The organism is Streptomyces longisporoflavus (assembly GCF_014649775.1).
GTDB classification, from domain to species: domain Bacteria; phylum Actinomycetota; class Actinomycetes; order Streptomycetales; family Streptomycetaceae; genus Streptomyces; species Streptomyces longisporoflavus.
Genome location: NZ_BMTR01000010.1, coordinates 1 through 57,406, shown reverse-complemented (window position 1 = coordinate 57,406; position 57,406 = coordinate 1). Strand labels below are relative to the sequence as shown.

Annotated in this window: 46 protein-coding genes, 9 tRNA genes and 1 riboswitch (1 of these 56 cut by a window edge); of the genes, 30 read left to right on the top strand and 25 right to left on the bottom strand. The window is 70.7% G+C overall.

Annotated elements, in window-relative coordinates; translation table 11 throughout:
• The 4 genes from purD to IE226_RS21030 form a co-directional block, all read left to right on the top strand.
• Window positions 1-153, top strand: partial view of a phosphoribosylamine--glycine ligase gene (gene purD, locus IE226_RS21045; protein WP_190082858.1) — the 3' portion only. Its footprint begins 1,125 nt before the window's first position; 153 of the gene's 1,278 nt are visible here — the last part of the coding sequence; the start codon falls outside the window, past its left edge; its stop codon occupies window positions 151-153.
• Window positions 154-568: 415 nt separating this feature from the next.
• The gene (locus IE226_RS21040; protein ID WP_190082857.1) at window positions 569-2,419 is read left to right on the top strand and encodes a M48 family metalloprotease; all 1,851 of its coding nucleotides are present in this window, start codon (window positions 569-571) and stop codon (window positions 2,417-2,419) included.
• 353 nt (window positions 2,420-2,772) lie between these two features.
• On the top strand, window positions 2,773-4,275 hold the full coding sequence (locus tag IE226_RS21035; protein ID WP_190082856.1) for a N,N-dimethylformamidase beta subunit family domain-containing protein: 1,503 nt from the start codon (window positions 2,773-2,775) through the stop codon (window positions 4,273-4,275).
• A 94-nt stretch (window positions 4,276-4,369) separates the two neighbouring features.
• A complete protein-coding gene (locus IE226_RS21030) occupies window positions 4,370-5,266 on the top strand; it encodes a phosphoribosylaminoimidazolesuccinocarboxamide synthase (protein WP_190082855.1) in 897 nt (298 codons plus the stop codon).
• A 66-nt stretch (window positions 5,267-5,332) separates the two neighbouring features.
• Here IE226_RS21030 and IE226_RS21025 read toward each other — a convergent pair.
• From IE226_RS21025 to IE226_RS20990, 8 genes are all read right to left on the bottom strand, one after another.
• A tRNA-Gly gene (locus IE226_RS21025) sits at window positions 5,333-5,408 on the bottom strand.
• Between the two features lie 23 nt (window positions 5,409-5,431).
• Window positions 5,432-6,040 carry a response regulator transcription factor gene (locus IE226_RS21020; protein WP_190082854.1) on the bottom strand — a complete coding sequence of 203 codons (609 nt, stop codon included), beginning with the start codon at window positions 6,038-6,040 and terminating at the stop codon, window positions 5,432-5,434.
• Entirely contained in the window at window positions 6,037-7,350 is a 1,314-nt protein-coding gene (locus IE226_RS21015; RefSeq protein WP_308429503.1) for a sensor histidine kinase, read from the bottom strand. Before IE226_RS21015 ends, IE226_RS21020 begins: the two co-directional genes overlap by 4 nt.
• Window positions 7,323-8,117, bottom strand: coding sequence for an ABC transporter permease (locus IE226_RS21010; RefSeq protein ID WP_190082853.1), 795 nt, complete (start codon window positions 8,115-8,117; stop codon window positions 7,323-7,325). Before IE226_RS21010 ends, IE226_RS21015 begins: the two co-directional genes overlap by 28 nt.
• A complete protein-coding gene (locus IE226_RS21005) occupies window positions 8,114-9,103 on the bottom strand; it encodes an ABC transporter ATP-binding protein (RefSeq protein WP_190082852.1) in 990 nt (329 codons plus the stop codon). The genes IE226_RS21010 and IE226_RS21005 overlap by 4 nt, the downstream gene beginning before the upstream one ends.
• 133 nt (window positions 9,104-9,236) lie before the next feature.
• Window positions 9,237-9,312, bottom strand: a tRNA-Gly gene (locus IE226_RS21000).
• A 79-nt stretch (window positions 9,313-9,391) separates the two neighbouring features.
• Window positions 9,392-9,463, bottom strand: a tRNA-Gly gene (locus IE226_RS20995).
• Between the two features lie 186 nt (window positions 9,464-9,649).
• The gene (locus IE226_RS20990) at window positions 9,650-9,967 is read right to left on the bottom strand and encodes a histone-like nucleoid-structuring protein Lsr2 (protein ID WP_190082851.1); all 318 of its coding nucleotides are present in this window, start codon (window positions 9,965-9,967) and stop codon (window positions 9,650-9,652) included.
• A 344-nt stretch (window positions 9,968-10,311) separates the two neighbouring features.
• Between IE226_RS20990 and purS the strand changes: the two genes are divergently transcribed.
• From purS to IE226_RS20955, 7 genes are all read left to right on the top strand, one after another.
• Window positions 10,312-10,563: a phosphoribosylformylglycinamidine synthase subunit PurS gene (gene purS / locus IE226_RS20985; RefSeq protein ID WP_135332092.1), complete on the top strand. Its 252-nt coding sequence runs from the start codon at window positions 10,312-10,314 to the stop codon at window positions 10,561-10,563.
• Window positions 10,560-11,240, top strand: coding sequence for a phosphoribosylformylglycinamidine synthase subunit PurQ (gene purQ, locus IE226_RS20980; RefSeq protein ID WP_190082850.1), 681 nt, complete (start codon window positions 10,560-10,562; stop codon window positions 11,238-11,240). The genes purS and purQ overlap by 4 nt, the downstream gene beginning before the upstream one ends.
• A complete protein-coding gene (purL, locus tag IE226_RS20975; protein ID WP_190082849.1) occupies window positions 11,237-13,486 on the top strand; it encodes a phosphoribosylformylglycinamidine synthase subunit PurL in 2,250 nt (749 codons plus the stop codon). The genes purQ and purL overlap by 4 nt, the downstream gene beginning before the upstream one ends.
• A 207-nt stretch (window positions 13,487-13,693) precedes the next feature.
• A complete protein-coding gene (locus tag IE226_RS20970; protein WP_190082848.1) occupies window positions 13,694-14,530 on the top strand; it encodes a M23 family metallopeptidase in 837 nt (278 codons plus the stop codon).
• A 5-nt stretch (window positions 14,531-14,535) separates the two neighbouring features.
• Window positions 14,536-15,174 (top strand): TetR/AcrR family transcriptional regulator, encoded by a 639-nt coding sequence (locus IE226_RS20965; protein WP_190082847.1) that lies wholly within the window; start codon window positions 14,536-14,538, stop codon window positions 15,172-15,174.
• Between the two features lie 9 nt (window positions 15,175-15,183).
• Window positions 15,184-15,978 (top strand): maleylpyruvate isomerase family mycothiol-dependent enzyme, encoded by a 795-nt coding sequence (locus IE226_RS20960; protein WP_190082846.1) that lies wholly within the window; start codon window positions 15,184-15,186, stop codon window positions 15,976-15,978.
• A gap of 108 nt (window positions 15,979-16,086) precedes the next feature.
• The gene (locus tag IE226_RS20955; protein WP_190082845.1) at window positions 16,087-16,917 is read left to right on the top strand and encodes an META domain-containing protein; all 831 of its coding nucleotides are present in this window, start codon (window positions 16,087-16,089) and stop codon (window positions 16,915-16,917) included.
• Here the strand turns inward: IE226_RS20955 and IE226_RS20950 are convergent.
• The 3 genes from IE226_RS20950 to IE226_RS45260 all read right to left on the bottom strand — a co-directional run bounded on the left by IE226_RS20950 (window position 16,859) and on the right by IE226_RS45260 (window position 20,063).
• Window positions 16,859-18,229, bottom strand: a complete 1,371-nt coding sequence (locus IE226_RS20950) for a metallopeptidase domain-containing protein (RefSeq protein ID WP_190082844.1) — start codon at window positions 18,227-18,229, stop codon at window positions 16,859-16,861. The genes IE226_RS20955 and IE226_RS20950 overlap by 59 nt on opposite strands.
• 210 nt (window positions 18,230-18,439) lie before the next feature.
• On the bottom strand, window positions 18,440-19,882 hold the full coding sequence (locus IE226_RS20945) for a sulfatase family protein (protein ID WP_190082843.1): 1,443 nt from the start codon (window positions 19,880-19,882) through the stop codon (window positions 18,440-18,442).
• Window positions 19,883-19,961: 79 nt separating this feature from the next.
• On the bottom strand, window positions 19,962-20,063 hold the full coding sequence (locus IE226_RS45260; protein WP_373307003.1) for a putative leader peptide: 102 nt from the start codon (window positions 20,061-20,063) through the stop codon (window positions 19,962-19,964).
• A 162-nt stretch (window positions 20,064-20,225) separates the two neighbouring features.
• On the opposite strand from IE226_RS45260, the gene purF reads away from it, so the two are divergent.
• Together purF and purM are read left to right on the top strand one after the other, a co-directional pair.
• Window positions 20,226-21,752: an amidophosphoribosyltransferase gene (purF, locus tag IE226_RS20940; protein WP_190082842.1), complete on the top strand. Its 1,527-nt coding sequence runs from the start codon at window positions 20,226-20,228 to the stop codon at window positions 21,750-21,752.
• 37 nt (window positions 21,753-21,789) lie between these two features.
• A complete protein-coding gene (gene purM / locus IE226_RS20935; RefSeq protein ID WP_190082841.1) occupies window positions 21,790-22,863 on the top strand; it encodes a phosphoribosylformylglycinamidine cyclo-ligase in 1,074 nt (357 codons plus the stop codon).
• Window positions 22,864-22,985: 122 nt separating this feature from the next.
• On the opposite strand, the gene IE226_RS20930 is transcribed toward purM, so the two are convergent.
• Complete coding sequence (locus tag IE226_RS20930) at window positions 22,986-23,240, bottom strand: DUF3073 domain-containing protein (protein WP_190082840.1); 255 nt, start codon at window positions 23,238-23,240, stop codon at window positions 22,986-22,988.
• Between the two features lie 290 nt (window positions 23,241-23,530).
• Complete coding sequence (locus IE226_RS20925; protein WP_190082839.1) at window positions 23,531-24,613, bottom strand: Leu/Phe/Val dehydrogenase; 1,083 nt, start codon at window positions 24,611-24,613, stop codon at window positions 23,531-23,533.
• A 208-nt stretch (window positions 24,614-24,821) separates the two neighbouring features.
• On the opposite strand from IE226_RS20925, the gene IE226_RS20920 reads away from it, so the two are divergent.
• Both IE226_RS20920 and bldC read left to right on the top strand, forming a co-directional pair.
• Window positions 24,822-25,718 carry a DUF8083 family protein gene (locus tag IE226_RS20920; protein ID WP_190082838.1) on the top strand — a complete coding sequence of 299 codons (897 nt, stop codon included), beginning with the start codon at window positions 24,822-24,824 and terminating at the stop codon, window positions 25,716-25,718.
• 525 nt (window positions 25,719-26,243) lie between these two features.
• Window positions 26,244-26,450 (top strand): developmental transcriptional regulator BldC, encoded by a 207-nt coding sequence (gene bldC, locus IE226_RS20915; RefSeq protein ID WP_003949541.1) that lies wholly within the window; start codon window positions 26,244-26,246, stop codon window positions 26,448-26,450.
• Between the two features lie 592 nt (window positions 26,451-27,042).
• On the opposite strand, the gene IE226_RS20910 is transcribed toward bldC, so the two are convergent.
• The 3 genes from IE226_RS20910 to hrpA all read right to left on the bottom strand — a co-directional run bounded on the left by IE226_RS20910 (window position 27,043) and on the right by hrpA (window position 31,999).
• Window positions 27,043-27,264, bottom strand: a complete 222-nt coding sequence (locus IE226_RS20910; protein WP_190082837.1) for a DUF6274 family protein — start codon at window positions 27,262-27,264, stop codon at window positions 27,043-27,045.
• Between the two features lie 567 nt (window positions 27,265-27,831).
• Window positions 27,832-27,906 (bottom strand) — tRNA-Asp (locus tag IE226_RS20905).
• A gap of 94 nt (window positions 27,907-28,000) precedes the next feature.
• A complete protein-coding gene (gene hrpA / locus IE226_RS20900; RefSeq protein WP_190082836.1) occupies window positions 28,001-31,999 on the bottom strand; it encodes an ATP-dependent RNA helicase HrpA in 3,999 nt (1,332 codons plus the stop codon).
• 84 nt (window positions 32,000-32,083) lie between these two features.
• Between hrpA and IE226_RS20895 the strand changes: the two genes are divergently transcribed.
• The 4 genes from IE226_RS20895 to IE226_RS20880 are packed head-to-tail and all read left to right on the top strand — an operon-like array spanning window position 32,084 to window position 35,274.
• Window positions 32,084-32,449: a hypothetical protein gene (locus tag IE226_RS20895; RefSeq protein WP_190082835.1), complete on the top strand. Its 366-nt coding sequence runs from the start codon at window positions 32,084-32,086 to the stop codon at window positions 32,447-32,449.
• Between the two features lie 55 nt (window positions 32,450-32,504).
• Complete coding sequence (locus tag IE226_RS20890; RefSeq protein WP_190082834.1) at window positions 32,505-33,260, top strand: DsbA family protein; 756 nt, start codon at window positions 32,505-32,507, stop codon at window positions 33,258-33,260.
• Window positions 33,257-34,105, top strand: coding sequence for a cytochrome c biogenesis CcdA family protein (locus tag IE226_RS20885; RefSeq protein WP_190082833.1), 849 nt, complete (start codon window positions 33,257-33,259; stop codon window positions 34,103-34,105). The genes IE226_RS20890 and IE226_RS20885 overlap by 4 nt, the downstream gene beginning before the upstream one ends.
• Window positions 34,106-34,134: 29 nt before the next feature.
• Entirely contained in the window at window positions 34,135-35,274 is a 1,140-nt protein-coding gene (locus IE226_RS20880; RefSeq protein WP_229871372.1) for an ABC-2 transporter permease, read from the top strand.
• 89 nt (window positions 35,275-35,363) lie between these two features.
• Here the strand turns inward: IE226_RS20880 and IE226_RS20875 are convergent.
• From IE226_RS20875 to IE226_RS20860, 4 genes are all read right to left on the bottom strand, one after another.
• Window positions 35,364-35,440, bottom strand: a tRNA-Phe gene (locus IE226_RS20875).
• 24 nt (window positions 35,441-35,464) lie between these two features.
• A tRNA-Asp gene (locus IE226_RS20870) sits at window positions 35,465-35,539 on the bottom strand.
• Between the two features lie 39 nt (window positions 35,540-35,578).
• Window positions 35,579-35,651: transfer RNA gene (locus IE226_RS20865), tRNA-Glu, on the bottom strand.
• Window positions 35,652-35,730: 79 nt separating this feature from the next.
• A complete protein-coding gene (locus IE226_RS20860) occupies window positions 35,731-37,290 on the bottom strand; it encodes a metallophosphoesterase family protein (RefSeq protein ID WP_190082832.1) in 1,560 nt (519 codons plus the stop codon).
• 59 nt (window positions 37,291-37,349) lie between these two features.
• Between IE226_RS20860 and IE226_RS20855 the strand changes: the two genes are divergently transcribed.
• From IE226_RS20855 to IE226_RS20835, 5 genes are all read left to right on the top strand, one after another.
• Window positions 37,350-37,700, top strand: a complete 351-nt coding sequence (locus IE226_RS20855; protein WP_190082831.1) for a metallopeptidase family protein — start codon at window positions 37,350-37,352, stop codon at window positions 37,698-37,700.
• 194 nt (window positions 37,701-37,894) lie between these two features.
• Window positions 37,895-38,458 carry a hypothetical protein gene (locus IE226_RS20850; protein ID WP_190082830.1) on the top strand — a complete coding sequence of 188 codons (564 nt, stop codon included), beginning with the start codon at window positions 37,895-37,897 and terminating at the stop codon, window positions 38,456-38,458.
• Window positions 38,459-38,755: 297 nt separating this feature from the next.
• Complete coding sequence (locus IE226_RS20845; protein ID WP_190082829.1) at window positions 38,756-41,038, top strand: DEAD/DEAH box helicase; 2,283 nt, start codon at window positions 38,756-38,758, stop codon at window positions 41,036-41,038.
• 189 nt (window positions 41,039-41,227) lie between these two features.
• Window positions 41,228-43,327 carry a LamG domain-containing protein gene (locus IE226_RS20840; protein WP_190082828.1) on the top strand — a complete coding sequence of 700 codons (2,100 nt, stop codon included), beginning with the start codon at window positions 41,228-41,230 and terminating at the stop codon, window positions 43,325-43,327.
• Window positions 43,328-43,460: 133 nt separating this feature from the next.
• Window positions 43,461-43,536 (top strand) — tRNA-Lys (locus IE226_RS20835).
• A gap of 41 nt (window positions 43,537-43,577) precedes the next feature.
• On the opposite strand, the gene IE226_RS20830 is transcribed toward IE226_RS20835, so the two are convergent.
• Window positions 43,578-44,354, bottom strand: coding sequence for a TetR/AcrR family transcriptional regulator (locus IE226_RS20830; protein ID WP_190082827.1), 777 nt, complete (start codon window positions 44,352-44,354; stop codon window positions 43,578-43,580).
• A gap of 284 nt (window positions 44,355-44,638) precedes the next feature.
• On the opposite strand from IE226_RS20830, the gene IE226_RS20825 reads away from it, so the two are divergent.
• The 5 genes from IE226_RS20825 to IE226_RS20805 all read left to right on the top strand — a co-directional run bounded on the left by IE226_RS20825 (window position 44,639) and on the right by IE226_RS20805 (window position 49,297).
• Window positions 44,639-45,097: an alginate lyase family protein gene (locus tag IE226_RS20825; RefSeq protein ID WP_229871369.1), complete on the top strand. Its 459-nt coding sequence runs from the start codon at window positions 44,639-44,641 to the stop codon at window positions 45,095-45,097.
• 77 nt (window positions 45,098-45,174) lie between these two features.
• A tRNA-Met gene (locus IE226_RS20820) sits at window positions 45,175-45,248 on the top strand.
• Window positions 45,249-45,547: 299 nt separating this feature from the next.
• Window positions 45,548-46,696 (top strand): PP2C family protein-serine/threonine phosphatase, encoded by a 1,149-nt coding sequence (locus IE226_RS20815; protein WP_190082826.1) that lies wholly within the window; start codon window positions 45,548-45,550, stop codon window positions 46,694-46,696.
• A 270-nt stretch (window positions 46,697-46,966) separates the two neighbouring features.
• Window positions 46,967-47,113: riboswitch (cyclic di-AMP (ydaO/yuaA leader) on the top strand.
• Between the two features lie 11 nt (window positions 47,114-47,124).
• Window positions 47,125-48,216, top strand: coding sequence for a M23 family metallopeptidase (locus IE226_RS20810; RefSeq protein WP_190082825.1), 1,092 nt, complete (start codon window positions 47,125-47,127; stop codon window positions 48,214-48,216).
• A 136-nt stretch (window positions 48,217-48,352) separates the two neighbouring features.
• Window positions 48,353-49,297, top strand: a complete 945-nt coding sequence (locus tag IE226_RS20805; protein WP_190082824.1) for an aldo/keto reductase — start codon at window positions 48,353-48,355, stop codon at window positions 49,295-49,297.
• Between the two features lie 31 nt (window positions 49,298-49,328).
• On the opposite strand, the gene IE226_RS20800 is transcribed toward IE226_RS20805, so the two are convergent.
• The 4 genes from IE226_RS20800 to IE226_RS20785 form a co-directional block, all read right to left on the bottom strand.
• Window positions 49,329-50,711 (bottom strand): PrsW family intramembrane metalloprotease, encoded by a 1,383-nt coding sequence (locus tag IE226_RS20800; RefSeq protein ID WP_190082823.1) that lies wholly within the window; start codon window positions 50,709-50,711, stop codon window positions 49,329-49,331.
• A 64-nt stretch (window positions 50,712-50,775) separates the two neighbouring features.
• Window positions 50,776-51,576 carry a tRNA (guanosine(46)-N7)-methyltransferase TrmB gene (trmB, locus tag IE226_RS20795; protein ID WP_190082822.1) on the bottom strand — a complete coding sequence of 267 codons (801 nt, stop codon included), beginning with the start codon at window positions 51,574-51,576 and terminating at the stop codon, window positions 50,776-50,778.
• Window positions 51,577-51,748: 172 nt separating this feature from the next.
• Window positions 51,749-52,951, bottom strand: a complete 1,203-nt coding sequence (gene lhgD / locus IE226_RS20790) for an L-2-hydroxyglutarate dehydrogenase (protein WP_190082821.1) — start codon at window positions 52,949-52,951, stop codon at window positions 51,749-51,751.
• 123 nt (window positions 52,952-53,074) lie between these two features.
• Window positions 53,075-54,541 (bottom strand): NsdA family TPR-like regulatory protein, encoded by a 1,467-nt coding sequence (locus tag IE226_RS20785; protein ID WP_190082820.1) that lies wholly within the window; start codon window positions 54,539-54,541, stop codon window positions 53,075-53,077.
• Window positions 54,542-55,240: 699 nt separating this feature from the next.
• Between IE226_RS20785 and IE226_RS20780 the strand changes: the two genes are divergently transcribed.
• A complete protein-coding gene (locus IE226_RS20780) occupies window positions 55,241-57,343 on the top strand; it encodes an asparagine synthase-related protein (RefSeq protein ID WP_190082819.1) in 2,103 nt (700 codons plus the stop codon).
• Window positions 57,344-57,406 lie beyond the last annotated feature (63 nt).

Below are 57,406 nucleotides of genomic sequence, written 5' to 3'. Positions count from 1 at the left end.
TCCGTGACGGCGACCGGCACGGACCTGACCGCGGCGCGCGAGCGCGCGTACACGGCGCTCTCCCGCATCCGCCTCGACGGCTCCCAGCACCGCACGGACATCGCGGCGAAGGCGGCGGCCGACGCGGCAGCGGGGGCGGCGGCAGAGGCGTAGACGGCCGCGTACGAGGGTGATCCACGCGCCCCCGCGCGCCACCCACCGACCGCTCACGGGCCCCGGATCCGGCATCGGATCCGGGGCTCGGTCGTTCGGTAATCCGGGTTCGGACGCTCCGCAAACCCGGACCCGGTCATCCCGCGACCGACCTCCACACCCCCCGCTACCTCTACCCAAAGCCATTCGATCGAGTGACCGCTGGCCCATCCGGCTGACGATGCCCGGCACCCCAACTAGGGTGCGGCGCAAGCGGTTCAGGTGCCCAGAGCCAAACAGACCACCGGCATTGCGATGTCGGTGGCGGGTGCCACAGTGGGGGAGTGAGCAAATCCATCGGCGGCTGCAGTCCGCCCGCCGACCCGGTCGACGGCCGGGCGGCGGGCGGCACAGGCAGCAGGGGGTGACATCGGTCGTGTCAGGTACGGGTGTGGAAGTGGGCGTGCAGTCAGCGCGCTCCCGGGCGCTCGCCGTGCTGCGCATCCGCAGCAGGGCCGTTGCCGTCGCACTGCTGCCAGCGGCCGTCGCCGTCGTGCTGATCGCCGGCGGGGTCACGGGCCGGATGAGCGGCGGGAGTTGGGACGTCGCGCGCGGCATCGTGATCACCGTCGCCGTCCTCGTGCTGCTCGCCGCCGCGGGCGTCGCGCTCGTGGTGGCGCGTTCCAGGCCCGCCGTCAGCCCGACGGTCCCGATCGCCGAGGGCTCGGCCCCCGATCTGTACCGCCTGGTGCGGGACCTCGCCGACCGCCTCGACGTGCCCGCCCCTTCGGCGATAGCGCTCACCCCGGACTGCGACAGCTGGCTGGAGGACCGCACACATCCCGCGCACGGCCCGCCCGCGGAGGCCTCAGGCCCGGCATCGGCGAAGGACGGGAGCAATGGCGTACGGGACGGACGCCCCGGCCCGCGTCGCCAGGCACCGGTGGCTCCGGTACTCGTCATCGGCTCCCCCTTCCTGTGGTGGATGCGGGTCGGCGAGCTGCGCGCGGTGCTCGCCCCGGTCGTGGCGGGTACGGGCCCTTCGGCACACCCCGACATAGCCGCGGCCCGGCGCTTCATCCGCGGGCTCGACGCGGCGGTCGCGGTCAGCTCCGCACCGGGGCGCGGACCGCTCGTGCGTCCGGTCCTCGGCGGCGTCGGCTGGGTGACGCGGCTGCTCCTGCGCAGCTGTCGCGGGCACGCGGGCGAGATGGAGCGCGGGGTGGCGGCCGCCGCCGCCGAGCGCGCCCAGGCCGTGGACTACGGGGTGCGGATCGTCGCCCAGGAGCAGGTGGGCCTGGCGTATGCCGGGTGGGACCGGCTCCTGACCAAGGTCGCGCTTCCCGCTTGGCGGATGGGCCGCTGGCCCTCGCGCCTGGACGCGGGGGTCGTCTCCGCCCTCACCGAGCTCTCCCGCAGGGACCGTCTGGCCGAGGGGTTCGCCTCCCGCCTTGGCGAGCGCCCCGCATGTGACCTTCTGGAGGAGCCGGGTTCGGTGGACGAGGCGGCTTCCCTGCTCGCGGCCCGCCTCTTCCACGGCGGTCCCGCCGAACAGACGCCGGACTGGGCGCCGGTGGCGTGGCAGGAGTATCCGGACGAGGTCGTCGACCGCAAGTGGCGCATGGACGCAGCCCGCCTCCACCGCGTCCTGGACTCCCTGGGCGTCGGCCATCACGGCGGCTCGGTGACGCCGGACTCCGAGGGCCCGACCCTGGGCCGCGTACTGGACCACCTGACGGCGGAGACCCCCGGCTCCGGCCGACCGGACTCCACCGAGACACACCCCGCGTCCGCACCCGAGTCCGCACGCGAACCCGCCCCCGTACCGTCCCCCGCCCCCGAACCCGACTTCGGCACATCAGCGGACGCGGAAGAGGCCGCCGACGGCGACGGCCCCGGCGGACGCCTGGCCGCAGGCCTCACCGCGGAACTCGCCCGCGAGGAAGCCGCCGCCCCGCCCCGCCCCGCGCCCACGGGACAGGGCCCGGACGACGCCCTCTGGGGCGACGGCATGCTGCCGCTGTTCCCCATGCAGCCGCCGCGTACGGGACGGGAGTTGCTGGCCGACCACGTCACGGCCCTTGTCTGCTGCGCGGCCGTGGACACGGCCGGCGCCGCCCCCGGTCTCGATTGGCTGGACGGCCCGTCCCTCCTGGTCGACGGCGAGCGCGCGAAGGACCTCGCGCCCCACGTCCTGAGCCTCGTGGAGGACGGTGACCCCATCCCCCTGCGCGGCTGGCTGGCCCGCCTGGGCGTCCGCCCGGAAAAGCCGGTCCGCCTGGTCTGAGGGGCCCTCGTCCGACCGTCCCTGGCCTGCCCCGGCCGCCCCGGCAGTCCCCAGCTGCCCCCGCCCGTCCTCAACCAGGCGGGCGCCCCTGGCCACCCTCCCCCACCCCACCCCCACCCCCCAACCGCGCCCGCCACCCACCCCCCAGCGCGCGGCCCGCGGAACGCTTCCTTCCGTTCTCGTCGATTAGCGACGAACGGTGACGGAGTGCGTGCGTAATGTGATGTGCTGGGATCGTCCGCGGTACGGGGACCGGTCGGCAGCGCCACCACGTCAGGACAGCGCGCGGTCACACCAGGACAAAGCACCACCACAGAGCAGTCTCGGGGGAGCAGCGAGGGAGGGGTACACACATGGGGTCGGAGCAGATCCGCAGGTGGGAGTCGGGCGCCCTGGCACACGCAGTGACCGACCCCTTCGGCCAGGGGCCCCTGCCCTGGCTCCGAGGCGCCGCGCACTACTTCGACGACACGGGCCAGGTCGTCCCCTGGTACGTGGATCACGCCGCGGCCCCCGGCGCGCAGGACATCCCCGCGCCCCGCAAGCCCGTCCGTACGAACGGCCCGCGCACCGCCGACGACGTGCACGGCCAGATCAAGGGCTTCGCCTCCACCGGCGCCGCGGCCCCCGGCGAGGCGATCGACTTCCACGTGACGGTCGACCCGCCCCAGCAGTTCTACGTCGACATCTACCGCATCGGGCACTACGGCGGAGACGGCGCCAGCAAGATCAGCACGAGCCCCCGCCTCTCCGGCCTCGTCCAGCCGGCCCCGCTCACCGCCGACCGCACGGTCTCCTGCCACCACTGGTGGCTCTCCTGGCGGCTGCAGATCCCGAGCTACTGGAGCGTCGGGGCGTACGTGGCGGTGCTCACCACGGTCGACGGCTACCGCTCGCACGTCCCGTTCACGGTCCGCGACGACCACCGGGCGGATCTGCTGCTGCTTCTGCCGGACATCACGTGGCAGGCGTACAACCTCTACCCCGAGGACGGCCGCACGGGCGCCAGCCTCTACCACGCGTGGGACGAGAAGGGCCGCCTCCTGGGCGAGAGCGAGGCCGCGCACACGGTCTCCTTCGACCGTCCGTACGCGGGCGCCGGCCTGCCCCTGCACGTCGGCCACGCCTACGACTTCATCCGCTGGGCCGAGCGGTACGGCTACGACCTCGCGTACGCCGACACCCGCGACCTGCACGCCGGCCGCGTCGATCCGACCCGCTACCGCGGCCTGGTCTTCCCGGGCCACGACGAGTACTGGTCGGCGAACATGCGCCGCACCACGGAGCAGGCCCGCGAGCACGGCACATCCCTCGTCTTCCTCTCCGCCAACACCATGTACTGGCAGGTGGAGTTGAGCCCCTCCCCGTCCGGAGTGGCGGACCGTCTGCTCACCTGCCGCAAGCGCCACGGACCCGGCAAACCGGCCCTCTGGCGGGAGCGGGACGGCGGCAAGGGGGCCGAACAACAACTCCTCGGCATTCAGTACGCGGGCCGGGTCCCCGAACCCGCCCCTCTCGTCGTGCGCAACGCCGACCACTGGCTGTGGGACGCGACCGGCGCGCACGAGGGCGACGAGATCGACGGCCTGGTCGCGGGCGAGGCCGACCGCTATTTCCCGCGCACCGCGCTCCCTGAGCACCAGGACCGCATCCTCCTCGCCCACTCTCCGTACGAGGACACCGAGGGCGTGAAACGCCACCAGGAGTCCTCCCTCTACCGCGCCCCCTCCGGCGCCCTCGTCTTCGCCTCCGGCACCTTCGCCTGGTCCCCGGCGCTCGACCGCCCCGGCCATGTGGACACTCGCGTCCAACGCGCCACGGCCAACCTCCTGGACCGCATCTGCAAACGCGACTGACACCCGGCGACGCTCGACGGCATCCCCCTGGCCGCGCTCCCTCTCCCCATGCGGGAGAATCAGCAGCACTCAGCCAGAACCACGGGGAGGAACCGTGTCCGGATTCGTAGAAAAGCCCGAGCCGCTTCAGGTGCCGGGCCTGGTGCATGTGCACACCGGCAAGGTGCGCGACCTGTACCGGAACGAGGCGGGCGACCTCGTGATGGTCGCGAGCGACCGCATGTCCGCCTACGACTGGGTGCTGCCCACGGAGATCCCTGACAAGGGCAGGGTCCTCACGCAGCTCTCCATGTGGTGGTTCGACCAGCTCGCCGACCTCGTGCCGAACCACGTCATCTCCACCGACGTCCCGCCCGGCGCCCCCGCCGAGTGGGAGGGCCGCACCACGGTCTGCAAGTCCCTGCAGATGGTCCCGGTCGAGTGCGTCGCCCGCGGCTATCTGACGGGCTCGGGCCTGCTGGAGTACAACGAATCGCGCACCGTCTGCGGCCTCGCGCTGCCCGACGGCCTGAGCGACGGCTCGGAGCTGCCGGGACCGATCTTCACGCCGGCCACGAAGGCGGAGGTCGGCGAGCACGACGAGAACGTGAGCTACGAGGAAGTGGCCCGCCAGGTGGGCGCGGAGACGGCGGCCCAGCTGCGCCAGGCGACCCTCGCGGTCTACGGCCGGGCCCGTGACATCGCCCGCGAACGCGGCGTGATCCTCGCCGACACGAAGTTCGAGTTCGGCTTCGACGGAGACGACCTCGTCATCGCCGACGAGGTCCTGACCCCGGACTCGTCCCGCTTCTGGCCCGCGGACAGCTGGCAGCCGGGCCGCGCCCAGCCGTCGTTCGACAAGCAGTTCGTCCGGGACTGGCTGACCTCGCCGGCCTCCGGCTGGGACCGCAAGAGCGAGCAGCCGCCGCCCCCGCTCCCGCAGGACGTGGTGGACGCCACCCGCGCCAAGTACATCGAGGCGTACGAGCGTCTGACGGGCCTGCCCTGGTAGCAGCCCGCGGCGACGCGTGGCGGCAGACGAAAGAACCCCGGTGCCGAGGCACCGGGGTTCTTCGCGTGGAGCGGACGACCAGGTTCGAACTGGCGACCTCAACCTTGGCAAGGTTGCGCTCTACCAACTGAGCTACGTCCGCGCTGCGCCGAAGCGCGACGCCAACTATACCCAACCTCGCTCGCGTGCGAGACGCACCGCGGCATGACGGTTCTCCGCCCCGGTCTTCGTGACGGCCGAGGAGAGGTAGTTGCGGACGGTTCCCTGGGACAGCGCGGCCCGCTCGGCGATCTCCGCGACGGGCGCGCCGTCGGCGGCCAGTTCGAGCACTTCGGCCTCGCGCGCGGTCAGCGGTGAGTCCCCCGCGGAGATCGCGTCGGCGGCCAACTCCGGGTCCACATAACGGTTACCTGCGTAAACGGTGCGGATGATCTCGGCGAGGCGCTGCGCGCTCACGGTCTTCGGCACAAAGCCCCGTACCCCCACCGCGAGGGCCCGCTTGAGATGCCCCGGTCTGCCGTGACTCGTCACGATCATGGTGCGGCAGTTCGGCAGTTCGTCGCGCAGCGATGTGGCCACACTCACACCGTCGGCGCCGGGCATCTCCAGATCGAGTACGGCGACGTCGGGCCGGTGGGCCCGCGCCATGGCGAGCGCCTCGGGCCCCGTCGCGGCCTCGGCGACCACGACAAGATCGTCCTCAAGGGCGAGGAGCGCGGCGAGAGCGCCCCGGATGAGGTGCTCGTCGTCGGCGAGCAGTACGCGCAGGCTCACAGCCCCACCTCTTCCGGCTCCCGCGTCCCCGCCGCCGACCTCTGCGGGCGCGGCAGCGGCACCTCGGCGGCAAGCCGGAACTCGCCGCCGCCGGACGTGACGTCCAGCGATCCGTCCACCATGGCCAACCGCTCCCGTAGCCCGGCAAGGCCGGTTCCCGTGCTCTCCGGGACGACCTCGGGCGCCCCGTCGTTCTCGATGGTCAGTGTCGTACGTTCCCCGGTGACCGTCAGCGCGATGTCGCACCGCTGCGCGTCCCCGTGCCGCAGCACATTGGTGGTCGCCTCCCGTACGACCCAGCCCAGCGCCGACTGCACGGAAACCGGCAGGCCCGCCGACGACCCGCTCACCCGGCAGTCGATCCCGGCCGCGTCGAGCACTCCCTGCGCGCCGGCGAGTTCGACCGCGAGGTCGGCCTCGCGGTAGCCCCGCACCACTTCCCGTACTTCCCGCTGCGACTCCTGCGCGATCCGCTGCACCTCGACCATCTGGTCGACCGCCTCGGGCCGCCCCCGCCTGGCCAACTGCACCGCCAGCTCGCTCTTCAGCGCGATGACCGCGAGATTGCGGCCCATCACGTCGTGCAGGTCCCGCCCGAACCGCAGCCGCTCCTCGGCCACCGCGAGCCGCGCCTCGATCTCGCGGGCACGGTCGCCCTCCCACATCACGGCGAGCGTCCAGGCGCCGCAGCGCGAGGTGAGCAGGGTGAGGAGAGCGGCGCAGACGATGACCAGGGCGAGCGCGACGAGCCGTCCGTCGCGCACCCCGGCTGCGGCGAACGCACACACGAGCAGGGCGGCGATCACGGCGAAATGGACCAGGAAGCGCCGTACCGGTACGGCGAAGGCGAGGGCCTGGCCGTACGGAATGGCCAGGAAAAGAACCGGGAAGCCGATCATCTCGTCCTTGACGCCGTCGAGCACCGTCAGGGCGAGAGCGAGCCCGAGGCCGACGGCCATGAGGGCGCCCGCCACGGCGAGATCCCGGCGCGGCAGCTCCGCGCGCTTCAGATAGTGGTCGACGGACCGGCGCAGCGAGCGGTTGACGTGCACGCACTGCAGGGCGGCCACCGCGATCAGCGTCCAGCCGAGGAGCAGCGGCAGCGTCTCGGGCTTCATGCTCACGCCGAGGGGCAGCGACGCCCAGCTGAGGAAGAAGAACCACGGCACGACGTGCCACATGATCATGCTCTGGAACTCGACCTTCTCGATCTTGTTCCGGTCACGCCACTCCCGCTTCCACCACCCCCGCATCCGGCCACCGACCACGTCCGATCCCTCCCTCAGCGCCTCGGCTCCCACCGGAACCACCGGCGTACAGCAAACACCGACACCACGGTCCAGGCCACCGCGAGTGCGAGGGCGCTCAGGGTGTCGGACCCGGAGAGCTCCCCGGTCCAGCCGCCGCGCACCAACTCGATCACCGGCGAGAGCGGAAGCAGCTCGCAGACCGAGGCGACTTTGTCGGGCATGACCTCGAACGGGATGAACAGCCCCGAGCCGAACATCGACGCGAACATCAGAGGCATGCTCATGACCTGCGCGGACTCCGCGGACCTGCTGAAGCTGCCGGTGACCGCGGCGAGCGCGGCGAACATCACGATCCCCAGCAGCAGACCGAGGACGGCGAGGTGGGGCGCGCTCGGCACCCCCGCGTCGAGCAGCACCGCACAGCCGACCGCGAGGACGAGACACTGCGTCACGCCGATGGCGATCGAGGGCAGCGCGGCACCGGCGAGGATCTCCGGGTCCCGCAGCTCACCGGTGCGCAGCCGCTTCAGTACGAGCTCCTCGCGGCGGGCGACGTAGACGGCCGTCAGCGCCGAGTAGACCGCGAAGAGCAGCGAGAACCCGATGGCGCCGGGCAGCACGACCGTCCCGACGGAGAGCCCGGTCCCCTTGAGATCCATGCCCTTCGCGGCCTGCTGCACGCTGAACGGCAGCACCAGCGGCACGAAGAGCGCCGCGAACAAGGTCCCCTTGGCTCGCCCGAGCAGCGTCAGCTCGGCCCGCGCCAGCGCCCGCATCCGCCCGGCCGGGGTCGTCGTGGCCACCGGGCCCATCGTCGTAGTACTCATGCCACCGTCTCCTTCTGCACAACACCAGCCGCGCCCGAAGCAGCCGCAACACCCGAAGCACCCGTCGCGCCCTCGGCGGCCCGCGCGATCCGCAGGAACGCCTCCTCCAGCGAAGCCGCGCGCACATCGAGCCGGCCCAGCGAGACATCGGCGTCCCGCGCCCACAGCAGCAGCCCCGTCGCCGCCCGCTGGAGTTCGTGCGTACGCAGCAGGACCCGGCCGCCGACCACCTCGTGCTCGCTCACCCCGAGTTCGGCGAGCGGCGGCAGATCCCCGACGAAGTACCCCGTGGGCAGTTCGAAGGAGACGTGCGAGGGCTGCTCGGCCACCACGTCGGCGACCCGCCCCGAAGCCGCGATGCGCCCCTCGTGCATGATCGCGAGCCGGTCGGCGAGGTGCTCGGCCTCTTCGAGGTAATGCGTGGTGAGCAGCACGGTCGTGCCGCTGTCGCGCAGGGCCCGCACCAACTCCCAGGTCTCGCGGCGCCCTTCGGCGTCGAGCCCGGTGGTCGGTTCGTCGAGGAAGAGCACTTCGGGCTGCCCGATGAGCGCCGTCGCGAGATCGAGCCGCCGCTTCTCGCCGCCGGACAGCATCTTCACGCGGACGCCGGAGCGCTTGCCGAGCCCCACGATCTCCAGGGCCTCGCCGATCGGCCGGGCGCCGCTCGTGCACCCCGCCCACATCCGGACGGTCTCCGCGACCGTCAGTTCGGAGGGAAATCCGCTCTCCTGGAGCATCACGCCGATCCGGTGGCGCACGGCACCGCGTTCGGCGTACGGATCGTGTCCGAGCACCCGCACCCGCCCCCCGGCGGGTGCGGCGAGCCCTTCGAGGAGTTCGAGGGTGGAGGTCTTGCCCGCGCCGTTGGTTCCGAGCAGCGCGAAGAGCTCACCCCGTCCGACGGAGAACGAGACTCCCCGGACCGCCTCGAAACCTCCCCCGTACACGCGCCGCAGATCGGTCACGTCGATCACTTGGTCAGTCATGACCAGAGCCTCCCCCGCCGCCGGGCGCCGGAGCAGTGCGCGCTGTCACCGGCTCGCATGACAAATGTCAGAAGCGGTCGCACCGGGGATACACGAAGAAGGCCCCGGTCGCGATGACCGGGGCCTTCTTCTCTGGAGCGAACGACGAGGTTCGAACTCGCGACCTCAACCTTGGCAAGGTTGCGCTCTACCAACTGAGCTACGTTCGCATTGCCTCCGACCAGCTCTCACTGATCGGCGCGAGCATCAGCCTACCGCACTCGAAAGAGTGGCTGGTCGGCGATGCAGAGCGGGTGACAGGAATTGCACACTGCGCCTTCCCCCTGGAAGGGGGATGTTCTACTACTGAACTACACCCGCAAGACTCCGTGAGGTTCGGGCCTTTCGGCCTTGCCCCTCGGCGTGGTCCAAACTCTAGCCGACCAGCGGGGGTGCAGGTCAAGTCGGTTGCCGAGGGGCACTCCTGGCCGGGCGTCGGCCGAGGTCGCCGGGCCGTCCCGGCGCCGGTGGTCCGGCGCCGGTGCGGCGGCAATTCGGAGGCCGACGTCAGTTCGCCGCCTCGAACGCCTCGTAGACCTTCTTCGGGATGCGGCCGCGCGGGGGCACGTCCATCTGGTGCGAGCGGGCCCAGGCGCGGACGGCCGCCGGGTTCGCCGCCACCGTGGTGTGCCGGAAGGCCTTGCCGGACTTCGACTGCTTGCGGGCCGCGTCGAGGTACGGGGCAAGTGCCGTACGCAGTTTCTTGGCATTGGTTTGATTGAGGTCGATCTCGTACGACTTGCCGTCAAGACCAAAGGCGATCGTCTCCGCCGCATCCCCGCCGTCGATGTCGTCAGAGAGAGTGACTACGACACGCTGCGCCACGAATATCGGTCCCTTCGTGCGGCTCTACCGCGTTGACGTGCGGTGATGCCGACTGTCCGGCTGTTATGGGCACTGTTTTGTGCAAAGCATCGGCTAATGCCTTTTCCTTTGTACAGTGCTCGGCATTGCATTGTGAAGCCCGACTAAATCCCCCCGCGTGTCCGGGCGCAATGGTGCTGCGTGATCTTTTCCGGGATTTTTCGCGAAGGTGCCCTGTTCGATACCTGAGTAGGGGCAGGAACGTGACCGTCCTCACGTAGGTTTCTACGAATCTACGCGAGTAGAATTTTTGTGCGGGTAGTCTGAAGGGACCGCTCAGCCAGCACCACACACCGGGAGTGCCAGTGGCACGCGTCGTAGTCGACGTCATGCTCAAGCCGGAGATCCTCGACCCCCAGGGCCAGGCGGTGCAGCGTGCACTGCCGCGCCTCGGATTCAAGGGGATCGCCGACGTACGTCAGGGAAAGCGCTTCGAACTCGAGGTGGACGGGCCCGTCGATGACGCGGCCCTCGCCCGTATCCACGAGATGGCGGAAACCTTCCTCGCCAACACCGTGATCGAGGACTTCTTCGTAAAGGTGGAGGAAGAGAAGTGACTGCTCGAATCGGAGTCGTCGCTTTCCCCGGAACGCTCGACGACCGCGACACCCAGCGCGCCGTCCGTGTCGCCGGCGCCGAAGCAGTGCCGCTCTGGCACCGGGACAAGGACCTGAAGCAGGTCGACGCCGTGGTGCTTCCCGGCGGATTCTCGTACGGCGACTATCTCCGGGCCGGGGCCATTTCGCGGTTTTCGCCCGTCATGGAGTCGGTCATCGAGCAGGCGAAGGCGGGGATGCCGGTTCTCGGTATCTGCAACGGCTTCCAGGTGCTCACCGAGTCGCACCTGCTGCCGGGCGCGATGCTGCGCAACAACCACCTGCACTTCATCTGCCGCGAGCAGAAGCTGCGCGTGGAGACGGACCGGACCGCCTGGACCGCCGACTACACGGCAGGCCAGGAGATCCAGATCCCGCTCAAGAACATCGACGGCCAGTACACGGCCGACGAGCGGACCCTGGACATGCTGGAGGCCGAGGGCCGCGTCGCCTTCCGCTACCTGGACGGCAACCCCAACGGCTCGCTCCGTGACATCGCCGGCATCACGAACGAGGCGGGCAACGTCGTCGGCCTCATGCCGCACCCCGAGCACGCCGTGGAGCCGCTGGTCGGGACCGGCCGCACCGACGGCCTCGGATTCTTCACCTCGATCCTGAAGAAGCTGGTCAACGCATGACTCTGGACACCGTCAAGCACGCAGCCGAGACTCCCGACGTCAAGCTGCCCTGGGCCGAACTGGGCCTGAAGGAAGACGAGTACGCGCGCGTACGCGAGATCCTGGGCCGCCGTCCCACCGGTGCCGAGCTCGCCATGTACTCCGTCATGTGGTCCGAGCACTGCTCGTACAAGAGCAGCAAGGTCCACCTGCGCCAGTTCGGCGAGAAGGCCCCCGACAACGACGCGATGCTCGTCGGCATCGGCGAGAACGCGGGCGTCGTCGACGTCGGCAACGGCTACGCGGTCACCTTCAAGGTCGAGTCGCACAACCACCCCTCGTACGTCGAGCCCTACCAGGGCGCGGCCACCGGTGTCGGCGGCATCGTCCGCGACATCATCGCGATGGGCGCGCGCCCGGTCGCGGTCGTGGACCCGCTGCGGATGGGCGCCGCCGACCACCCCGACACGAAGCGTGTCCTTCCGGGTGTCGTCGCGGGCATCGGCGGCTACGGCAACTGCCTGGGCCTGCCGAACATCGGCGGCGAGCTCGTCTTCGACGCCTGCTACCAGGGCAATCCGCTGGTCAACGCCGGTGCGATTGGTGTGATGCGGCACGAGGACATCCACCTCGCGAAGGCCAGCGGCCCCGGCAACAAGGTCATCCTCTACGGGGCCCGCACCGGTGGCGACGGCATCGGCGGCGCCTCGATCCTGGCGAGTGAGACCTTCGACGACACCAAGCCGTCGAAGCGTCCGGCGGTCCAGGTCGGTGACCCCTTCCAGGAGAAGCTCCTCATCGAGTGCACCCTGGAGGCCTTCGCCGAGAAGCTCGTCGTGGGTATTCAGGACCTCGGTGCGGCCGGTCTCTCCTGCGCGACCTCCGAGCTGGCATCGAACGGCTCCGGCGGCATGCGCGTCGAGCTCGACGACGTACCCCTTCGCGACTCCACGCTCACTCCCGAGGAAATCCTCATGAGTGAGTCGCAGGAGCGCATGTGCGCGGTCGTCGAGCCCGAGAAGGTCGAGCGGTTCCTCGCGATCTGCGAGAAGTGGGACGTCATCGCCACCGTCGTCGGTGAGGTCACCGACGGCGACCGCCTGGAGATCTTCTGGCACGGCGAGAAGATCGTCGACCTCGACCCGCGCACCGTCGCCCACGACGGCCCGGTCTACGAGCGCCCCTACGCCCGGCCGAAGTGGCAGGACGCCCTCCAGGCCGACGACGCCAACAAGCTTGCGCGTCCGGCGAGTTCGAAGGAGCTGCGCGAGCAGGTCCTCGCGGTCGTCGCGTCGCCGAACCAGGCCTCCAAGGCGTGGGTGACGGATCAGTACGACCGCTTCGTGCAGGGCAACACGGTGCTCGCGCAGCCCGAGGACTCCGGCATGGTCCGTATCGACGAGGAGACCGGCCTCGGTGTCGCCCTCGCCAACGACGGCAACGGCCGCTACTCCAAGCTCGACCCGTACGCGGGCGCGCAGCTCGCCCTGTCGGAGGCGTACCGCAACGTCGCCGCGACCGGTGCCAAGCCGCTGGCCGTCTCGGACTGCCTGAACTTCGGTTCGCCCGAGGACCCGGACGTCATGTGGCAGTTCGCCGAGACCACCCGTGGTCTCGCCGACGCCTGCCAGATCCTGGGCACCCCGGTGACCGGCGGCAACGTCTCGCTCTACAACCAGACGGGCGAGGCGGCGATCCACCCGACGCCCGTCGTCTCCGTCCTCGGTGTGATCGACGACGTCGCACGACGCACGCCGATCGCGTTCGCCGAAGAAGGCCAGCTGCTCTACCTTCTCGGTGACACCTCCGAGGAGTTCGGCGGCTCGGCCTGGTCGCAGGTCGTCCACGACCACCTCGGCGGGCTTCCCCCGAAGGTCGACCTGGAGCGCGAGCGGCTGCTCGCCGAGATCCTCATCTCGGGCTCGCGCGACGGCATGATCGACGCCGCGCACGACCTCTCCGACGGTGGCCTCGCGCAGGCCGTCGCCGAGTCCTGCCTCCGTGGCGGGAAGGGCGCGCGCCTTGTCGTCCCGGACGGCCTGGACGCGTTCACCCTGCTGTTCAGCGAGTCCGCGGGCCGGGCGGTCGTCTCCGTCCCCCGCTCCGAGGAGCTGCGCTTCACGGACATGTGCGGGGCGCGCGGCCTGCCCGCGACGCGCATCGGTGTGGTCGACGGCGACGCGGTGGAACTCCAGGGCGAGTTCACGCTGCCGCTGACCGAGATCCGCGAGGCGTACGAGGGCACGCTGCCGGGGCTCTTCGCCTGACGGGTTCAGCGCGTACGTGACTGAAGGCCCCGCCCGATGAGAGATCGGGCGGGGCCTTCAGTGCTGGTGCTGGTCAGCCGAGGCAGTCGAGCAGTTCGGCCATGACCGTCATGTTGCGCTCCTCCCCGGGCGACGGCCAGTGTTACCGCTGACCAGCGGTGCCGGGGGTGTTCGGTGATCGTTCACCCATGCGAGGGGGAAGCCATCTTGTCCGTACGTCAGCGCCGGGCCGTCACCTGGCTCCAGTACTGCCTCTGGCTCGTGTTCCTCGCCGATGTGATCGCCGGGTTCTTCGTGGAGCTCCCGTATCCGTACGGGGTCGGCTGGATCCCGTTGCTCGGGGCGATCGGCATCAGCCTGGCGCGGCACCGGGCCCGGACCCACCGGGCCCGCACCGAACCCCCGGCCCCCGTGGAGACCGCCCCGCCCGTCACCGGCCGCTGGTCCGCGGTGAACAGCCCTGCCGACAAGGTGCCGAGCCACGGCACGCACAGCCTCGGGCAGACGTACGCCATCGACATCGTGGCCGAACCTGAGGACGGGGCACGCCCCGCGTTCGCCTGGCTCTGGCCCATGGCGCGGGGCAATCGCGACTTCCCCGCCTTCGGGGCGCCGCTCCTCGCGGTCGCCGACGCGACCGTCGTCCACGCGGAGGACTCGCAGCGCGACCACCTCAGCCGCAACTCCCTCCTCGCCTACGTCTACTTGTTCGTCGTCGAGGGTCTCGGCAGGACGATGGGCGGCGCCCGCCGCATCGTCGGCAACCACATCGTGCTCGACCTCGGCGAAGGCACGTACGCCATGTACGCGCACGTGCAGCGAGGCTCGCTCGGCGTGCGCGCCGGGGACAAGGTCCGCACCGGGCAGGTCATGGCCCGCTGCGGGAACTCCGGCAACTCCACCGAACCCCACGTGCACTTCCAGCTGATGGACGGCCCCGACCTGGACACCGCCAGGGGCGTGCCGTTCCGCTGGCGGGGGGTCGGAGTGCCCGCGGGCGGCAAGGTGTTCACGGTGCGGGAGCAGGCCGCCCCGGTACCGTGACCTGCATGACTGAGGAGCTGGGGCTGCGCGCGCGCAAGAAGAAGCAGACCGCGTCGCGCATCTGGCAGGCCGCCGTGGACCTCTGCTCCGAGCGGGGCTTCGACCACGTCTCCGTGGCGGAGATCGCCGAAGCCGCCGAGGTGTCGAAGATGACCGTCTTCAACTACTTCGGCACCAAGGAAGGCGTGATCGTCAGCCCGATGGAGGAGCACGTCGGCGACGCGGCCCGTGCGGTGCGCGAGCGGCAGCCGGGGGAGTCCGCGGTCACCGCGCTGCGTGGGCAGTTCCTCGACCAGATCAACGGGCGGGACCCCTCGATCGGCCTGGCCGGCGACCCGCGCGCCCTCAAGGTGCGCCAGCTCATCAGCGAGACCCCGACCCTCGCGCACCGCATGGTGAGCTTCCACATGCGCAGTGTCCAGCTCCTCGCGGACGCCCTCGCCGAGGAGACGGGCGACATGCTCCTCGCCCGCGTCGCCGCCTCGCAGCTGATCGGCGCCCGCAACGCGCTCATCGTCGAGAACCACCGGCGCACCCTCGACGGCGACCCGCTGGAGGAGATCGCCAAGGACTGCGCCGCCGCTGCCGAGCGGGTCTTCGACCAGGTGGAAAAGGGTCTCCGGGGCTACCCCGGGAAGAATTAGGCTCGGCCCATGCCACCGGCCAAGAAGCGCACCCGTTCGTACGACCCCGTCAAGATCCGCACCGCCGTGCTCGCCCAGTTCGGCAACGTACGAGATGCGGTCGGCGCCCTGGAGCCCGGGCAGCTCGCCCTGCCGACCCGGCTCGGCGACTGGACCGTCCGCGAACTGGCCGCGCACCTCACGATGGCCCTCGGCGGCGCCACCCGCTTCCTCGCCATGCCGGAGCCGCCCGCCCGTGAAGTGGCGCTGCTCGACTGGCCGTTCGCCACCGCTTCGGCGGCGCGGCAGGTCGACGAGGCATCGCGGGCCTTCGCCGCGCAGGAGGACCTGCCCGGGCTGTACGCGCGCACGCTCGCCGAGTTCGAGGAGGCACTGCCCGCCCTCACACAGGGGCGGCTCATGCCCACGCGGTTCGGCGCGATGACCCTGGACGACTTCCTGGTCACGCGGACCGTCGAGCTCATCGTCCACACCGACGACCTGAACGACGCGGTGCCGGGCCTGGACATCCCGTACGACCGCCAGGCCCTCGCCGCCTGCGCCCGGCTGCTCGCCGATGCCCTCGCGGTGAAGGCGCCCGGCGGTGCCGTCGAGGTCAGGGTCCCGCCGTTCGCCGTGGTCCAGTGCGTGGAAGGGCCCCGGCACACGCGCGGCACCCCGCCGAACGTCGTCGAGACCGACCCGCTCACCTGGATCCGCCTCGCGACCGGGCGTACGGACTGGAAGGCGGCCCTCGACGCGGCGAAGGTCAGCGCGAGCGGGGAGCGGGCGGATCTGGCGGAGCTGCTGCCGGTGATGAGCTAGGGGTCCCGGTCATGAGCCAGGGCCTCCGGTGATGAGCCAGGACCCTCCTGGTGGGGTGCTTCGCGGGCCGAGGGGAACCAGATCACCCACTTGTCCCGTCACAGCGGCATGCAGAAGCAACGACTGACTCCGACCGTCATGGCCCTGGCCGCCGCGGGCATGCTCACCGCGTGCGGCACCGAGACCGGCTCGGGCAGCGGATCCGTCGGGTCACAGCCGGACCTCACCGGCGTCCGCTGGAGCGTCGAGAGCGTCACGGTGAACGGCAAGAAGCAGCAGGCCCCCGGCGATGCGTACGTGAAGATCGGCGACAAGGGCAAGGCCGAGGGCAACTACGGCTGCAACGGTTTCACCGCGGACGTGTCCCTCGACGGCGACTCCGTCGACTTCGCCAACGCCATCTCCACCAAGAGGGGCTGCGACAAGCTCGACTTCGAGGACGCCCTCAAGGGCGCCATCGGCAAGGGCGAGCTGAAGGCCGCGGTCGACGGCGACAAGCTGACGCTCACCACGGACAAGGGAGACCGCGTGGCCCTCACCTCGAAGCCGGACGCGTCCCTCACGGGCACGAAGTGGAACGTGAACGCCATCGGTGACCGCCAGGCCACGGCGCCCCTGGCGAAGGAAGTGGACGGCAAGGCCCATCTGACCTTCGGCAAGGACGGCATGGTCCGCGGCAAGCTCGGCTGCAACAACGTCACCGCCAAGGCCGAGGTGAAGGACGGGCAGATCACCCTCGGCGCTCCCCGGACCACCCGGATGCTGTGCCAGGGAGCCGAGGGCGAGACCGAGAAGAAGCTCCTCAAGCTCTTCGACGGCAAGGTGAGCTACCAGCTGAGCCACGACGGGCTCTCGCTCACCGCCGAGGACGGCACGGTCGTCAGCGCGAGTGCCGACCAGAAGCAGGAGAAGCAGGAGCAGCAGGAGAAGCAGAAGTAGCGGTCGCGGTACGGCGGGCGCGGGACTTCAGCAGGAACGCGGCGCCAAAGGCGAGCATCAGACCGCCGCCGATGGAGTAGGCGAGCGCGGTGTCGGAATCGCCGCCCGTCTCGGCGAGTTCGGTGGATCCGCCTTCGGGGCGCGCGTCGTTGGGAGCCGCGGCGGCTTCCTCCGGGGAGGCCTCCGCGGGCTCCGCCGCCTCGGTTGCCTCCGCGGGCTTCTCTGTCCCGGCTGCCTCCGTCGGCGCCGCTACCCCGTCCAGGCTCACCTTCACCGTCGCCGCCTCGGCCCCCGCCTTCACGACCTCGACCTCGACCTCCCGGGCCTTGTCCGTCAGCGTCGCCCCCGCCTTGAGCGCGTCCGCGTCGGCCGGGGCGTCGCCGCCGGTGGACTCGTCGGCGTCCGGGGTCGGGTCGACCAGCGCCGACTTCGCGTAGTCCCCGCCCGGTACCCGGTAGGCGTGCACGCCCTGGATCTCGCCGTCCACGGTGCCCGACTCGTGCCGCAGCTCCACGACCAGGCGGTCGTCGCCCAGCGGGATGTCGATGGCACGGACCCCGCTGCCGCTCCCGTACAGCGGACGCAGTTCGTACGTCCCGGACTTGTCGGCCTTCGCGACCTCGCCGCCCGTCAGCCACTTGTTGTGCAGCAGCTCCGGCGCGGTGAGTCCGGCCTCCCAACCGCCGCCGCCCATCGGCGTCTTGTGGCTGTTGCCGTCCTCCTTGCAGCCCTCGCCGAGGTCACCGTCGGGGCAGCGGAGCCGCATGTGGTGGCTGTAGCCGAAGTTGTGGCCGAACTCGTGGACCAGGGCCGTCATCGACATCTTGCCGTCGGCGCCGACGGGCATCCAGGTGGTGCCGCCGCCGACGGTGCCGAGCGCGAGCCAGTCGCAGCCGGCCTTCTCGGAGGGGAAGACGAGCGAGAGGTGGTCGTAGCTGTCCTCGGGGACGCCTTTCGCGGCCAGGGCCGTGCGCGTCAGTTCGTTGATCTTCCCGGTGTCGCAGCCGGTGGCCGCGAGGTCGATGTCGACGGGCCCGGTGATCCCGTCGCCCTCGGCGGCCTTGAAGGTGGTCGCGCCTCCGGTGACCTCGTTGTAGTACGAGGTCAGCGAGCTGCTGTCACCGAAGTAGTTGTCCTTCAGGGCGGTTTCGAGCTTCCCCGCGTCCGGGATCCGGCTGTCCGTGAAGTTGACCATGGCGACCTGGACGCTCCGCTCGGGCTCGTCGGCGGCGGGCGCGGGAGCGGCCGCGGCGGCGGTCAGGGCGGCGGCCACGGCGACCGGTATGAGACAGAGACGCGGGGACGGCTTCATGGGGAACCTTCCGGATGGGGGATCGCGCGGACCTGGAGATCAACTTGAGCGCGCGCGAGGCACGCTAGCGATCACATCGGCCCGCGCGAACCCCTCGGAGGGCTTCTTAGGCCGCGCTTAAGGCCCAGTTCAGGCAGCCCGGCATTTCAGGCAGCTCAGGCAGCCGGGCACTTCAGCCAGCTCAGGCAGAGAAGTACGAGCCGGCCCGGCTCACGCCCCCGGATACGGCAGCAGCCCCGCGTCCGTCTTCTCCCACGCCGCCTTCAGCTCCGCCAGCAGCTTCGGCTCGGCCGCCGCTCGGTCGGCCTGCTCCCGCTGGTCCGCGGCGAGGTTGAAGAGCTGGTCCGCGCCGCCCTTGCCCCGGTAGTACTTCCACTCCCCGCGCCGCAGCGCACGCTCACCGCGCACGCGCCAGAACAGCTCACGCTCGGCGATCTCCTCGCCCTTGAGCAGGTAGGGCGCGAGGCTGGTCCCGTCGAGCTTGTACGCGGGGTGCGGCCGGGCCCCGCCGATCTCCAGGAGCGTCGCCGTCCAGTCCGGGGTGAACACGGGCTCGTGGCTGACCTGCCCGCCGTCGAGCCGCGCGGGCCACCGCACGATGGTCGGCACGCGGATGCCGCCCTCCTGGAGCGAGGACTTGTTGCCCGACAGGGGCCAGTTGTACGAGAAACGCTCGCCGCCGTTGTCGGAGGCGAAGAAGACCAGGGTGTCCCGCTCCTGCCCGGACTCCTTCAGGGCCTTCAGGACCTCGCCGACCGACCGGTCCAGGTCCTGCACCATTTCCGTGTACTTCTCGACGGAGCCGCCGTCCTGGTGCCGCAGCGCACCCTTGTCGCCCGCCTTGATCCTCCGTACGACCTCGGCGCTCTCCTCCTTGTCGCCGTCGGCTATCCACGGCCAGTGCGGGGTGGTGAAGTTCAGGTTGAGCAGCCAGGGCTTGTCCCCGTGGTCCCGCCGGACGTACTCGCTCGCCCGCTCGGTGAGGATGCGCGTGTAGTAGCGCAGGTCCTTGTACGTGGCGTCGCCCTCCCGGACGTCGCCCTCGTAGAGGTCGTACTCACCGCCGAGGCCCAGCTTCGAGTAGTACTCCAGGGCCCCGCCGAAGTTCCCGAAGAACTCGTCCCAGCCCGATTTCGTGGGCGAGTAGTCCGGCAGGTATCCGCAGTGCCACTTGCCGATGAGGGCGGTCGAGTACCCGGCCTCCTTCAGGAGCGAGGCCAGCGTCGGGTGCGTCGGCTCCAGGCCCGCGGACTTGTCCGCGATGGGCTCAGCGAGCCCGCCCTTCGTACGCCCCGGAAAGCGCCCCGTGTAGAGGCTGAAGCGGGTCGGCGAGCAGGTGGCTGACCCGGAGTAGGCGTCGGTGAACCGCACGCCCTGGCGGGCCAGGCGGTCCAGGTTCGGGGTCTTGATGTGCGGCGACCCGTAGGAGGAGAGGTCGGCCCAGCCCAGGTCGTCGCCGAGGATGAACAGGATGTTCGGCCGCCGGCCGCTCCTGCGCGGGGCCGCGCGGAAGGGCCGCTCCCGTGCCTCGGCGGAGGCGGGCAGACCCACCGCGGCGGCGGCACCGGCTCCCACTGCACCTCCGAAGGCACGTCGGGAGAAGGCGGACTTTTCGTACGACGGGGACGACGGCGAGGACGTGGACGAAGGCATGGCTGCGCTCCTGTAGGGGCACGGCGCGGCAAAGGGCACGTACCCGGAGTCGGGGAAGTAAGAGAGACGGAGAGTGATGTCAGGCAGCGCTGCGACAGATGGCGCTCGCGACACGGACCAGGTCGACGTGGCGGCGCTCCACAAGGGTGGCCGAGGGGTCACCGAGGGACTGCAGGGGCATGGACCAGGAGCTTCACGGGCCCGCCCGTCCCCGTCAACGCTTGCGCCCACCTGTTCACAAGGCCGTAGCACTCCCCGGACACCCCGGTGGTGTCATCACGCTCCGTGCGGGGCCCGTATCCCCAATTCGGACCAGTGGTCGATCTCGCCTACACTCGATGTCGTGCCACGTGGTGACGGTCGACTCAATCATGATCTGCTCCCCGGCGAGAAAGGCCCCCAGGACGCTTGCGGCGTCTTCGGTGTCTGGGCTCCGGGTGAAGAGGTCGCCAAGCTCACATACTTCGGGCTGTACGCCCTTCAACACCGAGGCCAGGAGTCCGCGGGAATCGCGGTCAGCAACGGCTCCCAGATCCTTGTCTTCAAGGACATGGGACTCGTCTCCCAGGTCTTCGACGAAACCTCCCTCAGCTCGCTCCAAGGTCATATCGCGGTCGGTCACGCCCGCTACTCGACCACCGGAGCCTCCGTCTGGGAGAACGCCCAGCCGACGTTCCGTGCCACCGCGCACGGCTCCATCGCGCTCGGCCACAACGGCAACCTCGTCAACACGGCCCAGCTCGCCGAGCTCGTCGCCGACCTGCCCAAGGAGAACGGCCGCGCGACCCAGGTCGCGGCGACCAACGACACCGACCTGGTGACGGCTCTCCTCGCAGGCCAGGTGGACGACGACGGCAAGCCGCTGACCATCGAAGAAGCCGCCAAGAAGGTCCTCCCGGACGTCCAGGGCGCCTTCTCCCTCGTCTTCATGAACGAGCACACGCTGTACGCGGCCCGTGACCCGCAGGGCATCCGCCCGCTGGTCCTCGGCCGCCTGGAGCGCGGCTGGGTCGTCGCCTCGGAGTCCGCGGCGCTCGACATCTGCGGCGCCAGCTTCGTCCGCGAGGTCGAGCCCGGCGAGTTCATCGCGGTCGACGAGAACGGACTGCGAACGTCCCGATTCGCGGAAGCGAAGCCCAAGGGCTGTGTCTTCGAGTACGTCTATCTGGCGCGCCCCGACACCGACATCGCCGGCCGGAACGTCTACCTCTCGCGGGTCGAGATGGGCCGGAAACTCGCCGAGGAAGCTCCCGTCGAGGCCGACCTCGTCATAGCGACCCCGGAGTCCGGAACGCCCGCCGCGATCGGTTACGCCGAAGCGTCCGGCATCCCCTTCGGCGCCGGACTGGTCAAGAACGCCTATGTGGGCCGGACCTTCATCCAGCCCTCGCAGACGATCCGCCAGCTCGGCATCCGTCTCAAGCTCAACCCCCTCAAGGAAGTCATCAAGGGCAAGCGTCTTGTCGTCGTCGACGACTCGATCGTGCGCGGCAACACCCAGCGCGCCCTGGTCAAGATGCTCCGCGAGGCCGGCGCCGCCGAGATCCACATCCGGATCTCCTCGCCGCCCGTGAAGTGGCCCTGCTTCTTCGGCATCGACTTCGCGACCCGCGCCGAGCTCATCGCCAACGGCATGACGATCGACGAGATCGCCACCTCCATGGGCGCCGACTCCCTGTCGTACATCTCCATCGACGGCATGATCGAGGCCACGACCATCGACAAGCCGAACCTCTGCCGCGCCTGCTTCGACGGCGTGTACCCGATGGATCTCCCCGACCCCGAGCTGCTCGGCAAGCAGCTCCTGGAGACGGAGCTGGCCGCCGGTCCGGCGTCCACTGCTGCGGCCGACGCGATCCGTCGCCCGTAAGCCACCCGTAGTAACGACACGAAAGCTCTCAATCACCATGCCTGAGACCACCGGTGCCAGCTACGCCTCCGCGGGCGTCGACATTGAAGCGGGCGACCGCGCCGTCGAGCTGATGAAGGAGTGGGTGAAGAAGACGAAGCGCGCTGAAACAGAGGGCCTTGGCGGCCTCGGCGGCTTCGCCGGACTCTTCGACGCCTCCGCCCTCAAGCGCTTCGAGCGCCCCCTGCTCGCCTCCGCCACCGACGGCGTCGGCACGAAGGTCGACATCGCCCGCCAGCTGGGCGTGTACGACACCATCGGGCACGACCTGGTCGCGATGGTCATGGACGACATCGTGGTGTGCGGCGCCGAGCCGCTCTTCATGACCGACTACATCTGCGTCGGCAAGGTCCACCCCGAGCGTGTCGCGGCCATCGTGAAGGGCATCGCCGAGGGCTGCGTGCTCGCGGGCTGCGCCCTCATCGGCGGTGAGACGGCCGAGCACCCGGGTCTGCTCGGCCCGGACGACTTCGACGTCGCCGGCGCCGGCACGGGCGCGGTCGAGGCCGACCGTGTGCTCGGCCCCGATCGCATTCGGAAGGGTGACGCGGTGATCGCCATGGCGTCGTCCGGTCTTCACTCGAACGGGTACTCGCTTGTCCGGCACGTGGTCTTCGACCGCGCCGGCTGGGCCCTGGACCGTCAGGTGGAGGAGTTCGGCCGCACGCTCGGCGAGGAGCTCCTGGAGCCCACCAAGATCTACTCCCTGGACTGCCTGGCGCTCACCCGCACCACGGATGTCCACGCCTTCAGCCACATCACCGGCGGCGGCCTCGCGGCGAACCTGGGCCGGGTCATCCCGGACGGCCTGCACGCGATCGTGGACCGCGAGACGTGGACGCCGGGCGCGATCTTCGACGTGGTCGGCAAGGCCGGTCAGGTCGAGCGCCTGGAGCTGGAGAAGACGCTGAACATGGGCGTCGGCATGATGGCGATCGTCCCCGAGGAGTCCGCGGACGCGGCCCTCACGACCCTCGCGGACCGCGGAGTGGACGCCTGGATCGCCGGTGAGATCACCGAGCGCGGCGACCACACCGAGGGCGCGGCACTGATCGGTGACTACGCCAAGTAGGTCGGTGAGCCGCTTGCGGGAGCAGCACAAAACCCGGTCCGGCGTGGTGACCACCCCGGACCGGGTGAAGTGCAGTTGCTACGAGAACTGCGAATGCTGCAAGTGCTGCGAATGCAACGAGGTCAAGCGCCGCGGCGCTGCGGCGAAGGGCCGGACTCGTCGGAGTCCTCGTCTTCGTCGTCGTTATACAGATCCGCGTACTGGGCGTACGGGTCGTCTTCCTCGTCGTCGTCTTCGAACGGCTCGCCATTCGGCGGCTGTTGCGAAGTCGAAGCGCCCAGCTCATTGGCCAGACGCGACAGGTCAGTCCCGCCGCTGCTGTACTTCAGCTGGCGGGCGACCTTCGTCTGCTTGGCCTTTGCCCGGCCGCGCCCCATGGCTCGACCCCCTCGGATATGGGGCTTGGTGACCCCAGAGTCTTGACACGCGTTCATGATCAGGAACGGGCTCTCCGTGGAGAGGCCGGTCCGTAGGGCTTCCACGGTACCTGCTCCTGCGGCCATACGGTACGTCGCCCGCAGGACGCGCCTCGGCGCAGAACCCGCGAGGAGCCCTGTCCTCGCTGGTCAACTGCGATTTTAACCTCTTCTTGCCGGGCGACCCGCCGACGGGGGTGAGTCTTGTCTCTCGCGCACGTCGGCGGGGCCCTCCGAAGGCACTCGCGGAATCAGGGGCGGCGGGCCTCCGCCATCCGCTGCTCGGCGATCCTGTCGGCTGCGGCGGCCGGCGGAATGCCGTCTGCCTTTGCGCGAGCGAATATGGCAAGAGTGGTGTCGAAGATCTTTGACGCCTTCGCCTTGCACCGGTCGAAGTCGAAGCCGTGCAGCTCGTCGGCGACCTGGATCACGCCGCCCGCGTTCACCACATAGTCGGGCGCGTAGAGGATCCCGCGGTCGGCGAGGTCCTTCTCCACACCCGGGTGGGCGAGCTGGTTGTTGGCGGCGCCGCAGACCACCTTCGCGGTGAGCACCGGCACGGACTCGTCGTTCAGGGCGCCGCCCAGCGCGCAGGGGGCGTACACGTCGAGGCCCTCGACCCGGATCAGCGCCTCGGTGTCGGCGACGGCCGTCACGGAGGGGTGCTTGTGGGTGATGCGGCGCACGGACTCCTCGCGCACATCGGTGATCACGACCTCGGCGCCGTCCGCCAGGAGGTGCTCCACCAGGTGGTGGCCGACCTTGCCGACGCCCGCGATGCCGACCTTGCGGCCGCGCAGCGAGGGGTCGCCCCACAGGTGGTCGGCCGAGGCGCGCATGCCCTGGTAGACGCCGAAGGCGGTGAGTACGGAGGAGTCGCCCGCGCCGCCGTTCTCGGGGGAACGGCCCGTCGTCCAGCGGCACTCGCGCGCGACGACGTCCATGTCCGCGACGTACGTACCGACGTCGCACGCCGTCACGTAGCGACCGCTCAGGGAGGCCACGAAGCGCCCGTAGGCGAGGAGCAGCTCATCGCTCTTGATCTGCTCCGGGTCGCCGATGATCACGGCCTTGCCGCCGCCGTGGTCGAGACCGGCCATGGCGTTCTTGTACGACATCCCGCGCGCGAGGTTCAGCGCGTCCGCGACGGCGGCTTCCTCGCTCGCGTACGGATAGAAGCGGGTGCCGCCGAGGGCCGGGCCCAGGGCGGTGGAGTGGATGGCGATGACGGCCTTGAGGCCGCTGGCACGGTCCTGGCAGAGCACTACTTGCTCATGGCCCCCCTGGTCCGAGTGGAACAGGGTGTGCAGGACGCCGTTGTCTGCTTCGGTCACGGTGGTGACTCCCGGTCAAGTGGCGGCGGTCGGACGGGCGCCCGTGCGGGTGGCGGGGCCCGTTGGGCATGAGACTAGAGCCTGAGAGAACCCGGTGGCCGCGCAGTGCCGAGGATCACCCTCTCCTGTCGCGCTGGAAGCACGATGGAGTTCGGCCATGGCACGATTTGCAGTGTTTTCCAGCCGGTGTGCGGGGGAGGGAGCAGCCGTGCCCAAGGTGTCTTCACTGGTTGTCCCGTACGCGTCCTACTTGCGCGTTTATGAGCCGCTCGCCGCCTTCCCGGAACCCGAGCGCGGCCACTGGGCGCGCTACGCGCGTCGCGCCGACCGTCCCTCGTACCAGGACGAACTCCGCCGCTCCCTCGCCGACTTGCTGCCCACGCCGCCGGTGCCCGTGCCGGTGCACGAGAGCAGCGACGCGTTCGTGGTGGAGGCCGACGGGGTGGTGTGCGTCTGCCCCTGGCGCACCCGGCTGCGCGGCTGGCAGGCCCTGGGGGAGCTGCCGGAGCAACTGCCGACGCCGGTCCTCGACGCGGTCCTGCCGCCGGTGGTGCGCCGCCAGACGGCCGCGGACTACGAGCAGTGGCTCGCCAGGAACCCCGACGCGCGCCCCTGGATCCGTACGTCTACGTGGCAGGTGCCGCTGAACTGGTTCGTGCTCGTCGCGGACGAGGAGCGTCAGTTCGAGAAGGGGTACGACAAGGGGCGCGAAGAAGGAGGGGCGAGCGGGGCAGGCGGGGCGGGCGAGGATGTGGCCTGCGCGCCCGTCCTGCGCTACCGCACGCCGATGGTGCAGGCGCGGCGCCGGGTGGCCCGCGGGCTCAGGACGCTGCGGGACACGATCGAGGAGGGTCCGCTCGTCGACGGGCTCATGGACGTGGGCCGGTGGCTGGAGGAGTTCCATCCGCGCTCGCTGGTCGAGCTCGACTACGGCGGGCTCGTGCACGCCCTGTCCGAGGACCGGCTCGACGAGGACCACTCGGCGGCGGATGTCGCGGAAGGAATCGAGGCGCTGCGCAACGGCGACGGCGAGGGGGCCGGCGAGGCGTATGCAAGGCTCATGGAGCGATGGAAGGCGGTCCGGGACCGTCAGTTCTCGAACTGAGCGTCAGCCGGGCCGTTCGCGCGTGATCGCGTAGGCCGTCGTCCCGCAGGTCGTCCCGTCATCCATACGCGACGCCTACACGGGACGTTGGTCCCGATCCGGGCTTTTGTGTCAAGCGTGACGGACCGCACTTACTGCGCCCTTGCGCCCATCACCCACCCTCGTGCCAAAATAGGACAAGGAGTCCGGGGAGGGCTCCATCCGTCCATGTCTGGGCGGAATACTCAGCATTGCACGCTAATGGGGGGTCTGTTGACTCCTGATCGCTCTGTGACTGATCGTCACTGTGGCGTGACTGTCCGCTATGGCATGGTCCATCGGCTTCCGTCGCTGATAGACACCTGGGAGGGCAATTCCATCGGTTTGGCCGACGTGGCTGGACGGATGGTGTAGTTGTAGTGCCGAGGACAAGCCGTTCGTCCTATAACCGACTCGACTCGCGTCCGCCATTTCGGGCAACGCGGGTCAAGGTGCAGAATTTAGAGGAATGAACCGAGAAGGTTCGGTTCTCCGAGGAGGCCGCTCATGACCGCTCGCACCCCTGATGCCGAGCCGCTGCTGACCCCGGCTGAGGTTGCCACGATGTTCCGCGTCGACCCCAAGACGGTGACGCGTTGGGCCAAGGCTGGCAAGCTCACGTCGATTCGCACGCTCGGCGGCCATCGCCGTTACCGCGAGGCTGAGGTCCGCGCACTGCTCGCGGGTATCCCGCAGCAGCGCAGCGAGGCCTGAAGTACCGCATTACCGCAGTACCCGGACGAAACGTACGACCGCTGCTGGGTCCCCCAATCCGGCCGCAACGTCCGATTTTTAGCTACATGCGACGCGGGTCCCGCCCCAACGGGTCCCACGCCTGAGCCTCATGGGTGAGTCGTTCGAGATCGCGCTGGACTCCGCCGGGTCCAGCGCGATCTTTTTTGTGTGCCCTGGTGTGCCGGGGTGCGCCCGCGGATGAGTGCTGGTGAGTGCCGCTGTGAGCGGGCTTGTTGGTCTCTGAGGGGTGCTGTCGCCGTCCCGGAGGGGGGTCGCGGGGCCGCCTTCGCGCCGGCCTTGTGGCGTCGGGGCGGGCGCCGTGCGGGAAGCCTTCGGGGTGGTGCAATTGCACATATTAAATTGACTGGTTGTAAGCCGGGTGTAAGTTCCGGGGTTTCCAAAAGAAGTTCGGTGACACCCGTCACATGCCGTGAACCTTGTTGTCCGCGATGTCTCTGAGTTAGTGGAGATTCCGGACTACGCCGGGGAGTTGGCCCCCGCGCCCCGGAGCCACCCCGAGGGCCTACCCCTCACCCTGCCACCCCCGGGGTGGGCCACGGGTCGGCTTTGGTCATGCGTCAGGGGGACTTTCGTCCTCGCCCACCTCCGGGTCGCCCTCACGGCCGCCCTCACGGCCGCCCTGGGCGTCAGGAGAGGTCTCCAGGGCCAAGCGCTCCAGGCGGTGGCAGATCGGGCAGTGCCGGGTCAGATGGCGGTAGCTCGTCGCCGCGGAGAGGTGGGCACGCAGGAGAGCGCGAGTCTCATGCCGTGCGGACGCCGCCGAAGCCGTCATAGCCACCTCCAGAAGGACCCCGTCCCCGCCCCACACCCCTGCTGTCCGGGGTACCGGCGGAATGTGACGCAGTCAAGATGCGGGGCGGGGAGTACGGGCGGAGCGGTCTTGCGGGCGGGGCCGGGTCTTGCTGGTGGGGAAGGCGAGAGGGGCCGCAGGTGAGCCGGTGCGGTCCTTCTTGTGCTGCGGTCCTGACGGGATTTGCTGTGTCTGATTGCGGCTCCGCCGCGGGCGCGGCCTGCGGGGGCCGGTGAGGGGCGGCGGGGAACGCGAGAAGGGCCGCAGGTGAGCCGGTGCGGTCCTTCTTGTGCTGCGGTCCTGACGGGATTTGCTGTGTCTGATTGCGGCTCCGCCGCGGGCGCGGCCTGCGGGGGCCGGTGAGGGGCGTCGGGGAACGCGAGAAGGGTCGCAGGTGAGCCGGTGCGGTCCTTCTTGTGCTGCGGTCCTGACGGGATTTGCTGTGTCTGATTGCGGCTCCGCCGCGGGCGCGGCCTCCGGGGGCCGGTGAGAGGCGCCCAGGAACGCAAGAAGGGCCGCACCTCAGCCGGTGCGGCCCCTCTTCTACTGCGGTCCTGACGGGATTTGAACCCGCGGCCTCCACCTTGACAGGGTGGCGAGCACTCCAAACTGCTCCACAGGACCTTGCTTGCGGCGCTGATTACTGCGTTGCGCTGCGAGACAGGACTCTACAGCAGCGCAGGCCCGGCGGTCGAACTCACCCAGGGTGCCCGGACGATCACGGCGCGGCGGCGTCGATCGCCTTCAGGATCCGCTTGTCCGATACGGGGTACGCCGTGCCCAGCGCGTGCGCGAAGTAGCTGACCCGGAGCTCCTCCAGCATCCAGCGGATGTCCAGGACCTCCCCGGGCACGGGCCGGCCCTGCGGGAGCTGCTCCAGGAGCCAGGCGTACTCGTCCTGCATCTCGTGGACCTTCTCCATGCGTGACGTGTCGCGCTGGACGTTCGTCGGCATCTGCTGGAGGCGCCGGTCCGCTGCCGTCATGTAGCGCATCAGGTCCGCCAGGCGGCGTATCCCCGTGGCCGTGACGAAGCCGGGGCCGATGAGCGCGTCCAACTGCGTCCGCACGTCCGTCAGGTTGGCCAGGAGCGTCGGGCTCTTCGTGGACTTCAGGCGGCGCTCGCAGGCCTGCCAGGCGGCGAGGACCTGCTGGACCTGGCTCACCGTGCGGACCGTCGTGTCCACGATCTCCGCGCGCACCTTCTCGTACAGCTTGCGGTACGACTCCTCGTCCCAGGCGGGACCGCCGAAGTCACCGATCAGCTTGTCCGCCGCCGCCATCGCGCAGTCCGCGAAGAGCGCCTGGATGGAGCCGTGCGGGTTCGCGGACAGGGCGATCTTCTGGGCGTTGGTCAGCTTGTCCGAGGCGAACTTGGCCGGATTCACCGGGATGTTGCGCAGGATGAGCCGCCGCGTGCCCTTCCACATCGCCTGCTGCTGCTCGGCCTCGGTGTCGAAGAGACGTACGGAGACCGTGCCTGCCTCGGCGCCGTCGTCCACGAGCGCCGGGTACGCCTTCACCGGCTGGCCCGCGCGGCGCGTCTCGAAGACGCGGCTGAGGGTGCCGATGGACCAGTCCGTGAGGCCGGACCGTTCGACGGCCGCGCCCCCGCTCCGTTCGGCGGTCGCCGCGGCGGCCTGGGAGAGGGCCTTGCGGGCCTTCGGGCGAAGTTGGAGCTTCAGCGCCTCCAGGTCCTTGTCCTCGGCGAGCTTCTTGCGCCGCTCGTCGGTGATCCGGAAGGTGATCTTCAGGTGGTCCGGTACACGGGTGAGGTCGAAGTCGTCCGGCGAGACGGGGACGCCGACCATCCGCTGGAGCTCTCGCGCCAGCGTCACGTGCAGCGGCTCCTGGAGGGGGACCGCCCGCTCCAGGAACGCCTTCGCGTAGTTGGGCGCGGGGACGTAATGCCGGCGGATCGGTTTCGGCAGGGAGCGGATCAGCTCGATCACGACCTCCTCGCGCAGGCCCGGGATCTGCCAGTCGAAGCCGTCCGCCGTGACCTGGTTCAGGACCTGGAGCGGTACGTGCACCGTCACGCCGTCCGCGTCCGCGCCCGGCTCGAACTGGTACGTCACCTTGAACTTGAGCGGCCCCTGACGCCACGTATCGGGGTAATCGTCCTTCGAGACGTCGCCCGCGCGCTCGTTGATGAGCATCGACCGCTCGAAGTCGAGCAGCTCGGGCTCTTCCCGCTGCTTCTTCTTCCACCAGGAGTCGAAGTGCGCGCCGGACACCACGTCCGCGGGCACCCGCTGGTCGTAGAAGTCGAAAAGGGTCTCGTCGTCGACGAGGATGTCGCGGCGCCTCGCGCGGTGCTCAAGCTCCTCCACCTCGGTCAACAGACGGCGGTTGGCGGCGAAGAACTTGTGGTGCGTACGCCAGTCGCCCTCGACCAGGGCGTTGCGGATGAACAGGTCGCGGGAGACCTCGGGGTCGATGCGGCCGTAGTTCACCTTGCGGTCGGTGACGATCGGGACGCCGTACAGCGTCACCTTCTCGACCGCCATCACCGCGGCCTGGTCCTTCTCCCAGTGCGGCTCGCTGTACGTGCGCTTCACGAGATGCTGTGCGAGCGGCTCGACCCACTCGGGCTCGATCCGCGCGTTGACGCGGGCCCACAGGCGGGACGTCTCCACCAGCTCGGCCGACATGATGAACCGCGGGGGCTTCTTGAAGAGTGCCGAGCCGGGGAAGACCGCGAACTTGGCGTTACGGGCGCCGATGTATTCGTTCCGCCCGCCGCCCCGCTGCTTCGGGTCCTTCTCCTTGCTGTCCTTCGACTCCTTCACGTCCTTCATCCCGATGTGGGAGAGCAGGCCGGACAGGAGCGAGATGTGGACGTGCTGCTCAGGAGCGTCGTCCTCGTTGACGTGGATGCCCAGCTGCTTGGCCACCGTACGCAGCTGCGTATAGATGTCCTGCCACTCGCGGATCCGCAGGAAGTTGAGGTACTCCGACTTGCACATCCGGCGGAACGAGGACGAGCCGCGCTCCTTCTGCTGCTCGCGGATGTACCGCCACAGGTTGAGGAAGGCCAGGAAGTCGGACGTCTCGTCCTTGAAGCGCGCGTGCTGCTGGTCCGCCTGCGTCTGTTTCTCGGCGGGGCGCTCGCGCGGGTCCTGGATGGAAAGCGCGGCGGCGATCACCATGACCTCGCGTACGCAGCCGTTCTTGTCGGCCTCAAGGACCATGCGGGCCAGGCGCGGGTCGACGGGGAGCTGGCTGAGCTTGCGGCCCTGCTCGGTGAGGCGTTTCTTCGGGTCCTTCTGCGTCGGGTCGAGCGCGCCCAGTTCCTGGAGGAGCTGGACGCCGTCGCGGATGTTGCGGTGGTCCGGCGGGTCGATGAAGGGGAACTTCTCGATCTCGCCGAGTCCTGCCGCCGTCATCTGGAGGATGACCGACGCGAGGTTGGTGCGCAGGATCTCCGCGTCCGTGAACTCGGGACGGGAGAGGAAGTCGTCCTCGGAGTAGAGGCGGATGCAGATGCCGTCCGACGTACGCCCGCAGCGGCCCTTGCGCTGGTTGGCGCTGGCCTGGCTGATCGCCTCGATGGGCAGCCGCTGCACCTTCGTACGGTGGCTGTAGCGGGAGATGCGGGCCGTGCCCGGGTCGATGACGTACTTGATGCCCGGCACGGTCAGGGAGGTCTCGGCGACGTTCGTCGCGAGAACGATCCGTCTGACTGTTCCTGCATCGGGCCGCTGGAACACGCGGTGCTGCTCGGCGTGCGACAGGCGGGCGTAGAGGGGAAGGACCTCGGTGAACTTGTAGTTCTTCTTGTTCAGCGCGTCAGCCGTGTCCCGGATCTCGCGCTCTCCGGAGAGGAAGACGAGGATGTCGCCCTTGCCCTCGCCCTGGAGCTCCTCGACGGCGTCGGTGATCGCGGTGATCTGATCGCGGTCGCTGTCGTCGGAGTCCTCTTCGAGGAGCGGGCGATAACGCACCTCGACCGGATACGTACGGCCGCTGACCTCGACGATCGGGGCTTCCCCGAAGTGCCGGGAGAACCGCTCCGGGTCGATCGTCGCCGAGGTGATGACGACCTTCAGGTCCGGGCGCCTGGGCAGCAGCTGGGCGAGATAGCCGAGCAGGAAGTCGATGTTGAGCGACCGCTCGTGTGCCTCGTCGATGATGATCGTGTCGTACGCGCGCAGCTCGCGGTCCGTCTGGATCTCGGCCAGCAGGATGCCGTCCGTCATCAGCTTCACGTACGTGTCGGCGCCCACCTGGTCGGTGAAGCGGACCTTCCAGCCGACGGCCTCGCCGAGCGGGGTGTCCAACTCGTCGGCCACGCGCTCGGCGACCGTACGGGCCGCGATACGGCGGGGCTGGGTGTGCCCGATCATTCCCCGGACGCCACGGCCGAGCTCCATACAGATCTTGGGGATCTGCGTCGTCTTTCCGGAGCCCGTCTCGCCCGCGACGATCACGACCTGGTGGTCGCGGATCGCCTCGGCGATGTCGTCCTTCTTCTGGCTGACCGGCAGCTCTGCGGGATACGTGATCTTGGGCAGCCGGCTGCCCCGCTCGGCCATCCGTGCCGCGGCCTTGTCGACGTCCGTCGCGATCTCGGCGAGGACGGCGGCCCGGGCCTCGGGCTTGCGGATCCGGCGCGCACCCTCGAGCCGGCGGCCGATCCGGTGCTCGTCGCGCAGCGACAGCTCGGACAGGCGGGGGGCGAGGGCGTCGAGGGTGAGGGCAGGCTGCGTAGACATAACGGCGTCCAGGATCTCACCCGCCGCTCGGAGGTGGCGAACCGATTTATCGGGCGGGGCGCCCGGGCACGTACGATTCCGGGCATGTTGTCCCGAGCGCGTCTGTCGTGGTGCCCCCTCCTCGGGGTGCTGCTCATCGTGCTCGGGGCGTTCTGCGGGCCCGCGGTGGCCTCGGAGCCGGTGGCCGCGAAGCCCAAGGCGTCGGTCCAGACCGAGGCGTCCGCCGGTGTGCCCGGCTGCGGCAAGGGCGGTCAGCAGGACGCCGGTCAGGTCCCCGGCGCCCCGCCGCGCTCCAGCTCCGCGTACGAGCTGCTGCCCGCCCTGCATCAGGCCCACGCCGCTTCCGGGGCCTGGGGCATCGGCCAGACGGTGCCTGCCCTGTCACCCGAGCGCGGGCCGCCGCCGCTCACACCGCCCTCTCCGGTAGATCTCTCGATCCTGCGCGTGTAGAGGCCCCCGTTCCGGGGCCCCTTCAACTACGTACAGGAACAGAGAGAACTCCCTGATGCCCAAGAGCGACAACAACAAAAAGAAGAACATCGCCATCGGAGCGGGCGTGGCCGTCGCCGCCCTGCTGCTCGGCGCCGCTTCCTACAGCGCCACCAAACCCGACGAGCCCTCCTCGGTCACCGCGAAGGAGGAGCCCGCCGCGGACGTCTCCGCCGACCCGCAGGCCGGGGTCTACCCGGAGCTGGCGAAGCTCGCCCGGCGCGACGCCGGTGACCCGCTCGCGCAGGGGCGCAAGGACGCGCCGGTCGTGCTCATCGAGTACGCCGACTTCAAGTGCGGCTACTGCGGCAAGTTCGCCCGTGACACCGAGCCGGACCTGGTGAAGAAGTACGTCGAGGACGGCACCCTGCGCATCGAGTGGCGCAACTTCCCGATCTTCGGAGCGGACTCCGAGTCCGCCGCGCGCGGTGCGTGGGCCGCCGGCCGGCAGGGCCGCTTCTGGCAGTTCCACGAGGCCGCGTACGCCGAAGGCGCCAAGGAGAAGGGCTTCGGGGCCGACCGCCTCAAGGAGCTCGCGAAGGAGGCCGGGGTCAAGGACATCGGCCGCTTCTCGGACGACGCGGGCAGCGCCGGCGCCAAGGCCGCGGTGAAGAAGGACCAAGAGGAGGCGTACGGCCTGGGAGCCACGTCGACCCCGTCCTTCCTGGTCAACGGGCAGCCCATCTCCGGAGCGCAGCCGGACGAGGTCTTCGACCAGGCGATCGAGCGGGCGGCGAAGGCGGCGAAGCCGTCCGGGGCGGGGGACAAGTGACCGCCGACGTCGGGTATTTCGCGGCGTTCCTCGGTGGTCTCCTCGCCCTGATCAGCCCGTGCAGCGCGCTGCTGCTCCCCGCCTTCTTCGCGTACTCGATCGACTCGACCTCACGGCTGCTCGCGCGCACCGGCATCTTCTACGCCGGACTCGCGACGACCCTCGTGCCGCTCGGCGCGGCGGGCTCGGTCGCCGGGCGGTTCTTCTTCGGGCACCGGGACCAGCTGGTGCTCGTCGCCGGCTGGCTGATCATCGCGCTCGGCGTGCTGCAGGTCGTGGGCATGGGGTTCGCCTCGCGGAAGATGGCCGAGCTCTCGGGGCGCATCCGGCCGACGACGGCGGTCTCCGTGTACGCCCTTGGCGCGGTGTACGGCCTCGCGGGCTTCTGCGCGGGCCCCATCCTCGGCAGCGTGCTCACGGTCGCGGCGGTGAGCGGCAGCCCCGTCTACGGAGGGTTGCTGCTCGCCGTCTACGCGCTGGGGATGGCGGTGCCCCTGTTCGTGCTCGCGCTGCTCTGGGAACGCTTTGACCTCGGGCGGCGGCGCTGGCTGCGGGGCCGCACCTTCCGGATCGGCCGCTTCGAGCTGCACACGACTTCGCTGCTCTCGGGGGCGTTCTTCGTGGCCCTGGGCGCGCTCTTCCTCGCGTACGACGGGACCACGGCGCTGCCGGGGCTGCTGGACGTGGACGACTCGTTCGCCGTGGAGCGGTGGGCCGGCGGTGTGGGCCGGGCCGTGCCGGACTCGGTGCTCCTTGTCGCGGTGGTCGCGCTGGTGGGCGCGGGATTCGCGGTGCGGGAGTGGCGTCGGCGCGGGCGTCGCTCCGTGGAGGCCGAGCGGGGGTGAGTCTGCTTTGGGTGGTTTAGCGTGCTTATATGTCTCACCCTCAGCAGGAGCCGGGCCGGTCTGACCAGCGCGTCCGGCCCGAGCATGAAGAGCATCACCAGCACGGCGCCCACGGGAGGCCTCCCACGCGGGGCGAGCGGTGGGAGGCGTTCAAGCAGTCGCCGTTCCTGCCGGCGATCGTGCTGGTCTTCATCCTGGCCGCGGCGGCGGGGCTCTTCGCGGGTTCGTACACGTACTCCATGGCGAAGCCGACCCCGCACCGCATTCCCACGGCGGTGGTCGGGGCGCAGGACGCGACGCGGGGCAAGGCCTTCCTCGACGGCATGGAGAAGGCGCTGAACGCCTCCCTCGAAATCCATGAGTACGACAGCGTGGCCGCGGCGCGGCACGCGGTGGACGAGCAGAAGGTCTTCGCGATCCTCGCGGTGTCTCCGGACGGCGGGGAGGCCGGCAGCAAGGTGACCTTCGACGTCTCGGGGGCCTCCGGAGCGTCCGTGGCCCAGGTCCTGGAGGAGACCGCGCCCAAGGTCGGGGAGAAGGTGGGGGTGCCGGTGACGGTGAAGGACATCAAGCCGCTCCAGGAGGGCGACCCGCGGGGGCTCGCGATCTTCTACATCTCGCTGGCGGCGGTGATCATCGGCTTCGTCGGCGCGATCCAGCTGAGCGTGCACGCGCGGGGGCTCAACCCGGCCGAGCGGATCGGCTTCACCATCCTCTACGCGCTGCTCGGCGGGTTCGTGATCGCGGCGGTGGTCGACTGGTGGCTGGGGGCGCTCGACCTGCCGTTCGTCGAGTCGTGGCTGATCCTGGCGCTGACGATGTTCACGTCGGGCATGGTCTTCACGATGTTCAACACGCTCTTCGGGCGCTGGGCGATGATTCCGACGTGGGGCCTGATGGTGCTCCTGGGCAACCCCTCGTCGGGCGGCGCGGTTTCGTGGCCGCTGCTTCCCTCGGTGCTCGGCCACATCGGGCAGTGGCTGCCGCCGGGCGCCTCGGTGAACGCGCAGCACACGGCGGTGTACTTCGGCGGCAACCAGCACGCGTTTCCGTATCTGGTGCTTACGGGGTGGGCGGTGCTGGCGAGTGCGGTGTTCTGGGTGTGGCGTCACCGGCATCCGGGAGGCCGCGTAAAGCCCGCCGCGCACGCGGCTGCACCGGCGGCTTAACGGCGGCATAGTGGTCGGTCCCGGGAAACGGCGAAGAGACGACGGTGAGAAACGGCGAAGGCCCCGTCCACCGGACGGGGCCTTCGAAGTGGTGGCTGGGGCCGGGATCGAACCGGCGACCTATCGCTTTTCAGGCGATCGCTCGTACCAACTGAGCTACCCAGCCACGCGATCCGCGTGGAATCGCAAGCGGTCCTGACGGGATTTGAACCCGCGGCCTCCACCTTGACAGGGTGGCGAGCACTCCAAACTGCTCCACAGGACCAAGCATTGTGCGAGCACTAGTCTCGCACAAGGTGTTGCGTGCCCCCAACGGGATTCGAACCCGTGCTACCGCCTTGAAAGGGCGGCGTCCTGGGCCACTAGACGATGAGGGCTAAGGGCCCACCTGGGCGCTTTGCAGCGCGTCGGGGACGTGAGAAGCATATGGGATGCGGGGAGGTATCGCCAAAACGGTTATCGGGGCGCCGGGGAACCGCTCTCCGGCGAACGGCTCGGCGGGGGCGGCGACGGGGTCGCGCCGGGCTGGTTCTCCTTGGGCAAGTGGCGGCTGACCTCCGCCTTCGTCAGCCCGAGGCCGCCCAGCCTGATCTCGTCCCACGCCTGGAGCCGCCGGGTGTCCCGGTCCAGGTAGAGGACCGAGGTCTCGACCGGGTCGGGGTACTTGCCCTCCACCGCGCGCAGCCCGCTCCCGCCCGTCGACCCCTCGATGCGCAGCCGCGTCCCGCCGTCCATGACCTCCATCTCCTGGTGGTGCACGTGCCCCGCGAGGACGAGCGGCACCTCGCCGTCCGTCTTCCGCGCGGCGGAGGGGTTGTGCGCGACGGCGATGTCGACGGGGATGCCGGCCGCCCGCTGGTCCCGCAGCGAGGAGGCGAGGCGGATGCCCGCCGTCTCCTCGAAGAGGTTGCCCTCGGCCTCGGCCTGCGCCTCGGAACGGTCCGGTGTGTACTGCGGATCGCCCGTCCCGGCGAACCGCAGTCCCGCCACCGACACGGCCGCGCCGTCGTCCAGGACGTGGACGTTCTTCATGCGCTGCAGATAGCGCTGGGTCGTACGGGAGTCGTGGTTGCCCCTGACCCACACGTATGGCGCCCCCAGATCCTCGATGGGGTCGAGGAACGCGTTCTCCGCCGCGCTGCCGTGGTCCATCGTGTCGCCGGAGTCGACGATGACGTTGATGTCGTACTGCTCGACGAGCGAGGCGATGATCTTCCAGCTCGCCGGGTTGAGGTGGATGTCCGAAACGTGCAGGACGCGGATCGTGGACGGGTCCGGCTGGTACGCGGGAAGCGTCGACGTGGCGTCGTACAGCTTCGTCACGTTGGTGACGAGGCGGGCCAATTCCTGCTGGTAGACGTCGAATTCGCTGACGATGCTGCGCGCGTTGCCGACCACCGAGGGCGCGCTGCTGAGGAGGCCGGAGAACTTCGGTTCGAGGACCGACTTCGGGTTCCACGTCGCGTACGCCGCCGCGCCCGACGCCGCGAGGAGCGCGAGGGCGAGTCCGCCCGCCGCAAGGGCCCGGCGCGGACGGCGGTAGACCGCGAGGCCGAGCGCCGTGGCGCCGGCGACGACGGCGGCGCATGAGCGTACGGCCAGGTCGAGCGTGCCGTGCCCGACGTCCCTCGCCACCTCGTCCTGGAGCCCCGAGAGCCGCTCGGGGTGGTCGACCAGGGCCTGCGAGCGGACCGGGTCCAGGCGGTCCACGTCCACGTCGAGGCGGATCGGGGCGACGTGCGAGCGCAGTTCGAGGGCGCCGAGCGGGGAGACGTCGATCTTCGTGCCGCCGGTGAGCGAGGGGCGCAGCGCCATGCGGGTGTCCATGGGGCCGACCGGCGCGTGCACGCTGCCGACGATCAGCAGGCCGAGCCAGGCGCCGAACAGGACGACCGCGACCAGGCCTGCGGCGCGGCCGTAGGGGTGGGGAGGGCTGATGAGCTCGCTCACCGGGTGCGGGTGGCGGGAGCGGTAGTGGCGTACGAGAGCGGCGAGCGCACGGAAGTCGCGGGCCATTGGTCCGGTATGCCCGGGGGAGGAGGCGGCTATGCGGGACGGTGGCCGACAATGGGGGTGTGCTGGAAATGACGCGGGAAGAGTTCGAGGAACTGGTCGCCGAGGCGCTTGACCGGATTCCTCCCGAGTTGACGCGGTTGATGGACAACGTGGCGGTGTTCGTGGAGGACGAACCCCCCGCCGAGGACCCCGAACTCCTCGGGCTCTACGAAGGGACCCCGCTGACGGACCGGGGTGAGTGGTACGCGGGAGTGCTGCCCGACCGGATCACGATCTACCGGGGGCCGACGCTGCGCATGTGCGAGTCCCGCGAGGACGTCGTCGCGGAGACGGAGATCACCGTGGTCCACGAAGTCGCACACCACTTCGGGATCGACGACGAACGCCTGCACGCCCTGGGGTACGGCTGACGGCTCCGGGCGGGGGCCGGGACGCGGACGGCGCCGCGGGATACGGCCGGCGGCCGGGACGCTGACGGCGCCCCGGGATGCGGCCGGCGGCCGGGATACGGGCGGCGGCCCGGAGTCGCGGTCCGTGTCCTCTTGCGGGGCAAGGGAGTTGGGTAGGGCGTCCCCGCTTCTCAGCGCCTCGGAGGTGCTCGGCCGTGCGCCAGTTGTACGTTCCTGTCCGGTGGACCGCGGCGGCCGTGGCGGTCATGGCGACCGCCGGCTGCATGAGCATCGGCGCCGACGGGGGCGGCGACCCCGACCCCGCGCGGTCCGCGGGCGGCCGCAGCGCGGCGGCCGCCCCCGACGGCGGCGGCGTCTCGCCGGGCGACGGAGAGGCCGGCGGTGATGACGGAGGCCGGGCCGACGCGAAGGGCGGCAAGCACGGCAAGCAGGGCAGGAAGGGCAAGGGCAAGGCCGGTTCGGACGGGTCCGGCGGGTCTGGGTCCGACGCCGCCAGGGCCTCCGCTTCCGCCTCGCGGGGCGGCGACGACCCCGCCCCGCCGACGAAGGGCGGGCGGCCCACGCCCACGCAGGGCGACCCCGGCGGCCCGAAGCCCACCCCGACCCCCGATCCCCCGAAGCCCACCCCGACGCCGACTCCCGAGCCCACGCCGGAGCCCTCCTCGTCGGCGCACGAGCCGGGGCAGGGTCCGCAGCTGGGCGACCGGTCGTTGGAGATCGGGTCGCGGGAGCCTTCACCGGAGGCCGGGCCCGCTTAGCGGCGCGGATGCGGCTCTGTCCGAAACAGATACGCCCTGTCCGAAACCCGATATGGCGCAGGTGAGACGGCCTCCGAGGGGTGGATTCCAAGGTTCCCGGAGGGCGCGGTTTGCCTTATGGGGGGGTGGGTGCGTATGGTGGTAGATCGTTTGATCCCATTTGCCCGGCGCCGAAAAAGAAGAGCGCCGCGTGGCGCGTACTCTCCCTTGCCGTGGCTGACCGCATAGAGGCGGTCCATTGCGAAATCACGGAGTTGACGGGCGCGTGCCGAGACTCCGGAAGGTTTCGCATTTCGCATGTCCATTTCTCATTCTGACCACGCCGTCCTGCCCGAGAACGAGACGACCGGCACCGACGAGCTGACGGTCGAGACCGTCGAGACCGTTGAGGTCATCGAGGCCGCGGACGTCGTGGAAGCCGCCGAGCAGGTCGTCGTCGAGACCGAGGCTGCCGCCGAGGCCAAGACCGACGAAGCTGCCGACGCTGCTGACGCTGCCGACGAAGAGGCCAAGACCGGCCCCAGCTTCGCCGACCTCGGTCTGCCCGAGGGCATCGTCCGCAAGCTCGCCCAGAACGGCGTGACCCACCCCTTCCCGATCCAGGCCGCGACCATTCCGGACGCCCTGGCCGGCAAGGACATCCTCGGCCGTGGCCGCACCGGCTCCGGCAAGACGCTCTCCTTCGGTCTGCCGATGCTGGCGACCCTCGCCGAGAGCGGCCGCACCGAGAAGAAGAAGCCCCGCGGCGTCATCCTCACCCCGACCCGTGAGCTCGCGATGCAGGTCGCGGACGCCCTCCAGCCCTACGGCGACGTGCTCGGCCTGAAGATGAAGGTCGTCTGCGGCGGTACGTCGATGGGCAACCAGATCTACGCCCTGGAGCGCGGCGTCGACATCCTCGTCGCCACTCCGGGCCGTCTGCGCGACATCATCAGCCGCGGAGCCTGCTCGCTGGAGAACACCCAGATCGCCGTCCTCGACGAGGCCGACCAGATGTCCGACCTGGGCTTCCTGCCCGAGGTCACGGAGCTGCTCGACCAGGTCCCGTCCGACGGCCAGCGCATGCTGTTCTCGGCCACGATGGAGAACGAGATCTCCACGCTGGTCAAGCGCTACCTGACCAACCCGGTGACGCACGAGGTCGACAGCGCCCAGGGCAACGTCACGACCATGACGCACCACATCCTCATCGTGAAGCCCCGCGACAAGGCGCCCGTCACGGCCGCCATCGCCGCGCGCAAGGGCCGCACGATCATCTTCGTCCGCACCCAGCTGGGCGCCGACCGCATCGCCGAGCAGCTCTGCGAGTCCGGCGTGAAGGCCGACGCGCTGCACGGCGGCATGACGCAGGGCGCCCGTACGCGCGTCCTCGAGGACTTCAAGAAGGGCTACGTCAACGCCCTCGTCGCCACGGACGTCGCCGCGCGCGGCATCCACGTCGACGGCATCGACCTGGTCCTGAACGTCGACCCGGCCGGCGACCACAAGGACTACCTGCACCGCTCGGGTCGTACGGCCCGAGCCGGCCGCAGCGGCACGGTCGTCTCGCTCTCGCTCCCGCACCAGCGCCGCCAGATCTTCCGCCTGATGGAGGACGCGGGCGTCGACGCCACGCGCCACATCATCAACGGCGGCGGCACCTTCGACCCGGAGGTCGCCGAGATCACCGGCGCCCGCTCGATGACCGAGGTGCAGGCCGACTCCGCGGGCAACGCGGCGACCCAGGCCGAGCGTGAGGTCAAGGACCTCACCAAGGAGCTGGAGCGCGCCCAGCGCCGCGCGACGGAGCTGCGCGAGGAGGCCTCGCGCCTGACCGCGCGCGCCGCCCGCGAGCGTGGCGAGGACCCGGAGACCGCGGTCGCCGAGGCCACCGCCGCCGCCGAGGCCGTCGTCGAGGCCGCTGTCTCCGTTCCGGAGCAGCCCGCCGCCCGCGAGGAGCGTTCCTCGTACAGCCGTCCGCAGCGCGACGAGCGCGGCAACTACGAGCGTGAGCGCCGTGACGACCGCGGTGGCCGTTCTTTCGAGCGTCGTGACGACAACCGTGGCGGTGGCTTCCGTGGCGGCGACCGTCGCGAAGGCGGCGACCGTGGCGGTTTCAACCGTGACCGCGGCAACGACCGTGGCGGCCGTTCTTTCGAGCGTCGTGACGACAACCGTGGCGGTGGCTTCCGTGGCGGCGACCGTCGCGAAGGCGGCGGTTTCAACCGTGACCGCGGCAACGACCGCGGTGGCCGTTCCTTCGAGCGTCGTGACGACAACCGCGGCGGTGGCTTCCGCCGTGACGACAACCGCGGTGGCTCGGGCTTCCGCCGTGACGACCGTCCCTCGGGCGGCTTCCGCGGCGGCGAGCGCCGTGACGACAACCGCGGTGGCTCCGGCTTCCGCCGCGACGACCGCCCCTCCGGCGGCCACCGCGGCAGCGACCGTCCGTTCAACCGTGACCGCCGCGACGACCGCCCTGCAGGCGGCGCCCGCTCCGGCGGCCACGACCGCCCGGCGTTCAACCGCGACCGCTCCGGCACGGGCACCGGCTCCTTCGGCCGCCGCGACGACAAGCCGCGCTGGAAGCGCAACGGCTGACATCGCCCCCGGCCTGACCGGCTGAACTGAATGAAGGGCCCGCATGACGTAACCGTCGTGCGGGCCCTTCGTCGCGCGCGCGGCCCGCAGGGGCGAGCGAGGCGTGTCGATGTCAGTACGTGCTGTTACCTTCAGCTCTTGATCGAGGTGGTGGTCCGGTGGGGAGCCGGACCCGAGGGAGGGGACCCCGTGCATCGTCATGTCTTCGTACGCGGCGCAGTGGCAGTCGTGTTCGCGTCATCGGCCGTCGTCGTCACGCCGTGGGCGGCAGCCGCGGCCGGGAACAGGCCGCCGGACCAGCCGAAGCTGTCCGAGCTCACCACTGGCGGCAAGGAATGCGCGAGCGGGACAGAGAGACCGTACGTACGTACCCGGCCGCAGCTGAACGCCGTGCTCCGTGACCCTGACGCACAGCCGGTCTCCGCGGAGTTCGAGGTCTCCTGGCGGGACGAGGCCGGGGAGAGACAGGTGCGCTCGGCACGGACGACGTCCGCCCGGAGCGGCAGCGAGGCGCGGTGGACCGTCCCGGAGGAGGTGCCCGCGTTCACCGACGTGGACTGGCGCGTGCGGGCCTTCGACGGCACGGCGTGGGGGCCGTGGAGCTCAGACGGCGGCCGCGGCGAGTGCGGGTTCGTGTACGACACGGAGCAGCCCGCGAAGCCTTCGGTGTCTTCGCCGGAGTATCCGGACGACACCACGTCATGGCACGACGGCGTGGGTTCGTACGGCACGTTCACGGTCGACTCCTCGTCGGACGACACCGTGGCGTACGTCTACAACTTCATGGGCGGCAAGCAGCAGACGGCGAAGCCGGAGGAACCGGGAGACCCGGTCGAGCTGCGCTGGATGCCGGAGTCGTCCGGCGTGCACGGGCTCTCTGTCCAGGCGATCGACCGGGCGGGCAATGCGAGCGAACCCACCAGTTACCAGTTCCGGGTGGCCAGCGGCCGTACGCCTGTCGCGCGTTGGAAGCTCGCCGATCCGGCGGGTTCTGTCCGGGCCGACGCCACGGCGGGCGGCAAACCTGCGGAAGCCGGTGGGTCCGTGGTCTTCGGCGCCGACGGGCCGTCCCGTACGGACGTGAAATCCGCGGTGGAGCTGGACGGTTTGGCCGACGCGTATCTGACGTCGGGCACTCCTGCCCTGGACACCACGGGAGCCTTCGCGGTCAGCGCCTGGGTACGCCCGGATGCGGCGGGCCGGGACATGGCGGCGGTCAGCCAGGACGGTGACGAGCGGCCCGCCTTCGCCCTCGGAGCGGATGCCGAGGGGACCTGGTCCTTCGCGCCGGGCGGTGGCACCGGGGTCCGTGCGAAGGGCGGCCTGCCCGAGAGCGGGGAGTGGGCGCACCTGACGGGTGTGTACGACCCGGTGGCGGGGACGGCGCGTCTCTATGTGAACGGGCGCCTCGTCGACACGGCGACGGGCGCCACCGCTCCCGGCGGTTCCGGCGGATTGCAGATAGGCCGGGCGCTCGGCGCCGACGGCCAGGGCCGGCACTGGGACGGGCGGATCGCCGACGTACAGGTGTGGGACCGGGTGATCGTCCCGGCCGAGGCCGCGGAGCTCGGGAAGCGCGCGACCGTACGGGAAGGGTTCTGGCAGCTCGACGAGGCGGCTGCGGGAGCAAGCCCGGAGCACGACGGCCGGCAGCCGATGACGCTGGGCGGGGACGCCCGGATCTACCGCGAGGACGGCGACTGCGACCCCTTGGACCCGACATGCGGACCCGGCGAGATACCGATGGTGGGGGCGGGGCATCTGAAGCTCGACGGCGACGGGGACTTCGCTGCGACGGACGGCCCTGTCGTCGACACCGGTGACAGCTTCTCGCTGGCGGCCCATGTGCGGTTGGACCAGGCCGCGGAGGGGCGCACGATGACGGTTCTGTCGCTGCCGGGCGAGCACAACAGCCTTGCCACGCTGCGCTATACGCCGGAGCAGCAGAGCTGGGAGCTGACCCTGGCCGACGAGGACCGGGCCGGAGCCGGAACGACGAAGCTGACGGCGGACAACGACTGGGCGTCGAGCGGCGATGATCACCACCTGGCTGTGGTGTACGACGCCGGTGCCGACGAAGTCCTGCTCTACGTGAACGGGCAGCTGTCGGTGAAGGCGCCGTTCCGTCACAGCTGGCGTGCCGCGGGCGGGTTGCACATCGGCCGTGCTGCGTCGACGAACGGCTGGGGCGAGTATCTGCACGGCGCCGTCGACGAAGTACACGCGTACGCGGGAGCGCTCAGTGAGCGGCAAGTGACGATACTGCGCGCGGGTGGCACAACGGACTGAGCCGTGGGGCCTCCCGAGCGGGCCCTTCCCGGGCCCCTCCCGGGCCCGTCGCGGGACGCGCGACGGGCCCGGGAAGCGATACCCGATCGGACGACGCGACCTGTCCGGCTATGCTCGGGGGGTGCATCCGCACGGACCGTTAGCTCAATTGGCAGAGCAGTGGACTTTTAATCCATTGGTTGTGGGTTCGAGTCCCACACGGTCTACCACTCAGGCCCAGGTCAGAAGCTTCTGACCTGGGCCTGTGGCGTCAACCCCGGTCGGTGGCGGCGTTCTTCCTGCGCAGGGCGAGGCCGTCCAGGACGCGGTTGAGGCCGTAGGTGAAGTTGTCCTCGCGGGTTTCGGATGCCCGCGTATCGCGCTGCGCGGCGTACAAAGTGCGCAGCCGGGGGTAGGCCTCGACAGATTTTTCGAGTGCGGGCCGCAGTTGCTCCACCCACTCCTGCTCGCTCCTGCCGCTGCGGGCGAGCGAGGTGAGCCAGGCCGCTTCGGTGGTCGTCATGCCGATGACGTACGAGAACAGCGTGGTGACCGCGCGGTCGGCCTCTTCGAGGGTGAAGCCGCCGGCTTCCAGCATGCCGAGCATGCCGTCGGAGAGCCGCATCATGTTCGGGCCGAGATGGGCCACGCCCGTCTCGCCGAGCACGGAGACGATCCAGGGATGGGCGAGGATCGTCGAGCGGATGGTCTCCGCGCAGGCGATCGTGGCCGTCCGCCACCCGGCGGGGTCGGTGGAGGCCGCGAGCTCCGCGGGGTCCGGGACGCGCATCTCGCCGTAGACCGCGTCCACGACCAGCTCGATCAGCTCGTCCTTGTTGGCCACGTGCGTGTAGAGCGAGGTGGCGCCCGCGTTGAGGCGGGTGCCGAGCTTGCGCATGCTGAGGGCGTCCATCCCCTCGGCGTCGAGCAGCCGGACGGCCTCGGCGACGATCTGTCCGCGGCTCAGCGCCGGCTGCTCCCGGCGCCGTCGCTCGGGGCGGGTCCACACCGAGAGGGCCTGCTTGTCGTCCGCGTTGTCCGCCGGCATACGGCGCCCTCCATCGATCGAGTTACGGGTTCCGTCGGGTCCCGTCGGGTCCCGTCGAGACTCGTCAGAGTAGCCCGTGGGCGAACACCGTACGTAGTCGCGTACGGCGTGCGGCTGCTCGCTCGAACGTGGCCGATCCGGAGGTACAGCACGAGTTCCGTACGACGGGCTCTCGTGATGGTGCTCGTGCCGTTGCTGATCGGCGTCTCGGCAGCCCGCGGCGGATCCGGCAGCGGACGCCCGCCCCGCCGGGCAGACAACCCTGGCTCGCGGCGTTCGAGCAGATGCGGGCCAGCAAGTACGCCGCGGCCGACTTCAGCGGCAACTGGGATCTCCTGATGGCCGACGCGACCGCCAACATGGCGGTCTTCCTCGACGACCACGAGTCCTTCGAGAAGGCCGTCACACATTTCCGGACCCGCGTGCCGGCCTACTTCTATCTGAAGTCGGACGGGCCGCTGCCCGCATCGCCCGCGAACAGCGGCATCAACACCCCGGAGAAACTCCGGAAGTACTGGTTCGGGCAGCGGACTTTCGCCGACGGGCTCTCCCGGGAGACCTGCCGGAACTTCAAGCACGCCGGCTACTCCCTCGCCGCCACCGCACACATCGCCGAGACGGCCTGGCATCAGGGCGTGGACCTGTACGGCGAGGTCAAGGAGCGGTTGCTGGCCGCGCTCGCAAGGTGCGGCGGGGCATGGGGCCCGACAGCGAGGTGGGCCTCAACCACCGAGAACGCGTGAGCGGCGGGTCCGTTCGCCCCGGGTTATCAACCGGTTCGCTTTCACTCCCCCTGATGGCGTAGAGTTGCATTCAACGGCGCGGGGTGGAGCAGCTCGGTAGCTCGCTGGGCTCATAACCCAGAGGTCGCAGGTTCAAATCCTGTCCCCGCTACTAAAAACCGGAGGCCCGGATCCAGTAATGGATCCGGGCCTCCGGTGTTTTTCGCATGCATACGTGCGTGCATACGTTCGTGATAGACGCGCGTGTGCCGAAAGCGACGCAGGCGCCACCCGGTCGGCCCACACCGGTCGCCCGCCGCCGCCGCTCCGGGAACCCTGGACGAGCGTGGTCATGGATCTGGTCCTGGCCGCGGAACTCGGCGGGAGAGACCGGTGGGGCAGCGAGGAGGAAGCGGCGACGGCGGGGGCGCGGGCAGATCCGTGCGCCGAGTTCCCGGCAGGGGGCCGCGCATGGGTTCCGGCCAGGGGCGACCCCGGTCGGGCTCCGGCACGGGGCCCGTCGTCAGGCATGAGCGGACGTTCGTGCGCGCCCTTCCGCTGCTGCTCGTCGTCGCCGGGGTCGTCTACGACGTCGCGACCCCGGCCGCGTTCACGGCGGCGCCCCTCTTCACCGCGGCCCCGCTCATCGCCGCCCCGTTCTACTCGCTGCTCGGTACGGCCCTGGTCGGCCTGATCTCCTGCGCCACCGTCCTCGTACTGCACTACAAGACCAGCACCACCACCGACGTCGAAGCCGTCACCGAACTGCTCACGGTCCTCACCGTGTCCGTGCTCGCCGTCCTGATCAACCGCGTGGTGTGCCGCAGCGACGAACAGCTCGCCTCCGCGCGCTCCATCGCCGAGGCGGCCCAGCGCGCCGTACTGCCGCAGCCGGACCCCCGGATCGGCGGGCTCGACGTCGCGGCGCGGTACGAGGCCGCGGAGGCCGACGCGTTCATCGGGGGCGATCTGTACGCCGTGCAGGACACCTCGCACGGCGTACGCGTCATCGTCGGCGACGTACGGGGCAAGGGCATGGGCGCGGTGGCGGCCGTCGCCGTCGTCATCGGGGCCTTCCGGGAGGCCGCAGAGCAGGAGGCCACGCTGGAGGCGGTGGCGCAGCGCCTCGAACGGGCGCTCGCGCGGGAGGGCATGCGGCGCGACGGCCTCGACGCCTTCGAGGGGTTCACCACCGCCGTCCTCGCGGAGATCCCGCACGGCGGAGGCCGCGTACGCCTCATCAATCGCGGACACCCCGGCCCGCTGCTCCTGCGCGGTGACGGACGGCTGTGCGTCCTGTCCGCGACCGAGCCCGCACTGCCGCTCGGGATGGGCGACCTGGGGGCCTGGCCGGACCGGGCGGACGAAACGGAGTTCCCGCCGGGGGCGACGCTGCTGCTCTACACCGACGGGCTCTCCGAAGCGCGCGACCGGCGGGGCGAGTTCTACGATCCGGCGGCCCGGCTCGGCGGCCGCATCTTCCCCGGCCCCGACGGCCCGGACGCGCTCCTGTCCACGCTCACCGAGGAAGTGTGGCGGCACACCGGGGGCGGCACGACCGACGACATGGCGCTGCTCGCGGTACGGCGGCCTTCGGCACCGAGGCCCTACGGCGGCTGACGGAGCTCGACGCGGGGCAGCAAAGATCGATGTCACCGGACGTGACTGAAGGACACCACTCCGCATAACAACTGACGTACTGTCAAGGAGATGTGAAGCTCCGGTGTGTGAAGAAGTGGCGTCAACTCGCCCCGTTCCGAACCCTCGTGTCCCGATAAGTACACGCCGCGAGCGTTAACGATCAGTCGGAACAGCTTGGAATACGACCCTGCTGTCTATTAACGTTCGATAACGCAGCGCGGTCGTCCCAGCCGTCACTCGAGGCGGCTCCGCGCGCACGCGCCTAATCCCGAAAGGGAGCCGGGGAACCACTAATTGGGGTGAATCGGGCATCTGTGCATTCGTGCCGGGTGTTCGTAGGAGACCTTCCTGCTCCGAACCCGTCAGCTAACCCGGTAGGCGAGAAGGAAGGAAAGGAGTGCGCCCCCGTGGCGTCCAACCGCCCTGCCCCCCAAGGCGCGTACGTACCGAATGACGACGATTTCGGTGGGTATGACGAAAATTCCTGGGAGGAATGGAACCCCACCGAGGAGTCCATCCGTCCCGTCCGCGGCAGGCACCGCGTCCACAAGCGGGGTGGTGGCGGGCTCGCCCGCAGCTCCACGGTCCTCGGCGTAGGCGTCATCGCCGCCGTCGGCGCGGGCGGCATAGCCACCGCGCAGGGCGGCAAGCCCCCGGTCTCCATCGAGATGCCGGACATGTCGGCCGTCACGGACTCGCTGCCGGAGGCCGAATCGCTGCCCGGCGTGGGCTCCCTGATATCCGGCTCCGACGAATCCTCCGACTCCGCCGCCGCGGGCAACGGCGTGACGGTTGCCGCCGCGCCGCTCAGCACCGCGGGACTCAGCACCGCCGACGCGGAGCAGGGCACCACGGACGCGGGCGAGGCGCTGCGGGCGCGCATCATGGAGCAGGCGGAGAACCAGCAGGACCAGGCGGACGACGCGGTCCAGAAGGCCGCCGAGGAAGCCGCCGTCAAGCAGGCCGCCGAACAGGCCGCCGCCGAGCAGTCCGCGGCCGAGAAGAAGATCGCCGCCGAGAAGGCCGCCGCGAAGAAGAAGGCCGAGGCGGAGGCCAAGAAGAAGGCCGAGGCGGAGCGCCTGGCCAAGCTCGCGAAGAGCTACACCCTCCCCGTCGCCTCGTACACGCTCACCGGCACCTTCGGTCAGCCCGGCTCCATGTGGTCCTCCGGCTACCACACCGGCCTGGACTTCGCGGCTCCGACCGGTACGCCCATCAAGGCCATCCACTCCGGCACCATCAAGGAGGCCGGCTGGGCGGGGGCGTACGGCTACCGCACGGTCCTCGAACTCGACGACGGCACCGAGCTCTGGTTCTGCCACCAGTCCTCGATGAACGTCAGCGCCGGCCAGAAGGTCACCACCGGCGAGACCATCGGCCGCGTCGGCGCGACCGGCAACGTCACCGGCGCCCACCTCCACCTGGAGGTCCACCCGGGCGGCGACTCCACCGGTGTCGACCCGGCGGCGTGGCTGCGCGGCAAGGGCCAGTCGATCTGAGGCAATCCCGAAACCCCGGCGGTCCTGGCGACAACCCCCCGACGTCAGGGCTGCCGGTTCGCCGTGCCCGCCGCCATCCGGGTGCTACGCGCCGGTGCCGCGGAATTCGGTGATCCTTATGGGCGTTGAGCCCCATATGACTTCTCTCCGCAAGCTCGGCTCGTCCGACCTCGAGGTCTTCCCGCTCGCCCTCGGCGGCAACGTCTTCGGCTGGACGGCCGACGAAGCCCAGTCCTTCTCGGTGCTCGACGCCTACACCGCGGCCGGCGGCAACTTCATCGACACCGCCGACGTCTACTCGGCCTGGGCGGACGGCAACAAGGGCGGCGAGTCCGAGACCGTCATCGGCAACTGGCTCGCGGCACGCGGCAACCGTTCCGACGTCGTGCTCGCCACCAAGGTCGGCGCCCACCCCCAGTACAAGGGCCTGTCCCCGAACGCCATCAAGGCCGGTGCCGAGGAGTCGCTGCGCCGTCTGCGCACCGACTACATCGACCTCTACTACACGCACTACGACGACCCGTCCGTCTCCGTCGAGGAGATCATCGGCGCGCTCGACGACCTGGTGACGTCCGGCAAGGTGCGCGCCATCGCCGCGTCGAACGTATCCCCCGAGCGGCTCCAGGAGTTCCTCGACTTCTCCGACCGCGAGGGCCTCGCGCGCTACGTCGCGCTCCAGCCGCACTACAACCTCGTCTCGCGCGACACCTACGAGGGCTCGCTGCAGGAGGTCGCCTCACGCGCGGGGCTCGCCGCCGTCCCGTACTACGCACTCGCCTCCGGCTTCCTGACCGGCAAGTACCGGCCGGGCGCGCAGGTCGACAGCGCGCGGGCCGCGGGCGCGGGCAAGCACCTGGAGACCGAGCGCGGCCGGCGCGTGCTCGCCGCGCTCGACGCGATCGCCAAGGACCGTGGCGCCGAGCACGCGACCGTGGCCCTGGCGTGGCTCGCGGCGCAGCCGACGGTGGCGGCGCCGATCGCGTCGGCCCGTACGGTCGAGCAGCTGCCCGCGCTGCTGGCGGTGGGGGACCTGGAGCTGACGGAGGCCGAGGTGTCGGCGCTCACCGAGGCTTCCGCCTAGCCGTTTACCGCTCGCTGCTCGCTGCTTGCCGCTAGCCGCGGTAGGGGTTGTACGCGGGGTAGGGCATCGCCGGTCGCGCGTACGGATATCCGTACAGGTGGGGCTGCTGCTGTGGATAGGGCTGTTGGTGCCCGTACGACTGCTGGTACCCGTACGGCTGCTGATATCCGTACGGCGGCGGCATCGGTACCAGCACCGGTGCCGTCGCGCGTGCCGCGTAGGCCAGGGCGGGCCGTGCCGCCTCGCGGCGCTCCCACAGCGCGTTCAGCAACTCCCGCTCCCGTACGACGAAATCGGCGCCCGCGCGCCCCTTGCGCCCCCGGTGCCGCAGGAGCGCGAGAGAGGTCGCGTACGCCTCGTACTCCGCGACCGCGCGTGCCGCGGCCTTGCCCTGCGTGTACGAGGCGTAGTCGCGGGCCAGGGTGCGGGCGCGCATGGTGCCGAGGGCGTACGGCTCGGGCGCGGTGAGCCAGCCCGCGAGGACGTACGCGGGCAGTTCGGCCCGCACGATGCGCAGGCCCCGCTGCCTGATCCAGATCACCAGCCAGGTGAGCAGGCCGAACGCGGGCAGCATGAAGGCCGCGTACACGGCGAAGAAGCCGTAGTCCCCGAAGCTCGCAGAGCCGTTCCACAGGGCGTGCAGGCCCATCGCCAGGAGGAGCCCGAGGAGCGGCAGCAGGACGCGGCGCAAGGTCTGCCGGTCGGCGCCGATCGCGGCGATGCCGAAGCCGATGCCGGTGAGCACGGTGAAGAGGGGGTGCGCGAAGGGCGACATCACGACGCGCACGAAGAAGGTCGCGGCCGTCACGGACGCGAGCCCCGTACCGCCGTTGAGCTGGTCGGTGCCGAAGGCGCTGCCGAGATAGAGGATGTTCTCGGTGAACGCGAAGCCGGTGGCGGTCACTCCGGCGATCACCACGCCGTCGAGGACGCCGGTGAACTCGCGTCTGCGGAAGAGGAAGACGAGCAGCACGGCCGCGGCTTTGGCGCTCTCCTCGACGATCGGCGCTATGACCGTCGCGCCGAGGGTGTCGGCGCTGGTGGGGTCGGCGGTGGCGGTGGCTATCCAGCGGGTCGCGAAGCTGTTCGCGACGATGGCTATGAGGGCGGCGGCGCAGGCGCCCCAGGCGAAGGCGAAGATCAGATTCCGCCAGGGGCCCGGCTGGACCCGTTGCAGCCAGCGGAAGGCGGCCACCAGGAGCGGCACGGGCAGGGTCGCGAGGCCGAGCCCGACGAGGAAGCCTTCGGTACCGGTCTGCTCCCGGACCAGGGCCAGGATCACCAGGCCGGACAGGGCGAGCAGCGTGACCAGGGCGGCTGCGCGTATCGCCCGCCGCTGCCACCAGCGCGCGTGCCGCAGCCCGGCGGGCCCGTCGGGGGGCATGGGATGCGGGTACGGAGAACGGGTGGCCACGCGTTGACCCTAACGAGGGACAGGGGTGGGCCGCGACGGTGTCTCAGGTCCCGTGGCCGGTATCTCAGCCCTCTTGGCCGGGTGTGCGGCGGAACAGCAGGTCGTTGACCACGTGCCCCTTGTCCAGGCCCTGGCCCTCGAAGCGGGTGAGGGGGCGGAAGGAGGGGCGGGGCGCGTATCCGCCGTCGGCCTGCGTGTTCTCGAAGGCGGGGTGCGCGGTGAGCACCTCAAGCATCTGCTCGGCGTACGGCTCCCAGTCGGTCGCGCAGTGCAGCAGGGCGCCGGCCTTGAGGCGGGGCGCCACCAGGTCGAGGAAGTCGGGCTGGATGATGCGGCGCTTGTGGTGGCGGGCCTTGGGCCAGGGGTCGGGGAAGTAGACGCGGAGGCCGTCGAGGGAGGCGGGCGGGAGCATTTCGCGGAGCAGGATGACGGCGTCGCCGTTCGCCACGCGGATGTTGTCGAGGCCGTTGCGCTCGGCGAGGCCGAGGAGGTTTCCCTGGCCCGGGGTGTGTACGTCCACCGCCAGGATGCCGGTGTCCGGATCGTCGGCGGCCATCTGCGCGGTGGCCTCGCCCATGCCGAAGCCGATCTCCAGTACGACGGGACGCTCGCCTTGTCCGGTGCGGAACATCTCGGCCAGGTCGAGTACGCGCTTGCCGTCGATGTCCAGGCCCCACTTGGGCCAGAGCCGCTGGAGCGCGTCCGCCTGGCTTGTGGTGACGCGGCTCCTGCGGGGCTGGAAGCTGCGGATCCGCCGCTCGAAGTGCGACCCGGCCGGGTCGGGCGAGGGGCCGTCGGGGAAACGGGGCTCGCTCTTCGGGCGGGGGGCGTGGGGGCGCTCGGGGGCGGCGTTCGGCTCAGACACAGTGGGGGAATTTTAGTCCCCAACCCCGCCCCTTCCCGAAAACCCGCTCTGGCCCGGGGGCCTTGGCCGGCGCTGATCACCGGCTTCGCCGAGTTCGTCCTCAATCACCGGACGGGCCGGGTATAGCCCGGCCGGCGTTTTGAGGCCGGGGATCGCCCCGCAGGGACCGCCCCTACAGCAGCGCCAGCACCCGCCGAGCCACAGCCCTGCCGATGGGGAGAGAAGCCGTAGCCGCGGGCGAGGGCGCATTGAGGACGTGCACCGCCCGCGCCCCCTCCCGGATGAGGAAGTCGTCCACCAGCGTCCCGTCCCGCAGAACGGCCTGCGCCCGCACCCCCGCAGCCGCCGGCACCAGATCATCCGAGGTCACCGCGGGCAGCAGCCTGCGCACCGCGGTGGTGAAGGCGCTCTTGGAGAAGGAGCGCCGGACCTCCCCCGCCCCGTACCGCCAGTGCCGCCCGGCCATCCGCCAGGCGCCCGGCCAGCTCACCGTGCCCGCCAGCTCGCGGGGCCGCACGACATCCCAGCCGTACCCCTCACGGGCCAGCGCCGGCACCGCGTTGGGCCCCACGTGGACCCCGCCACCGATGCCCCGCGTCAGATGCACCCCCAGAAAGGGGAAAGCCGGGTCCGGCACCGGATACACCAGGCCCCGCACCAGGTCGGGCCGCGTCAGATCGAAGTACTCGCCCCGGAAGGGCACGATCCGCATACCGGGGTCGTCACCGGCCAGCATCGCGACCCGGTCGCAGTGCAGTCCGGCGCAGTTGACCAGGACCTTCCCCCGCACCACCGAACCGTCGGCCGTACGAACGGCCACCCCGAGCGCCGCGCGTCGGTCGATGCGGACGACCTCCGACCCGTAACGGACCTCTGCCCCCGAAGCGTCCGCGAGCCGCCCCGCCACCGAGCCGTAGTCACATATGCCGGTCGTCCCGACCTGGATCGCGGCGAGGCCCCGGACCTCGGGTTCGTACTCCGCGATCTGGGCGGGGCCCAGCTCCCGCACCGGGATGCCGTTCTCCCGGCCGCGCTGGACGAGGGCGTGCAGGCGGGTCAGCTCGGCGCGCTCCGTGGCGACGATCAGCTTGCCGGTGACCTCGTGCGCGATGCCGTACTCCGCGCAGAACTTGACCATCTCGGCGGCGCCCCGCACCGCGTACCGCGCCTTGAGGGAGCCCGGGCGGTAGTAGATCCCGCTGTGGATCACTCCGCTGTTGCGTCCCGTCTGGTGCCGGGCGGGGCCCGGCTCCTTCTCCAGGACGGTGACCCGCGTCCCCGGCGCGGCGCGCGTGATGGCGTACGCCGTCGAGAGACCGACGATCCCGCCGCCGATCACCAGCACATCGCAGTCGTACGTGACCGCTCGGACCATCCCGCATCACCTCCCACACCGATAGTGCACTGCGCCACTGACAACGCCTCCAAACCCGGCGAGGACCACGGGGTTACAAGGGGCGTAAGAGCTGTCGCCGTCCCGGCGGTGCACGAGGACTAATTACGCGGGCGCCATCAGCAGCGGCCGTGCCCGCTCCCGCAGCTCCACCACCCTGGGCTCGTCGCCGTACGGCTCCAGGCGGTGCAGCAAGTCCTTCACGTACTCCGTGGTCCGCGCGGACGAGATGCGCCCCGCCACCTCAAGGGCCCGCGTGCCCTGCTCGCAGGCCGCGTCGAGATTCCCCGACTCCAGCTCGGCGACCGCCGACACCACGAGCCGCAGACCGTGCGAGCGCACGAACTCCTCCGTCGGCCGTGAGAGCGCCTGCTCCGTGAAGCGCCGCACCTGGCGGGGCGCCTTCAGGTCGCGATAGCACTCGGCGGCGTCCGCCGCGAAGCGGTCGTATCCGTAGAAGCCGAGCCACGAGGGGTCGTTGTCGCCGTCCCGCGCCCGCTCCAGCCAGCCCTCGGCCGCCCGGAGGGCCGCGCCGGCCGCCTGCGCGTCGTTGGCGCGCGCGTGCGCGCGTGCCTCGACGAGGCGGAAGAAGCTCATCGTGCGTGCCGTGGCCAGGCCGCGGTTGCGCTCCAGGGCCGCCTGCGCGAGGTCGACGCCCTCGTCGCCGAAGCCGCGGTAGGTCGCCTGGAGGGACATGGAGGCGAGGACGTACCCCCCTAAGGGCACGTCGGCCGCCGCGCGGGCCAGGCGCAGGGCCTGGATGTAGTAGCGCTGGGCGGCCTCCTGCTGGCCGGTGTCGAAGGCCATCCAGCCGGCCAGGCGCGTCAGCTCGGCGGATGCCCCGAAGAGCGAGCGGCCCACCTCGTCGGAGTACGAGCCGAGCAGCAGGGGCGCCGCCTCGACCCGCAGGCACTCCGGGACCATCGACGAGCGCCAGTCGCCGCCGCCGTACTTGGAGTCCCAGCGCCTGGCGTCCTCGGCGGCCTCCCGCAGCTTCACCACGTCGCTGTGGCCGACCTTGAGCGGCTGGCCGCTGTTCGCGCCGTCGGCGCCTTCGGCGGGGTGGACCAGCTCGCGCGGCTCGTCCGCCGTGGCGTCACGGGCGACCGAGCTGTCGGCCGGAGTTATCAGCCAGCGCGATGCCGGGGTGGCGTACGCGCTCACGGCGAAGGAGCCGGCGAGGGACTGCCAGATGCCGCCGCTGCCCGCGCGCCTGCCCGCCAGGTCGAGGCGGTAGAGCTCGGTCGCCGACTTGACCGCGGCGCCCACGTCGCGCGGGAAGGCCAGGCCCACCTCGGGCGCAGGATCGGCGTCGGCGAGCCCGATCTCGTGCAGCGGGACGGGACGGCCGAGCTTCTGCCCGATGGCCGCGGCGATGAGGTGCGGGGCGGCGCCCTGCGGCACCATGCCCTTGGACACCCACCGGGCCACGGACGTCTTGTCGTACCGAAGGGTCAACCCGCGTTGGGCGCCGAGGTCGTTGACCCTGCGCGCGAGTCCGGCGTTGCTGATTCCCGCGAGGGCGAGAACGGTGCCGAGCTTTTCGTTCGGCCCGCGTTGCTCCCTGGACATGGCCACCCCTCGACACAGACGGCTGCCGTGCAGTGGCTTGACCGCGCGGCATTCGTGCTGCGTTCCCCCAGGGACAGCGGCGTCCGCGACAACGACCGCCGTGGCCCGGGGCCATCGGCCGCAAGAGCATTTGGCCGAGCCCCCAGGTATATGCCTCCGCGAAAACATCAGCACACACAGCGTAGTTCGCCGAATCCCAAGCGTTAAGAGGCGTAGTTCCGTATGGCGAGATTGTTGCCGGTAGGGAAGTACGGGAGTGCCGGGGTGTGCTCCCGGTGTGTGGCCGTGCGCCCGCATGTGCGCTCTTCACCGGCCATAAGGGGAGCGCTTCCATAGATGGTGCGTGGGTCGGCCCGCTGCGCTGGAGTCAGCGGGCTGGGGGACGCCGCCGCCTCCATCCCCGCGGGCGGCGGACCAGTCCGGGGGGCGGGCAACGCCTCCCGGACTGTGTGTTGCCGGTTACGGTTCCGGCACGCGAGCACCATCCGCTGATTTGGCCGAAAATCGCCGTCCCGGAAGGCGGGGCGGAGCAGCCCCGGTCAAGCAAAAGGGCGTGGTCGCGCCCTTCAAGTACCGCTCCCCGGCGACACATTAAGGGGAGTGTGAGCACCTCCGTAGCCACTCCCGCACGCCTCCTTCGTGGCAGCATGGGACCCCAGTTCTTCGATGCACTGGTTGTCCACGGCCTGTGGAGGCAACATGCGGTGGTTGGTGGGGTGGAGCAGCACTGCCGCGAGGGCTTCGGTGGTGGGCTCGGCCGGAGCCACCGGTGAGAACGGCGAGACCGTGCACCCCGTGGGCTCCCAACTCCTGTGGGGGGACCCCGATCCGCTCTGGGCCGTCGGCGACTGGCGCGCCGACGAGGTGCGGACGGTGAAGGCCGACGAGCAGACGCGCATCGCGGTCCTCGGCACCTGCGGCGCGAGCGACGAGGAGCTGCGGGTCGGCCTGTTCGCGGCACGCGGGGGCGCGTTGCGGCACCTGACCGCATGGCCCGGCAGCTATACCGCGGTCGTCCAGGTCGGGCGCCGCGTCATGATCGCCGGCGACCTGGCGGGCGCGCGCCCGGTCTTCTACACCCCCTGGGCCGACGGCACGGCCTTCGCGACCGCCGCGCTGCCCCTTGCCGACCTCATCGAGGCCCACCTCGACATCGGCCACCTCGCGGCGCTGCTCGCCGCTCCCGACGTGCCGGAGGCGCTGCACGACTCGACGCCCTACCAGGGCGTGCGGCGCGTGCCACCGGGGCATGCGCTGATCCTGCGCGCGGGCGCACGGGAGATCGCGGGGTACGAACACGTGGCGTCCCTCGCGGTCGCCGCGCCCGCCGCCGACGCGACCACCGCCGTGGACGGCGTCCGGGACGCCCTCGTGGAGGCGGTACGCACCCGGCTCGGCGCCCCGCGGCACGTCCCCGGAGCGACCGGCGTCGACCCCGGCCCCGTGCCCGGCATGGGCCCCGCCGAGCGGCGCGCGGCACGCGGGATGCCGGTGCCCGGCATCGGCGCCGACCTCTCCGGAGGGCCCGCGTCCGGCACCCTCGCGCTGCTCGCGGCGGGCCTTCCGGGGATGCCCGGTACGGTCCTCGGCCACGGCACGGGCGCGGGGGAGCGGCTCCTCGCCGTCACCTTCAACGACCTCGCGATCAACGGCCGCGAGGCCGAGCTCGAACGGGCGGGCGCCATCGCGGCAAACCCCCGTCTGCACCACGTGGTGGTCGCCGCGGGCGAAGAAGCCCTCCCGTACGCGGACTTGGACGGCCCTCTGACGGACGAGCCGAGCGCCACCCTCGTCACGGCCCAGCGCCACCGTGCGCGGCTCTCCTCGGGGAGCGCGGACCACTTCACGGGGTACGGCGCGCGGCAGGTCCTCGACGCGCATCCGGCCCGCCTCGCCGACCTCCTGATGGACCGCAGACGGCGCCATCTGGTGCGCCCCGTGGCGGCCTTGGCGAAGGCGGACGGCTCCGCCGCGGGCTCCGTCATGGTTCCCGCGCGCGTGTACGGCGCCGCGCGCAAGCTCTCCCGGATGTCCTACCGCGCGGGCGTCGATTCGCTCGCCGACCGTCTTCTCCAGCGGCGCTTCGACGAGCCCGGCGGGGCGGTGGGCGCGTCGATGGCCGCCCTGGCGTGGGCGCGGCCGGGGCCGGCCGCCCGCTGGCTGACGGGCGAGGCGCTGGCAGAAGTATCGGTTCGCCTCCATGACACGACCGGCCGGCCCGGCGCCGGACCCGGCCAGCGCCCCGGAGAGTTCCGCGCCCGCGCGGCGCTCGCCCGGCACGCCGCCGACCTGCGCGTCCTCGAACAGGCCGCCGAGGTCCGCTTCCAGCGCCTGCACGCGCCGTTCCTAGACAACCAGGTGGTCCGGGCCTGCCGTGCGCTCCCCGTGGCCATGCGCGTCCAGCCGGGAGCCCGCGCGGCGATCCTGCGTACGGTCCTGGAGGGCGCCGGCGTGGCCGAACTGCCGCCCGGCTGGGGCGCCCCGTCGCACGCGTCGTCCGCCGCCGCCGCCCGCACCGGTCTGCGGGTCTCCCTCGACGACCTGCTGTCCCTCTTCGACACGCCCTTGCTCGCGCAGGCGGGCCTGGTGGAGGCGCGCGTGGTCCGCAAGGCGCTGCGCGCGGCCTCGGAGGGCGAGCCCCTGCCCCTGGACGGCCTGGCGGACCTGGTCTCCACGGAGCTGTGGCTACGCCGCCTGCTGTCCCGCAGAGGCACCTGCTGGACCGGCACCCCTGCCCGCCAGCGCGCCGTCCCTACGGGGAGCGTCGTGCCGCAGAGGGGGGCGTTGGGGGCGGGGCGGTAGGGGGGGTGCCTCTATGTCCTTCGTCAAGGCGCCCCTGTCGGGGTTGGGATGATTTGGCCTTGC

What these genes read in the sequence shown, in the direction of transcription:
- IE226_RS45260 (WP_373307003.1), bottom strand. Translation starts at nt 20,063, where the DNA reads ATGCCCCTGCAGTCCCTCGGTGACCCCTCGGCCACCCTTGTGGAGCGC.
- IE226_RS20805 (WP_190082824.1), top strand. Translation starts at nt 48,353, where the DNA reads ATGACTTCTCTCCGCAAGCTCGGCTCGTCCGACCTCGAGGTCTTCCCG.
- purL (WP_190082849.1), top strand. Translation starts at nt 11,237, where the DNA reads ATGACTCTGGACACCGTCAAGCACGCAGCCGAGACTCCCGACGTCAAG.
- purM (WP_190082841.1), top strand. Translation starts at nt 21,790, where the DNA reads ATGCCTGAGACCACCGGTGCCAGCTACGCCTCCGCGGGCGTCGACATT.
- IE226_RS20895 (WP_190082835.1), top strand. Translation starts at nt 32,084, where the DNA reads ATGTTGTCCCGAGCGCGTCTGTCGTGGTGCCCCCTCCTCGGGGTGCTG.
- IE226_RS20945 (WP_190082843.1), bottom strand. Translation starts at nt 19,882, where the DNA reads ATGCCTTCGTCCACGTCCTCGCCGTCGTCCCCGTCGTACGAAAAGTCC.
- bldC (WP_003949541.1), top strand. Translation starts at nt 26,244, where the DNA reads ATGACCGCTCGCACCCCTGATGCCGAGCCGCTGCTGACCCCGGCTGAG.
- IE226_RS20890 (WP_190082834.1), top strand. Translation starts at nt 32,505, where the DNA reads ATGCCCAAGAGCGACAACAACAAAAAGAAGAACATCGCCATCGGAGCG.
- IE226_RS20860 (WP_190082832.1), bottom strand. Translation starts at nt 37,290, where the DNA reads ATGGCCCGCGACTTCCGTGCGCTCGCCGCTCTCGTACGCCACTACCGC.
- IE226_RS20960 (WP_190082846.1), top strand. Translation starts at nt 15,184, where the DNA reads ATGCCACCGGCCAAGAAGCGCACCCGTTCGTACGACCCCGTCAAGATC.
- IE226_RS20815 (WP_190082826.1), top strand. Translation starts at nt 45,548, where the DNA reads ATGGGTTCCGGCCAGGGGCGACCCCGGTCGGGCTCCGGCACGGGGCCC.
- IE226_RS20780 (WP_190082819.1), top strand. Translation starts at nt 55,241, where the DNA reads ATGCGGTGGTTGGTGGGGTGGAGCAGCACTGCCGCGAGGGCTTCGGTG.
- IE226_RS21035 (WP_190082856.1), top strand. Translation starts at nt 2,773, where the DNA reads ATGGGGTCGGAGCAGATCCGCAGGTGGGAGTCGGGCGCCCTGGCACAC.
- IE226_RS20880 (WP_229871372.1), top strand. Translation starts at nt 34,135, where the DNA reads ATGTCTCACCCTCAGCAGGAGCCGGGCCGGTCTGACCAGCGCGTCCGG.
- IE226_RS21010 (WP_190082853.1), bottom strand. Translation starts at nt 8,117, where the DNA reads ATGAGTACTACGACGATGGGCCCGGTGGCCACGACGACCCCGGCCGGG.
- IE226_RS20950 (WP_190082844.1), bottom strand. Translation starts at nt 18,229, where the DNA reads ATGAAGCCGTCCCCGCGTCTCTGTCTCATACCGGTCGCCGTGGCCGCC.
- hrpA (WP_190082836.1), bottom strand. Translation starts at nt 31,999, where the DNA reads ATGTCTACGCAGCCTGCCCTCACCCTCGACGCCCTCGCCCCCCGCCTG.
- IE226_RS20845 (WP_190082829.1), top strand. Translation starts at nt 38,756, where the DNA reads ATGTCCATTTCTCATTCTGACCACGCCGTCCTGCCCGAGAACGAGACG.
- IE226_RS20910 (WP_190082837.1), bottom strand. Translation starts at nt 27,264, where the DNA reads ATGACGGCTTCGGCGGCGTCCGCACGGCATGAGACTCGCGCTCTCCTG.
- IE226_RS20930 (WP_190082840.1), bottom strand. Translation starts at nt 23,240, where the DNA reads ATGGGGCGCGGCCGGGCAAAGGCCAAGCAGACGAAGGTCGCCCGCCAG.
- IE226_RS20965 (WP_190082847.1), top strand. Translation starts at nt 14,536, where the DNA reads ATGACTGAGGAGCTGGGGCTGCGCGCGCGCAAGAAGAAGCAGACCGCG.
- IE226_RS20825 (WP_229871369.1), top strand. Translation starts at nt 44,639, where the DNA reads ATGCGGGCCAGCAAGTACGCCGCGGCCGACTTCAGCGGCAACTGGGAT.
- IE226_RS21005 (WP_190082852.1), bottom strand. Translation starts at nt 9,103, where the DNA reads ATGACTGACCAAGTGATCGACGTGACCGATCTGCGGCGCGTGTACGGG.
- IE226_RS20830 (WP_190082827.1), bottom strand. Translation starts at nt 44,354, where the DNA reads ATGCCGGCGGACAACGCGGACGACAAGCAGGCCCTCTCGGTGTGGACC.
- lhgD (WP_190082821.1), bottom strand. Translation starts at nt 52,951, where the DNA reads ATGGTCCGAGCGGTCACGTACGACTGCGATGTGCTGGTGATCGGCGGC.
- IE226_RS20785 (WP_190082820.1), bottom strand. Translation starts at nt 54,541, where the DNA reads ATGTCCAGGGAGCAACGCGGGCCGAACGAAAAGCTCGGCACCGTTCTC.
- IE226_RS20955 (WP_190082845.1), top strand. Translation starts at nt 16,087, where the DNA reads ATGCAGAAGCAACGACTGACTCCGACCGTCATGGCCCTGGCCGCCGCG.